Below are 55888 nucleotides of genomic sequence, written 5' to 3'. Positions count from 1 at the left end.
CATAACCGCCGTGTTCGAGATGCCCAACACCAACCCCAACACCGACACCGAGGAGCGCGTGCGCGACAAGCTGAGCCGCGCGCATCACCGCATGTTCTGCGATCATGCGTTCTACGTCGGCGCCACCGCGGACAATGCCGTCGCCCTGGCCGATCTGGAGCGGATCCCCGGAACGGCGGGCGTGAAGATCTTCATGGGCGCCTCCACCGGCAGCCTGCTGGTGGCCGAGGACGAACAGCTTGCCCGTGTGCTGGCGCATGGCCGCCGCCGCGTGGCTATCCATGCCGAGGACGAGGCGCGGATGAACGCGCGCAAGGATCTTCGCGTCGAGGGCGATCCGTCCAGCCACCCGGTGTGGCGTGACGATGAAAGCGCGATGCTGGCAACGAAGCGCATCCTGCGGCTGGCCCACGAAGCGCGGCGCCCGATCCACATCCTGCACATCACCACCCCGGCGGAACTGGAACTGATCGCCCAGCACCGCGACGTGGCGACCTGCGAAGTCACGCCGCAGCACCTGACGCTGGCCGCCGAGGAAGCCTATCCCAAGATCGGCACCTTCGCGCAGATGAACCCGCCGATCCGCTCAGCCGCGCACCGCGATGGTCTGTGGCACTGGCTGCGTGCCGGTGTCCCCGACGTCATCGGTTCGGACCACGCGCCCCATACGCGGGAGGAAAAGGCCAAGACTTATCCGAACAGCCCCTCGGGCATGCCCGGCGTGCAGACGCTGCTGCCGCTGATGCTGGACCATGTCGCCAAGGGCCGCCTGACGCTGGAGCGGCTGATCGACATGACGTCCAGCGGCGTGCAGCGCGTGTTCGGCCTTGTCGGCAAGGGCCGCATAGCGGTGGGTTACGACGCCGATTTCACCGTGGTCGACCGCAAGGGCACTTTCACGGTGACCGAGGAATGGGGCGAAAGCCGCTGCGGCTGGACGCCGTTCGCAGGCATGGAACTGGAAGGCCGCGTCGTCGGCACCATCGTGCGCGGCCATGCGGCGATGTGGGAAGGCGAGCTTGCCAACCAGGCGCAGGGCGAAGCCCTGCGGTTCGCGGGCGCGCTCTAAGCGTTGTCATCGCCGCGGGTGAGGCTTTGCTTCGCCTGCGGCGATGGTTGCCCTACCGCGCTTCCCGACGCGACAGGATGTCCCAGCAGAACACCGCAATCGCGCTCCAGATGAACGCGAAGCACACCAACTGGATGGGCTTCAGCGGTTCGTCGAACAGGAACACGCTCATCAGGAACAGCCCGGTCGGCGTCACGAACTGGATGAAGCCCAGCACCGCGAAAGGCAGCCGGCGGGCTGCGGTGGCGAACAGCATCAGCGGCACGGCGGTCAGCGGCCCGGCGCAGAACAGCAGCGCGCTGATGGTCGGGGAGGTGCCCATTGCCAGTCCCGCCGGTTGCTGCATCTGCCACGCCATGATCCCCAGCGCGGGGATCGCCAGCACCATCGTCTCCACCGTCAGTCCGGTCAGCGCCTCCACGGGCGCCACCTTGCGGATCAGGCCATAGCCCGCGAACGTCAGCGCGATCGCCAGCGAAATCCACAAGGTGTCTAGCGCGCCGCGCGCCAGCAGCGCCACGCCGATCGCCGCCAGCGCCACCGCGATCCACTGGCGGGCGGACAGCTTTTCCTTGAGGAAGATCGTGGCTGTCAGCACATTGACCAGCGGGTTGATGTAATATCCCAGGCTGGCGGCCAGCACGTGCCCGTCCATCACCGCCAGCACGTAGCTTAGCCAGTTGCCGCCGATCAGCAGCCCGCTCAGGGTCAGTGCACCGAACAGACGCGGCGTGGTCAGCGCCGTGCGCAGCGCCGGGCCCTTGCCCAGCAGCAAGACCGCTACAAGGCAGATCGGCAACGTGCACAGCAGCCGCCAGCCGACGACCTCGAACGGCGAAACGGCATGCAGTAGCGCGAAATACAGCGGGAAGAGGCACCAGATCCCGTAAGCGCCGAGCGCGGGCAGCAGGCCGGACAACGTGACGGACTGGGGCGGCGCGATCTTGGGCATTGCTGAATGGACCTCCCGGCAACCCGGGGGCGGTTGCCTGAGGCCGGCCCATAAAGCCGCGATGAAAAGAGGGCAATCGCTCGTCCGGTCGCAGCAAGGATCTCACTTCATCGCATATCCGAATTCTGACGAGCACGTTGCGCATTGTTCATACTAACCGTCGTAAAGATGAATGCGTAACGCGGATCGACTCGGATGGCCGGTTCGCTGAAGAAGAGGAGATTTTGAGATGAACGCATTCTTCAAGGCCTCGGCCATCGCCGCCGCAGCTGCCAGCCTGATGACCGCGCTGCCTGCGTCGGCTGCGATCGCTTCTTATGGCGCCGCCTTCACCGCGCCGGGCGAACAGACTTACGATCATGGCCGCGACCGCTATCGCTACTCGCGCGAGGATTATCGCCGCGGCTACGGCTATCGCGACCGTTATGACGACCGCCGCGATTATCGCCGCAGTTCCTGGCGTGGTAACGACGGCCGTTACTACTGCCGCCGCAGCAACGGTACGACCGGACTCCTCCTCGGCGGCGCTGCCGGTGCCCTGCTTGGCCGCGAAGTCGATGGTGGCCGCGACCGTACCGCCGGAACCGTGATCGGTGCCGCGGCTGGTGCCCTGCTGGGCCGCGAGGTCGATCGTGGCGGTTCGCGCTGCCGCTAACCGATACTGAACACAGTTTTCCCGCATGTACGGCGACTTGCGGGGGAACCGTCCGGAAACGGGCGGGGAGGGCGCCTGCTTCATGCAGGCGCCCTCGATCGTGTGCGTAACGGGCGCGGGTTCGATCATCCCGAAATGGGACGTGGCGATTCTCGGCTCTGGCACCTTTCGCATTTTTGGCGTTTTCCTAACGCATTGGCCCTAGTCGAACGGGCGAACCTGCGCTGAAGGAACCCGCGACGATGAAGATTGCCATCCGACTTGCCACTGCCTCCATCGTCGGCACGCTGATGCTGGCGGGCTGCGGCTCGGGAAACAAGGCCCAGCCTGATCCTGCCGACACCGATCCGGCGATCAACGGCGCGCTCGGCGAACAGATCATGGTCGATCCCGAAATGGCGGGCGAACAGGGCGCGGCGGTATCGGCAGAAGGCCGTCAGATCACCATCCCGCCGCAGGACCGCACGCCCGAAGCCATCGCTGCCGCCAAGAAGCAGGCGACGGAGCTTGCGGGCGGTGCGATCAAGCCCGCGCCCAGCCCGGCACAGGGCGGCGTCAACGCGCTTGCCCAAGGTGCCGCCACTGCAGCGCAGGTCGCTTCGCAGGCCAAAGTCGCCAAGGCGGACTGCTCGGCCAAGGTGCAGTATTCCAACACCTGGGCGGCAAAGCTGCCCGCCGAACTGCCGGTCTATCCGCGCGGCGCGGTGCAGGAAGCGGCGGGGATCGACGGCCAGGGTTGTGCGCTGCGCGTGGTGAACTTCGCCACGCCGGTCAGCGTCAGCGACGTGATCGGCTTTTACTATACCAAAGCCGTCGCAGCGGGCTACGGCGCGGAATACAAGGTCGAAGGCGGCGACAACGTGCTTGGCGGCCAGAAGGGTGGCAAGGCTTACGTGGTCTACGCCCGAAAGTTGAAGAATGGCCTGACCGAAGTCGATCTGGTCGCCAGCGGCAAGTAACTCGGCATGCTATCCTATCGCAGCCCCACGCCGATCACCGCGCGGGGCTGTTCCATTTCGCCCGAAGCCACAGGATAGGCGCAGTAATCCGCCGCGTAGAACCCGGTGGGGCGGTGGTTGCCCGAAAGCCCCACGCCCCCCATCGGCGCGGAATGGCTAGGGCCGATCGTGGGGCGGTTCCAGTTGACGATCCCGGCGCGCACGTTGGCCCAGAACCGGTTGTACTCCTGCGGCGTCCCCCCCACCAGCGAGGCGGCAAGGCCGTAGCGCGATGCATTGGCCTCGGCGATGGCCTGATCGAAGTCCGAGACGCGGATCACCTGCAGGATCGGGCCGAACAGTTCGACGTCGGGCCGATCCTTGACCCCGGTAACGTCGATGATCGCAGGGCAAAGGAACGGCAGGGAATCGTGCGCGCGGACAAGGTGCTTGATCGCCCGACCGCCGTGGCTGAGCAGGTACAGGAAGCTCTCGGTCAGTCCGTCCGCCGCCGCACCATCGATCACGGGGCCCATGAACGGGGCCGGTTCGTCGAACGGGGCGCCCACGATCACGCGGTCGGCCAGGGCTTTCACCTCTGCCATCAGCGCGTCGTACATCGTGTCCTTCACGATCAGGCGGCGCGCGGCGGTGCAGCGCTGGCCGCTGGTGGCGAATGCAGACTGGATGACGAGGGCAGCGGCGTCGGTCAGCTTGGGCGTATCCCATACGACCATCGCGTTGTTGCCGCCCATCTCCAGCGCCACCATGCGGTCGGGCCGGCCCGCCAGACGGCGGTTGATGGCGATGCCGTTGGCGGCAGAGCCGGTGAACAGCACACCGTCGATCCCCTCGTGCGCGACCAGCGCGGCGCCTTCCGCAGGGCCGCCGGGCGCGAACTGCAGCGCGGCGGCGGGCACGCCCGCACGGTGGAACAGCCGGGTCAGCATCTCTCCGGTGGCGGGCGCGCGTTCGCTCGGCTTGAAGATCACGGCATTGCCGGCGATCAGCGCGGGCACGATATGCGCGTTGGCAAGGTGCGCGGGGTAGTTGAACGGGCTGAGCACCACCAGCACGCCGTGCGGCTTGTGACGCACCGCCATCGCGCCCTGCAGCGCCGAATCGAGGCGGCGCTGGGCCGTGCGCTCGGCATAGGCGCGAATCGCGACTTCAACCTTAGCGATCACCGAATCGACTTCGGCCCGCGCTTCCCACAAGGGCTTGCCCACTTCGCGCGCGATGCAGGTGGCCAGCTTGTCCGCGTCCTTGCGCACTTCGTTGGCGACCCGGCGCATCAGTTCCATGCGCGTGGATAGTGGTTGCGCGGCCCAGGATGGCCACGCGCGGCGTGCGCGGGAAACCACGTCATCGACATCGGCCACATCGCCGCGCCACACTTCCGCCCCGGTGGAAGGGTCGTGGGAGACGATCTGCGCCTTGCTGTCGGGCGGGCTGTCCGCCCGCTTGAGTTGTCCGCTCACGAAATCACTGGTCCCAGGGCAATACGGCTAACCGCCTGTTAGCTGATAGGGTTCGACATTTCACCTCAATCGCACAGGTAATCCTACCGAGGGGTGAATCGATGGCCCGTTCCGGTCATGCCTGCGCCGGGTCGGGCGCATCGCCCAGCCTGCTTCCCAGCTCACGGATCGCCGAAACCTTGGCGTGCAATTCGCTCCAGTCGTCGTGCTGGTCGATGGCGGCCCAGATGCGCTCAACCTCCTCGATGAGAACACCGGGCGGGGCATCCTGCTGCCAGAACGGATCGTCGGTCCCGGCAGTGGGCGCCCGGGCCGACAGCAGCACCCCGAAAGCGTCGTCCCCGGCATTGCGGCCGCCGCGATGGAGGAAGAAGAACTGCTCGGGCGAAAGGCCGGTTTCCACCATCGCCTTTTCGGCTGCCTGGATCAGCGCAGTGTCGCTCTCCACCCCGCGCGATGCAACGCCAAGGCGCCAGGTGAAGCGGCTGCCCATGGCCTGCTGGTACAGCGGCCCGAACCGCTCCAGCGCGGCCACCAGCGGCGCCGTTTCCGCCAGCGGACGCAGGGCGATCGCCAGTTGCTGGCAGTTCCACAGCAGCGCCTCGGGCTGGCGTCCGAATGCGTAGAGGCCGGTATGGTCGAAGTAGGCGGCAGTGAACCGTGCGTCCCATCGCGGTGCCCAGCGCCACGGTCCGTAATCAAAACTCTCGCCCGAGATGTTCATGTTGTCGGTGTTGAGCACGCCATGGACGAACCCCGCCACCATCCATGCGGCGGCCAGATCGGCCAGCCTTTCGACCACCTGATGCAGCAGGATCACTGCCGGTTCGTCGCGCCCCGGCGCATCGCCGGGCGGCAGGTTGCCGGGATAGTTTTCGAGGCAGTAGGCGACCAGCGCTTCGAGGTGGTCCTTTTCCTCCAGCGCGAAAAGCCGCTGGAAGGTGCCGATGCGGATATGCCCGTGAGACAGGCGGACCAGCACGGCGGAGCGAGTGGGAGACGGCTCGTCCCCGCGCCACAGATCCTCGCCGGTCTCGACCACGGAGAAGGTCTTGCTGGTATCGACGCCCAGCGCCTCCAGCATCTCGGTGGCAAGGATCTCGCGCACCGCGCCCTTCAGCGTCAGCCTGCCATCGCCATCGCGGCTCCACGGGGTTTGGCCCGATCCCTTGGTGCCAAGGTCGAGCAGGCGCCCTTTGCCATCCCGCATCTGCGCGAACAGGAAGCCGCGCCCGTCGCCAAGGTTCGGGTTGTAGGTGCGGAACTGGTGGCCGTGATACCGCAGCGCCAGCGGCTGTGGCAGGTTGCCGGGCAGCGGCGCGAAACCTGCGAAGTGATCGGTCCAGCGCGTTTCGTCGAACCCGTCCAGCCCAACGGCGGCGGCCCAGCGATCGTTCCGCCAGCGCAGCTGCCGCCGGGGGAAGTCCGCTGCCGGCACGGGGTCGCCGATCCATCCGGCTAGGGATTCGATTCGCGGATCGGGAAGGTAGGGCGCGGGTTGCGGATCGCTGGGCATCCGGCGATAGTGGGGGGCGCCCGGCTTGCGATCAAGTCGCGCATTGCTTTGAATTAAAGAGAGGTCGCGCCGCGGCATGAAGGTTTTCGACGATCGCTTCTGGTCCAGCCGCGACGGTCTCAAGCTCCATTTCCGCGATTATCCCGCACCTGAGGGAGTGCAAGCGCGGCTGCCGGTGCTGTGCCTGCACGGGTTGACCCGCAATGCGCGCGACTTCGACGTGTTGGCGCCGCGCCTTGCCAGCGCCGGGCACCGGGTGATCTGCCCTGACCTGCGTGGCCGCGGCGACAGCGAATATGCCAAGGATTCGGCCACTTACACGCCGCTGCAATATGGGGAGGACGTGCTGGCCCTGATCGAGCAGGAGGGGTTGGAGCGCTTCGTCGTTGTCGGCACGTCGCTGGGCGGGCTGCTGGCGATGGGGCTAGCGGCGCTGCTGCCGGGCCGGATCGCCGCCGCCGTGCTCAACGATGTCGGGCCGCAGCTGGAAGTCGCCGGACTGGCGCGGATCAAGGAATACGTGGGGCAGGGGCGCACCTGGCCGACATGGGTCCATGCCGCGCGCGGGCTGGAGGAAGTGCAGGGCGCGGCGCACCCAGCACGACCGCTGGATTTCTGGATCGGCATGGCCAAGCGGCTGATGACGGTGGGCGGCAACGGCCGCATCGTCTTCGACTACGATATGAAGATCGCTGAGCCTTTCCTCGAATTCGACGTCAATGCGCAGGACGCAGCCGGCCCCGATCTTTGGGGCGCGTGGGACGCGCTGGCGCAGGCTCCGGTGCTGGTGGTGCGCGGCGAATTGTCGGACCTGCTGTCGGCGCAGACGCTGGACCGGATGCTCGCGCGGTCCACGTCGGCGGAAGGACTGACGCTGCCGGGCATCGGCCACGCGCCCACCCTGGACGAGCCCGAATCGGTGACCGCGATAGAGCGGCTGATCGCCCGTGTCGACCAGCCCGTGGCGGCCTGAGCGCTTGCGGCTGCTCCACCTTCATTCCAGCTTTGCAGCGGGCGGCAAGGAACTGCGCGCAGCACGGCTGATGAACGTCTTCGGGACCGGGGTGGAGCATGCCGTCGTCTCCGCCCAGCCGGGTGCGTTCGGCGCGCGGGTGGCGCTGGATCAGGGGCTGTCGGTGGACTTTCCGGACGACTTTCCCAGCCTTCAGGGTCGTCCCACGCCCGCCCGGCTGCTGCGTATCGCGCGGGCGATGAGGCCCCATGACCTCGTGCTCACCTACAACTGGGGGGCGATGGACGCGGTGCTGGCGCATCGCCTGTTCGGCGCCGCGCTGCGCCTGCCGCCGCTGGTCCATCATGAAGACGGCTTCAACGAGGACGAGGCGAACGGCCTGAAACCTGCGCGCAACTGGTTCCGTCGGCTGGCGCTGGCGCGGGCATCGGCGCTGGTGGTGCCTTCGCAGCGGCTGGAAGGAATCGCCCTGTCGCAATGGGCGCAGCCGCGTAGCCGGGTGCGGCTGATCGGCAACGGCATCCGCACCGAAGCCTACCTTGCCCCGCCGCCCGCCGATGCGATTCCCGGCCTGCACAAGCCTGCGGGGGCGAAGTGGCTTGGCACGCTGGCGGGCCTGCGCGCGGTCAAGAACCTGCCCCGGCTGGTCCGCGCATTCACCGCCATGCCGCAGGACTGGCATCTGGTGATCCTGGGCGAAGGCCCCGAGCGCCCGGCGATCGAGGCACAGGCCCGCGACAGCCGCGTTGCCGACCGGGTGCACCTGCCAGGCTTCGTGCCGGACCCGTCGCGCGCGGTGGGCCTGTTCGACCTGTTCGCGCTGTCATCCGATTCCGAGCAGTTTCCGATCTCGCTGGTCGAAGCCATGGCGGCAGGGCTGGCGGCAGCGTCACCGGCGGTGGGAGACGTCGCCAAGATGGTATCGGTGGAAAACCGCAGCTACGTCACACCCCCCGGAGACGACGCCGCGCTGGCCCGCGCGCTGGCCGAACTGGCGGGCGACGAAGCCCTGCGCGCCCGCATCGGCCGTGCCAACCGCGCCGCCGCACAGGCGCAATACGATGAAAAGGCGATGGTGCGCGCTTATGCCGCCACATACGGCCAAGCCATGGGGCTGGCGCGATTTCCCTGACGCGCACGTCATTCAGCCGTGCTTCACGGCGGGACGTTCAAGCACATCCCCGTTGAAAACCCCCACCCATTCGCTACACAGCCGGGCAACATTCCCGTTTTTCGCCAGAAAGCGCTCGATCTTGGCTCTGCCCCCTAATCCCAACTCTCCTGCAGCCGCGCGCAATGCCGCTCAACAGGACGTGTTCCTGCGTGAAGTCGACGATGCCGTGCGGCAGGACCAGCTCGAAGGCTTCATGAGCCGCTACGGCAAGCCGTTGCTGGCCGTCATCGTCATCGCTCTGCTGGCCTTCGCAGGCTGGATCTACTGGCAGCATCGCCAGACGCAGGAGCGCGAAGCCCGCTCGGAAGCCTACGTGCAGGCGCTCGATGCGCTGCAGTCGGAAAACCTCGACGGCGCCAAGACGAAGCTGGCTCCGATCGCGGCTGCCAAGGGGTCCGATGCCACTTCGGTATCGGCGCGCCTGATGCTGGCCGGCATCGCCCTGCGCCAGGAAAAGAAGGCGGACGCCATCCGCATCTACGGCGAAGTTGCCGCCGACGCCAAGGCGCCGCAGGCGCTGCGCGACTTGGCCACCGTGCGCCAGATCGGCGCCAATTTCGACGCGATGAAGCCCGAAGACGTGATCGCCAGGCTCAAGCCGATGGCCGCGCCGGGCAATCCGTGGTTTGGCCCTGCCGCCGAACTGGTGGGTATGGCCTACCTCAAGCAGAACAAGCAGGATCAGGCCGGTCCGCTCTTTGCCGCCATCGCCAAGGACAAGGGCGTGGAAGACGGCCTGCGCAGCCGCGCGCGTCAGCTGGCCGCCGTTCTGGGCGTCGATGCCGTTGACGATATCGTCAACGATCAGGGCGAACCGCTGAACCAGCCCACCGCCAAGCTCATCGAGCCTGCGGCGTCGGGGAACTGAACAAGACATGGTACGTGAGGACATTCGCATGAACGCAGCCCGCAACACGACTTCGGCGCGCGCGAAGAAGGTCGTGCCGTTGATCGCCCTCGCGCTGGTGATGGGCCTTTCCGGCTGCAAGGTCTTCGGCGGCGGCAAGGGCCCGGCCAAGACCCCGACGGTAGGCAACCGCGTGCCGATCCTGTCGCGCATCGAAAGCGGCGCCAAGGTAGACGCCACACTGGGCGCAGTGTCGGTCATCCTGCCTCCGGCTGCAGTGAACGATAGCTGGGCGCAGGGCGGCAACACCGCCAACAAGGCGTATGGCCACCTCGCGCTGGCGGACAACCCGACCAAGGTGTGGACTGCGCAGATCGCCGGTTCCAGCAACCGCGCCCGCCTGGCCGCAGCGCCGGTGATCGGCGGCGGCAAGCTGTTCGTCATGGACACCGAAGGCGTCGTCCATGCCTTCAACGCGCAGAGCGGTGCTTCGCTGTGGACCAAGAGCTTCACGGTCAATGGCAGCGCGGCGAACTCCGTCTTCGGCGGCGGCGTCAGCATTGACGGCGACAAGCTCTATATCACCACCGGCCTTGGCGAAGTTGCCCAGCTGAACGCGGCGGACGGCAGTCAGGTGTGGACCAAGAAGCCGGCAGGCCCGCTGCGCGGCGCGCCGACGGTCGGGTTCAATCAGGTCTTCGTGATGACGCAGGACAACCAGATCGTCGCGCTGAACGCGGCGGACGGGACTGTCGTGTGGCAGGAATCGGCATCGCTGACGCAGTCGGGCGTGTTCGGTGTAGCGTCCCCGGCGCTGGGACAGGGCACCGTGATCGCCGGGTTCTCCTCCGGCGAACTGGTGGCCTACCGTTACGAGAACGGTCGTCAGGTCTGGTCGGATGCGCTGTCGCGCACCTCGATCTCGACCGAAGTGGGCAGCCTGACCGACGTCGACGCCGACCCAATCATCGACAATGGCCGTGTCTATGCGCTGGGTCAGGGTGGCCGCATGGCGGCTTACGAACTGGTTACCGGCCAGCGCATCTGGGAACTCAACCTCGCCGGGATCTCGACCCCGGCAGTGGTGGGCGACTGGGTCTTCACGCTGGACGACCATGCAGAAATCCTCGCCATCCAGCGCGCCACCGGCAAGGTCCGCTGGCTGACCGAGCTGGGCCGTTACCGCAACGAGAAGAAGCGCAAGAACCCCATCTTCTGGGTCGGCCCGGTGCTGGCCGGCAGCAAGCTGTGGGTCGGCAACTCGCGCGGACAGTTGAGCACGATCGACCCTTCTACCGGCACGCTGACGCCGTTCACGGAGTTGAGCGATGCAATCTCGCTGGCGCCGGTGGTGGCGAATCAGACGCTTTACGTACTGGACGATTCGGGCCGCATCACCGCGTTCCGTTGATGGAACCGACGCAGCCCTCCCCGCCGGGGAGGGGAACCGCCCAAAGGGTGGTGAAGGGGCACGCGAGCGATCGCGTGCCCTCACTGCATTCTCGGTCCGAAGAGATCGGGCTATTCCCGATGGTGTTGCGTTACCAAACCTTGCGTCGGCTCGTCCCCGGTCCCGGCAAGATTCGCGCGCCGTTAACCAATTGCCACTAACCCCGCAGCCATGAACACCACTCCCACCCGCCGGCCCGACAGCGACGTTTCTGCTGGCGTAGGCCTTTCCGGCCTCGTCGCGCTCATCGCGTGGCTGTTGATCTGTCGGAATTGGGCGGGCGTAGCCGAGGCGCTGTCCTTGCCGGGGCCGCGTGAGCCGATGAGCGGGGCCTATGCCTCCGTCGCGACGCTGCTGTTCACCGGCGCGGCGATGACCGCATGGTCGGTGCTGGTCGACAAGGTTCACCGCCGCCCATCCACCGGCATCGACTGGTCCAGTCGGCGCCCGCTGGCGGACACGCTGGACATCTCGATCACCAAGCTGACCGGGTTGTGGATGACCTGGGCGGGGATCGCCTGCTTCTATTTCATCTGCCGCTGGTACTGGGACGGACAGTACCTGTTCGCCATGGAAGTGCTGAGCGCCGCTGCCGGACCTCTGTTCGTCCTTTCGATCCCTTATGTCCTGTGGCTGGACCGCGTGTTGATAGAGCCGCGCGATGCATCGTGGCACTTCGGCGCGATGCTGATCGGGCGTGAGCCATGGAACGCCGCCGAAGTGAAGAAGCACTGGCGCGCCTGGGCGATCAAGGGTTTCTTCGGGGCCTTCATGATCTCGATCCTGCCGGGTGGCTTCGCCGGCTTCGTCACCGCGGACTTCGACGCCATCGCCCGCAAGCCGGTCGAACTCGGCTCCGTGCTGATCGAAGGACTGTTCCTGATCGACGTGCAGATCGGCACAGTGGGCTACCTGTTCACCTTCCGCCCGCTCGACGCGCATATCCGCAGTGGTAACCCGCTGCTGGCAGGCTGGGTGGCGGCGCTGATCTGTTATCCGCCGTTCGTGTGGGGCACGATGGGCAATGCCAACGTCCTCGGCTACGAAGTGAACACGGGCGGCTGGGCACACTGGATGGCGGCTTACGATGTGCTGCTGTGGGGCTGGGCGGCGATGATGGTGGTCTTGACCGCAATCTATGCCTGGGCGACTTTCGCGTTCGGCCTGCGCTTTTCCAACCTGACCTATCGCGGGGTGCTGACGAACGGGCCCTACCGCTTCACCCGCCACCCGGCGTACCTGTCAAAGAACCTGTTCTGGTGGACCTCCACGCTGCCGTTTCTGGTAACCAACGGATCATGGACCGACGCCGTGCGCAACACCGTGCTGCTGGGCGTGGTGAGCGGCATTTACTACTGGCGCGCCCGCACCGAGGAGGCGCACTTGCTGGCGGAAGATCCCCGGTATCGGGAATACTACGACTGGATGGGCGAGAACGCCTTCATCACCCGCACTTTGGCGAAAGTCGGGCAGAAGTTGAAGTTCAAGTAAAGTCCTGGGGCTATTGCCCCAGACCCCCGAACTGTCGTCGCTGCGGGCGCAGACCTGTCAGCCCCTTGTGGCGCCGTAGGCTATTTGTCTGCCGGCTCACCATCCTGCGTGACGATGCCGCGCGCGTGAGTTCGACATTATACGGGGTGCAGGGGTGGTAAACCCCTGCGTTCCCACCCTTAAAACGTCTTGAGCGCGTAAATCTTTGAAAGATCGCCACCCCATTCGCCGTTGTAGAGGTCGAGCAGGCGCTGTGCCGGAACCTTGCCGGTCTTCACGATTTCGGCCAGCGGTTCGAGGTAGCCGGTCTCGTTGTCGCCCGCCGCGTTCAGGCGGCCGCGCGCAGCAAGGCCGGAGCGGGCGATCTCGACCACTTCACCGGCGATGTCGCGCAGCGTGCCGCCACCCGGGACGGGCGCGTCGAGGCCCAGCTTGGGTGCGGCGGAGCGCAGGGCCTCGCGCCCTTCCATGTCCCAGTTCTTGACCAGATCCCACGCCGCATCGAGCGCGCCCTGATCATAGAGCAGACCCACCCACAGCGCGGGGAGGGCACAGATGCGGCCCCACGGTCCGCCGTCGGCGCCGCGCATTTCCAGGAAGGATTTCAGGCGCACTTCGGGGAAGGCGGTGGACAGATGGTCCTGCCAGTCTGACATGCGCGGGCGTTCGCCCGGCAGCACGGACAGTTCGCCCTTCAGGAAATCCCGGAAGGACAGGCCTGCCGCGTCGATGTAGCGGCCTTCGCGGAACACGAAGTACATCGGCACGTCCAGCATGTATTCGACGTAGCGTTCGTAGCCGAACCCGTCCTCGAACACGAAGGGCAGCATGCCGGTGCGGTGCGGATCGGTGTCCGACCAGATGTGGCTGCGATAGGAGAGGTAGCCGTTGGGCTTGCCCTCGGTGAAGGGCGAGTTCGCGAACAAGGCAGTGGCCAGCGGTTGCAGCGCCAGCGAGGTGCGGAACTTCTGCACCATGTCGGCCTCGCTCGAATAGTCGAGGTTGACCTGGATGGTGCAGGTGCGCAGCATCATGTCCAGGCCCATGCTGCCTACGCGCGGCATGTGGTTCAGCATGATCGCATAGCGACCCTTGGGCATGATGGGCAGCTCTTCGCGGGTCTTGTCCGGCCACATGCCAAGGCCGAGGTAGGCCTTGCCCAGCGTTTCGCCGACCTGCTTCACCTCGTTCAGGTGGCGACCGGTTTCGGCGCAGGTCTGGTGCAGGTTTTCCAGCGGCGCACCGGAAAGTTCCAGCTGGCCTGCCGGTTCAAGGCTGACATTGCCGTCCGCGCCCTTGAGCGCGATGACGTTGGTCACGCCGTCCGGCCCGGTTTCCTCGATGGGCTTCCATCCGAACTGGGTCAGGCCATCCAGCAGGTCGCGGATGCCGCCTTTTTCGGCATAGGCCGGGGCGTGATGATCGGTAGTGTCGTAGACGAATTTCTCGTGCTCGGTGCCGATCCGCCACGCATCGCGCGGCTTTTCGCCCGCGGCCATCGGCTCGGCGAGTTGGGACAGGCTTTCGATGACCGGATCTTCGCGATCCGAAACCTCACGAGTGCTCATGGGCGCGGAATTAGTGCGCCGTGCGAAACCGCGCCACAACTTTTTATACCGATCAGTTTATTGTTCGCCCAAAGACCAGTCGCCCGCCACCGCCATCCACAGCGCGGTGGCCGCGATGCAGGCGGTTTCGGCCCTGAGGATGCGCGGGCCGAGGGTGATCGGGCGGGCCTGAGGATGGGCACGGACCAGCGCGCGCTCGTCCTCGTCGAAGCCGCCTTCGGGACCGATCAGCAGCGCGGCGGGACCATCATGCCCGGCGAAGGCGGCAGCGGCGGGGGCGCCGCCCTGTTCGTCGGCGAAGAACAGCGCGCGGTCCTCGGGCCAGTCACGCAGCAAGGCGTCCAGCTTGGCAGGTGTCTCCACTTGGGGCAGGGCGGTGCGGGCGCACTGTTCCGCCGCTTCGGTCACGATGGTGAGGGCGCGTTCCGGGTTCAGCTTGTCCGCCACGCAGCGCCGGGTCACCACCGGCCGCACCGCCGCCACGCCCAGTTCGGTGGCTTTTTCCAGTACCAGATCGAAGTTGGGCTTCTTGAGCAGTGCGGCACACAGCACGAAGTCGGGCACGTCCTCGCGCGGGCGAAGGCGCATGCGGACGGAAAGGACGACGTCGCGTTTTCCGGCAGAGACCACTTCGCAGGCCCATTCGCCGGTCGCGTCGTCGCAGGCGATCACCGCATCGCCCGGCGCGATTCGCATCACTTTGCTCAGGTAATGCGCCTGTTGCCCGTCCAGCGTGATCTGCCCGCCTTCGGCAAGCGGACCGGGTACGAACAGGCGCGGCGCGGAACGGGGCGGCCAGGCGGGAGTGGCGGGCATCGGCGGCAGGGTCCTCAATGTTCGAGCCGCCTTGTCGCCGCTTGGCCCGCCAGACGCAATGTTGCCCCAACATATGTTCACAAGACACCATGAAGACATGACAGAACGCACGCGATGCACTATTCACCGCGCGATGATCGAACCCTCGCTCGTCCCTGACAGCCAGCACCGTGGCCTGGTGTCGATGCTGCCGCAGCCGTTTCGCGACTTCGCGATGCTGGCGCGGTTTGATCGGCCGATCGGCTGGTGGCTGCTGTTCTGGCCCTGCACCTGGGGCGTACTGCTGGCAGGCGGCGAGGATCAGTGGCGGCTTATCATATGGCTGCTGATCGGCTCCATCGCCATGCGCGGCGCGGGCTGCGTGCTCAACGATATCGTCGACGCCGACCTTGACCGCCGGGTCGCGCGCACCGCGCAGCGCCCCGTCGCAAGCGGTCGCGTCAGCAAGAGCGCCGCGTGGACGTGGCTGTTCATGCTTTGCGCGATCGGCTTGGTGGTGCTGTTCCAGCTGCGCCCGCAGGCCCAGCTGGTGGCGCTCGGCAGCGTGGGGCTCGTCGCGGCCTACCCCTTCATGAAGCGGATCACCTGGTGGCCACAGGCGTGGCTGGGCATGGTGTTCACCTGGGGCGCGCTGGTCGGCTGGATCGAGATTCGTAGCGACCATCTCGAAGCGCTGGCATTGCTTTACCTCGGTTCCATCGTGTGGTGCATCGGTTACGACACGATCTATGCGATTCAGGACATAGAAGACGACGCGATCGTCGGCATCCGCTCCTCCGCCCGGCGGCTGGGCGCGCGGGTGAAGGGCGGTGTGGGCGCGTTCTATGCGCTGGCGCTGGCTCTGTGGGCCATGGCGTTCTGGACGATGCGACCGGACTGGGTGGCGTTGGTGGCGCTGGTGCCGATGGCGCTGCATTTGGGTTTCCAGGTGACCACGCTGGACCCTGCCGACGGTGAGAACGCGCTGGCCCGCTTCCGCTCCAACCGCGACGCCGGGCTGGTCATGGCGCTGGCGTGCTGGGTTGTCGGCAACGCGGGCGTGATCTGACCGTCAGTCGTAGCTGACCAGCTCGAACTCGATCCCGTCCCAGTCGAAGAAGTAGAAGCGCCGCCCCGGATCGTAGTCGTCGTGGTTGAACGGCTGCAACCCGGCGTCGACGACCACGCGTTCCGCCGCGTCCAGATCGTCCACAACCAGTCCGACGTGGTTGAGCGGTGCGCCCTTGCCGAAGCGGGGGCGCTCCCTGCGGTCGGTGTAGACCGCGATATAGCTGAAATCTCCGCCCACATGGATCGTCTCGCCGCCGTTGATGGCCGGGCCGCGCCAGCGTTCGTGCCAGCCGAGCAGATCCTGCAGCAGGGCGGACGAGCGCTCGATGTCGCTGACGGTGATGTTGGCATGTTCGAGGCGGCCCTGGGCCATTCTTTGTCTCCTGCGTCACCGGCGAATCAGCCGGCTTGGCATAAGTGCAACCTCAACCTAACTTGAGATCAAGCGCTTTCAGCAAGGGGTCGAACTTGGTCGCGGACCGTTTCATCACCATCGGCGAACTGGCGCGGCGCACCGGCGTCGCGGTGTCGGCGTTGCGCTTTTACGAGGAAAAGGGCCTGTTGCAGGCGTTGCGCACGGCCGGCAACCAGCGGCGGTTCCTGCGCTCGGACATCCGCCGCGTCAGCTTCATCCTGATCGCCCAGAAGCTTGGGCTGGTCTTGGCCGAGATCGAGCGCGAACTGGCCGACCTGCCGCAGGGCCGCACCCCGACACTGGCCGACTGGGAGCGCATCAGCCGGTCCATGCGTCAGTCCATTGACGAGAAGATCGCGCTGCTGGAACTCACCCGCCGCAAGCTGGACGAATGCATCGGCTGCGGCTGCCTCAGCCTGACGAAATGCCGTCTCTACAACGCCGACGATGCCGCAGGCGCGCAGGGGCCGGGGCCGCGTTTCGTGCTGGGGTGATCGGCTAGACCGCCGCCGCCAGCAGTTCCTCCGCGCCGCCAAGGTCCACGCTGACGAGGCGGGATATGCCCTTTTCCACCATCGTCACGCCGAACAGGCGGTGCATGCGGCTCATCGTCACGGCGTTGTGCGTGACCACCAGATAGCGCGTGTCGGTTTCTCGGGTCATCGCCTCCAGCAGATCGCAGAAACGCTCGATGTTGGCGTCGTCCAGCGGGGCATCGACTTCGTCCAGCACGCAGATGGGGGCCGGGTTGGTCAGGAACAGGCCGAAGATCAGCGCCACGGCTGTCAGCGCCTGTTCACCGCCTGACAGCAGGGTGAGCGACTGCAGGCGCTTGCCGGGGGGCTGGGCATAGATTTCCAGCCCGGCCTCCAGCGGATCGTCCGAATCGACGAGGGCGAGGTGGGCCTGTCCCCCCTGGAACAGCTGCTGGAATAGGCGGCGGAAATGCCCGTCGACCGCTTCGAACGCGGCGCGCAGGCGTTCGCGGCCCTCGCGGTTGAGGTTGCCGATGGAGCCGCGCAGGCGGTTTACCGCTTCGGTCAGCTCGGCCTTTTCCGTCACCGACAGACCCAACTGTGCCTCCGCTTCGGCCAGTTCGTCGGCGGCGACAAGGTTGACCGGGCCGATGCGTTCGCGGTCGGCGGTCAGGCGGTCCATGCCGGAGCCTTCCGCCTCGGCGCTGCCAACGTCTGCGGGCACGAAGGCGAAGCGTTCGGGCAGGACCGGGGGCGGACACTGGAAGCGCTCGCCCGAGAGGCGATTGGTCTCTATCCGGCGCTGGTCCTCGTGCTCGGCACGGGCAGCGGCGCCAGCGCGGGCCTCGCGGGCGGCGGCAAGAGTTTCCTGCGCCGCGGCAAGCGTGGTGTCGGCCTGTCGGGCGCCCTCTGCAGCGGCGCCGACGGCAGCTTCTGCCCGCTTCAGTTCCTCGCCAAGGCGCAGGCGGATCGCCTCTCCCTGCTCGATCTGCGTCATCAGCGAGGCCGGCTTCGCAGCGACGATCGCACGTTCAGTCTCGATCTCCTCCAGCCGTCCCGCCATCTGCGCAAGGCGGCTGGCGGCATCGCCCGAGCGGGCCTGCCAGCCCCGAATATCCGCGCGCTGGGCGGTCGTACGTTCCCGCGCGACAGCCAGCGCCTGATCGTGCCCTGCCAGCGCCGCCATCGCATGCTGCAGCGCCGAGCGGGCATCGACGTTGCGAGCCTGCGCCGCCTGCAGTTCGGCGCGGCCGGCCGCCGGATCGGGCAGGGTGGCGCGCTTGGCCTCTGCGGTGGCGACTTCGGCATCCAGCCCCGCGCGCCGGTCGGCGGTTTCGGCCAGCGTGGCGTCGAGTTCGGTGCGCCGCGCCTGCTGCCGTGCCCGTGCATCCTCGGCCTGATCGACGACGCGCAGGGCGGTGCGTTCGCCCTCGGCGGCAGCGGCGATAGCGCGTTCGGCGGCGATTACGCGCGATGACAGGTCGGCCAGTTCCTGCTGCACCGTGCCTTGCCGGGCCTCGGCGGAGCGGACCGCATCGCGCAGCGGCGGCAGTTCTGCGTCCAACTGGGCAAAGCGGTTCTCCGCTTCCAGCCGCGCCGCTTCCGCTGCGCCTTCGCCCCGCGCCACGAAGCCGTCCCAGCGGCGCAGCACGCCCGCGCGGGTCACCAGCCATTCGCCGGGCCGCAACGCGCGCCCGTCGTCCTCATCCACGACATGTACCAGCGCAAGCCGCGCGGAGAGTTCCGGCGGGCACTGCAGCACATGGGCGGCAAGGCTGTCCGGCACCGGGTCCGGCGCGGTGGCACCGGTCCAGAAACGCCCGTCGGCGCCCGGCACCGCGCCCAGCGGCGCCTTGGCATCGCGGCCCAGCACGGCGGCGACCGCGCGTTCATAGCCGGGTGCGGCGCGCACGGCATCGATGGCCACGGGCAGGCCATGCGCGGCCCTGGCGCCCTTGGCCCGCGCTTCCCGGTCGCGCAGGAGGGCGGCGTGTTCGCGTTCGATGCCGGTAAGATCGGCCCGCGCGCCTGCCAGCGCCGAGGCGGCTGCATCGCGGTCAGCCTGAAGTGCAGCCTTGCGCGCCTGCATGTCCTCCAGCCCATCACGCGAACGGGCAAGGGCGACGGCGGCATCGGCGGCATTGCCACGCGCGGCGGCGATGGCGCTTTCCAGATCGGCAAGGTCGGGCAGGGCGGCGATCTGGCCCTCGATCCGCGCGACCTCCTGCGCCAGCCGAGCCTGACGGCTTTTGGCCTGGGCCAGTTCGGCGTCGGCGATGCGCCATTCCGCCTCGACGCCCGCCTGTTTTGCGGTGGCCTGTGCCAGATCGAGTTCGGCGGCGCGGCTGGCCTGCTCCGCGCCGTCCACTGCATTGGCGAAGCGGGGGCGCAGCGCCTCATCGGCAGCCAGCTGCTTTTCCCCCTCGGCCAGTTCGCGCTCAAGCCGGGCCAGCGCTTCGGCGGCGTCACGGGTCAGGCGGTCGGCGTCGCGGCGGTCTTCCTCAAGCCGGGTGCGCTGGCGGTCGAGGTCGGCGAGCCGCTGCTCTGCTGCTTCGAGCTGGCTGGTGAGGGTGGCCAGACGATGCCCCTGCGCATTGGCGTCATCGCGCCGGTCGGCCAGTTCGTCCCGTGCCTCGGCCAGCGCCTGCGCGGCGGCGGCCTGCTGGGCCTGTGCTTCAGCGGTCAGCGCCTGCGCCGTGGCGACGCGGGTTTCGGCGGCCTGCGCGTCCTTTCGCGCGGCATCGGCAGCGGCGGCAGCCTCGCGCCAGCGGGCGAAGACCACGCGGGCTTCGGCAAGGCGGATCTGCTCGGTGAGCGCGCGATAGCGTTCCGCCGCTTTTGCCTGCCGTCGCAGCGTGCCGACCTGCTTGTCGAGGCTGGCCATGATGTCGTCGAGCCGGGCCAGGTTCGTTTCGGTCGCGCGCAGGCGCTGCTCGGCGTCCTTGCGGCGGACGTGGAGGCCAGCGATGCCCGCTGCCTCTTCCAGCATGGCGCGGCGTTCTGCGGGCTTGGCGGCGATGACGGCGGCGATCCGGCCCTGCGACACCAGCGCCGGGCTGTGCGCGCCGGTGGCGGCATCGGCAAAGATCAGCGCCACGTCCTTGGCGCGCACGTCCCGCCCGTTGATGCGGTAGGCGCTGCCCGCGCCGCGCTCTATCCGGCGCACGACTTCGAGTTCGTCGCGCAGGCCGTCGGCGTTGGGCGCAGTGTCGGCCTTTAGCACGACTTCGGCGAAGGAGCGGGGCGGGCGCTTGTCGGTCCCCGCGAAGATGACGTCCTCCATCCCGCCGCCGCGCATCGACTTGGGAGAGCTTTCGCCCATGACCCAGCGGATCGCTTCGAGCAGGTTGGACTTGCCGCAGCCGTTGGGGCCGACGACGCCCGTCAGCCCCGGATCGATGCGCAGTTCCGCCGGCTCTACAAAGCTTTTGAAGCCGCTGAGCTTGAGCCGGTGGATGCGCATCGAGTTTCGGTCAGTTCACGTCGATCAAACGACCGGTATCAGCGCGCGCCGGCGTCCTTGAGCTTTTCTTCCAGCTTGTCCCACTCCATCGAACCGACGTTGTTGCCGTTGATGATGAAGGTGGGCGTACCGGTGACGTTGTACGCCTCGGTCGCCTTCTGCGTCTGGTCGGCCAGAGCGCGGGCCTTGGCGGTGTCCGCAAGGCAGGCGGCGGCCTGATCGCGGGCGATCCCGCGCGAGGCGAAGAATTCGGTCATGCCGGCAACGTCGGAGATGGCGGCCAGCTGCTTGTCCTTGGGCAGCGCGTCGATCGCGGCGAGGCGATCCTTGCTGGCGGCCTGCATGTTCTCGAACATCTTGGGCTGCCAGGCCCAGAACTGCTCGGACAGCGGAATGACGGCTTCGGTGGTGCTGCAGGTGGCGAGCAGCGAGGCCGGAATATCCAGCGCGTTCAGCATGAAATAGCGCATTTCATAGCTGACGCGGCCGCTGGCGACGTACTTGTCGCGGATCGTTTCGAAGCCCTGCTGCGCGAACACGGCGCAGTGCGAGCACGACAGCGCGCCGTATTCCACCAGCTTGATCGGTGCGTTGGGGTTGCCCAGTCGATAGCCGCCTTCTGCCGTCTTGTTGACGGTGTCGACCCACGACTTGCCTGCAGGCGCGGCGACATTGGCCACCGGAGCGCCGGTCGTGGGGGCTGCGGTCGCGTCTTCGTCCTTCTTGCCGCATGCGGCGAGGCCAAGCGCGAGCGGAGCGACCACGAGGCCGAGTGCGAGCGAACGAAAGCGGGTACGGGTCATCGGCAGGCGAATCCTTCGTATGGATCGGGGTGCACGGGCGTATGGCCCATGCATGCGGGCAAAGTGCTAGCCCAAGGCGGGGGGAAAACGAAGTATCAAAGCCCGGATTTGTAGCCGGTCTTCCACAATCTCTCGTGCAATCAGATGTTGCCGGCGCGCTGCTGGGCCTGCTTTTCGGTGATCGCCCTGGATACCGTCGCCCAGTCGTGCCCGTCCAGAAGCTGGCCGTTCAGGGTAAAGCTCGGGGTGCCCTGCAGACCGAGCGACTGCACGTCACTCTGCTGCACCTTCAACTGGTCCATCGTCGCCTTGCTGGCAAAGCACTGGTCGGTCTGCGCCCGGCTGAGACCCCAGGCGGCGGTCTGGTCGTAGAAGCCCAGGTCGCTGGAAATGGCGCGCATGCGGGTGGGATAATCGCCCTCGTACCACCGCTTCTGCTGTTCGCGGTTGGTCGCTTCGGCCTTGGCGAGCCACTTTTCCTGCGAGGCGAAGAAGGCGTTGTGGCGTGCGAAGAAGCGCTTGGGATCGCCGCAGTTGGTCAGCATCGCCACGGTCAGGTCGATCGGGTTGCGCAGGAAGTTGGTCACCGTGACCGAGATCTGCCCCTTGGGCACCATCGTCAGCCGCAGGACCGGGTCGGATTCCTTCTGGAAATGCGCGCAGTGCGGGCAGGTGTAGCTGACGTACTCCACCAGCTTGAGCGGCGCTTCCGGATTGCCCAGCCGATGGCTGCCGTTGGTGGTGACCGCTGCGGCCGCGTTCCAGTTGGTGCGCGCTGAGGCTGCGGGCTTCTTCGGGGGCGCGGCGGCAATGCTCAGCGCGGCGCAGGCGGCCAGGGTTCCGGCCACGGCAACGGAGCGCAGGACAGTCTTGGTCATCACTTGGGTTCCTGGTTGTCTTTCGCGCCCATGCTGCGGGCCAGCGATTCAAGCACCGCGCGAAGTTCCGGGTCGCCGATGTCGCGCAGCGATTCCCCCAGTTCGAACGGCACCGGTTTCAGCGAAGGCGGTGCGGAAGGGCGCTGCTGCGTGGAAGGGGGCGCCTTAACCTCGCCTTGCCGAAGTTTCACCCTGGCTACCGCGTTGTAGCCGAAGAAGCGGTTCACCCTGTCCATGATCTCGGGCACGACGTGCTGGATCATCGGTGCGTGAGCGGGGACGACCACCAGTTGCAGGATGCCGTCGCTCTTTTCACCGGGGGGGAAGCGGATCGATTCGGGCGAGCATATCCGGGCGTGGCGCGGGCCCACGATCTCGGGCCAGCGGGACACCACGCTGGACTGCACGAAGCCGAACCGGCGAAACGCGGTGCGCCCCACTTCGGGCATGAGGTCGGAGATCTGCCGTGCCTGTCCGCCGCGTGGCCGCTCGTACTGGCGCAGGGCCGGGGCCTTGCCGGTCCTGCGCGTCTTCGTTTCGTCGGGGGTTTTGCCGCTATTCCGTTCCATTGCCCGCGATCCAATGCCATAGCGAAGGCATGGACGCCAGTTCGGATACTGCAATCGCATCGCTGCTGCTCGACTGGTACGACGCCCATGCCCGCGTCCTGCCGTGGCGGGCGCTGCCCGGTACTGCGGCGCCCGATCCGTACCGCGTGTGGCTGTCCGAAGTGATGCTGCAGCAGACCACGGTGGCGGCGGTGAAGGACTACTTCGCTGCGTTCACCGCGCGCTGGCCCACGGTTCAGGCGCTGGCGTCGGCGGACGATGCGCAGGTCATGGCCGCGTGGGCGGGCCTTGGCTATTACGCCCGCGCCCGCAACTTGCTGGCCTGCGCCCGCGAAGTGGCGGCGCTGGGCGCTTTCCCCGATACCGAGGAGGGGCTGCGCGCGCTGCCGGGGCTGGGCGCTTACACCGCCGCTGCAGTCGCTGCGATTGCGTTCGGGCGCCGCGCGGTCGTAGTGGACGCCAACGTGGAGCGCGTCGTCTCGCGCCTGTTCGCGATTGAGGAACCGCTGCCCGGATCGCGCCCGACGATCCGCGCGCGGGCCGATGCAATCACTCCGGACGCCCGCGCCGGCGATTTCGCGCAGGCGATGATGGACCTTGGCGCTACCGTGTGCACCGCGCGCAATCCGCGGTGCCTGCTGTGCCCGCTCGCTTCGGCCTGCATCGCGCGGTTGGGCGGCGATCCTGCTCGCCTGCCGGTGAAGGCCGCGAAGAAGGCCAAGGCGGTGCGACAGGGCCGGGCCTATTGGATAGAGCGCAACGATAGCGAAGTCTGGCTGGTGCGCCGCCCCGGCAGCGGCATGCTGGGCGGGATGCGCGCGTTGCCGGACGACGGCTGGGCCGCCCGCGCCGACGGCAGCGGTCTTCCTCCGCTTGCCGGGCCGTGGGAAAGCGCGGGCAGGGTATCCCATGTCTTTACCCACTTCGCGCTGGAGCTGAACCTTTCAGTCTACTGCGGCGTACGCTTCGACGGGCTGGAGGGAGGCGAATGGTGGCCGCTCGACCGGCTTGACGAAGCCGGCCTGCCCACACTGTTTGCAAAGGCCGCGCGCCTGGCGCTCGCGGAAAAGGAGGACGCATGATCGACTCGATGAATGCTGCAATCGACCGGCGCATGATCCTGCGCATGAGCGCCCTTGCCGGCCTTGGCGCGCTGATGCCGAAGCTGGCCTTTGCGCTCGACCGGCCCGAACTGATTCCCCATGTCCGCGCCGTGGTGGAGAAGTGGGTGGGGCCGGGCAAGTTCCCCGGCATGGTCGCCTCCATCGGCCTGCCGGGACAGGAGCCGGAGTTCGTCGTGCGCGGCTCCGAAGGCTTCACCGATGCCGATCCGGTGACGGCAGACAGCCTGTTCCGCATCTATTCCATGACCAAGCCGGTCACCGCGATGGCCGCGATGCAGCTGATCGCGCAGGGCAGGCTGGGCCTGGATCAGCCGGTCGCGGACGTTTTGCCCCGCTATGCCCATATGATAGTGCAGGACAACTACGACGGTTCGATCACGCAACTGCACAAGGCACCGCGCCCGATCACCATGCGCCATCTGGTGACGCACACGTCCGGGCTGGGCTATACCATCGTCCAGAAGGGGCCGATCGCCAAGCTGATGCGCGACAAGGGGCTGGTGCCCGGCCAGATCACGCGCATCAATGCGCCGGGGCTGGACTGGGGCAAGCCGGTGCAGGGGCTTGAGCAGTTCGCCGACCGTCTGGCCGAAGTGCCGCTGGTCGCCGATCCCGGCACGGCGTGGCACTATTCGATGGGGCTGGACCTGATGGGGCGCGTGATCGAAGTGGTCACCGGCAAGCCGTTCGACGAATACCTTCACGAAACGATCTTTGCGCCCGCCGGGATGACCAGCACCTGGTTCCGCGTGCCCGCGTCCCAGGCGCACCGGCTGACCACCAACTATGCCGCAGTCGGCGGGGTGCTGGCCCCCATCGACGAAGGCGCGACCTCCATCTACCTCGACAAGCCCGCCTTCCCGTTCGGCGGCGCGGGGCTGGCCAGCACGCCGCGCGATTACGACCGCTTCCTGCGCATGCTGGCCCAGAAGGGGGAGATCGGCGGCGTGCGCGTGCTGGCCGAGAGCGCGGTGACAATGGGCACATCCAACCTGCTGCCCGCGGGCGTGACGGTGGCTGCGGACATCGGCGGCTTCGGCGCGGGCGGCCGGGTCGGGCAGGGTGCGGAGGCGGGCATTTACGGCTGGGGCGGCGCTGCCGGGACGGTGGCGATGGTGGACATGATCCACGGCTTGCGATCCCAGCTGTTCGTCCAGTTCATGCCGCCCGAATCGCTGCCCCTGCTTCCCGAATTCCAGACCGCTCTGAAGGCCGACGTCGTGGCCCTGCTGGCGAAACATTGAGGTGCTCGATACCGTGACATCGCCCGCCATCGCGTTCGGCGGCTCCTCCATCGACCGGGCCGACCATGTTCGCGGCAACCCGGACGCCATCGCTGCCCTGATGGGGCCGGGTGCCCGCCTGCTGAAGCTGGACGGGCTGGACCCGGTGATGGGGCCGGAAGGCGGCCTTGTCTGGGGCTCGCTGGCAGAAGCGGACCCGGCGGCGGAACTGCTGTTCCTGGGATTGCAGGACGGAGAAGGACGTTTCGCGCAAGTCCTGCCCGGCATCCCTGCCGCCGGCGCGCCCGGCTGGAACGCCATGAACGCGCTGGAGCCGGGCGAACTGGCGGCTTACGGCGGCGCCCGGTCGCTGGTCAGCTGGCATGCGCGGCACCGTTTCTGCGCGGTCTGCGGTGCGCCCACGACCGTCGCCAAGGGCGGCTGGCAGCGGACCTGCACCGGCTGCGAAACGGACCATTTCCCGCGCGTCGATCCGGTGACGATCATGACGGTGGAACATGACGGCAGGCTGCTGCTGGGCCGCCAGCCGCGCTTTCCCGCAGGTCGCTATTCCGCACTGGCGGGCTTCGTCGAACCGGGCGAGACGGTCGAGGAAGCCGTGGCGCGCGAAGTGTTCGAGGAAGCGGGCGTGCGGGTGCGCGACGTCGAATACGTTGCCAGCCAGCCCTGGCCGTTCCCCTCGTCGCTGATGATCGGCTGCCACGCCTATGCCGACAGTCCGGAAATCGTCATCGATGAGACCGAACTTGAGGACGTGCGCTGGTTCACCCGCGCCCAGTGCATCGATGCGCTGGACGCCGTCGCCGTGGGCGAACAGGGCCGTGCTTTCGGTGCCCCGCCGAAGCACGCCGTGGCCCATGTGCTGCTGCGCTGGTGGGTGGATCGAGAAACAAGTTGATGAAAGGCATGCGGCAGAGGCCTTTTACCAAGGCCGCCGGGGCGAAGATTTCTGTACGTTGCAAAGAGCCGGTGCGAGTATAGCGGCCCGCGCGCATGTAGGAAAACGATCATGACCGAACCCCGTCTGCTGTCGGGCGGCAACCCGCAGATCCCTAAGGGCGATGGCGACGCGCCGGTGCAGGCCTATATCGCCGCGATGCCGGAGTGGAAGCGCCGCGTCGGCGAGCGGATCGACGTCCTTGTGGCCGAAGCCGTTCCGGACGTCCGCAAGGCGGTGAAATGGAACACGCCGTTCTACGGCACCGCGCCGGGCGAGTGGTTCCTCGCCTTCCATTGCGTCACGCGATACGTGAAGGTCACGTTCTTCAAGGGGGCGTTGCTGGACCCGCCGCCGCCGGAAAAGTCCAGTCAGGCCGATGTGCGCTATTTTCACATCCACGAAGACGACGCGTTCGATGAAGCCGCCTTCGTGCGATGGATCGCGCAGGCAAGCGCCTTGCCCGGCACCCGGCTCTAGCGCGCTATACCAGCCCCAGCTTCGCCAGTTCGCGTGCCAGCTTGGGCGGCATCGCGTCGCCCGCCGTCTCGCCTTCGGCCAGATCGCGCGGGGCGTCTTCGTCGGTGAGGTAGCGCCAGCCCTGATGCGCGCGTTTGGGCTTGGTCTGCACGGGGATCAGGCGCGGCTCCAGCCGGATGTGCCAGCGCCCGTCCTCGCGCTGCGAGAAGCCGAGGATGGGCGAACGCCCGATCAGCGCATGCTCGAAGATCCAGTAGAGCGACCCGCCGATCATCTCCGCATGCCGCGTGGGCAGGTAGCGGGTGGTCATCAGCGCCTCTTCCGGGTGGCTTTCCAGCCATGCCCGCAGCGATCCGGGGCTTTCGGCGGAAAAGGCGATCTTGGTCATGTTGAGCGGCATGATATGCAGATAGGGCTTCCGACGGGAGCGTGAAAGGTGCTGCCTGTCGGCAGGCCGCCCGCGTCAAGCCAGCCCGGTCACCACCGCCAGCCCCAGGAACGAGAAGAAGCCCATCGTGTCCGTCGCCGTCGTCACGAACACGGCGGAGGACACCGCCGGGTCGACGTTGAACTTGTCCAGCGTCACCGGCACCAGAATGCCCATCAGACCCGCGACGAGGTTGTTGATCACCATCGCCGATGCGATCACCGCGCCCAGCAGCGGGTTGGAGAAGATCAGCCACGTCCCAAGGCCGATCAGCAGGCCCAGCGCCGCCCCGTTCGCAAGAGCGATGCGGAATTCGCGCAGGATCATGCGCATGGTGTTGGAATCGGTCAGCTGGTTGGTGGCGATGGCGCGCACGGCCACGGCCAGCGTCTGCGTACCGGCATTGCCGCCCATGCCAGATACGATCGGCATCAGCACCGCCAGCAGCGCGAAACGGGTGATCGCGCCCTGGAACAGGCCGACGACCGACGCCGCCAGCATCGCCGTCGCCAGATTGACCACCAGCCACGTCAGGCGCGCGCGCACGGTCAGCAGGATCGGTTCGTTGATGTCGCCGTCGCCTGCACCGGACAGCAGCAGGGCGTCCTCGCCCGCTTCTTCCTGAATGATGTGGACGATGTCGTCGACGGTGATCTGGCCGATCAGACGCCCCGATCCATCCACCACCGCGGCAGAGATCAGCGCGTATTTCTGGAAGCGCAGCGCGACTTCCTCCTGATCCATTTCCGCCGGGATCAGAGTCTGGTCGCGCGCCATGACGTCGTAGAGCGGGATGTTGCGCGGGGTGCGCAGGATCCACGAAAGCGCGCAGGTGCCGATCGGGCGGTGCATCGGATCGACGATGAACACTTCCCAGAACTCGGTCGGCAGTTCGCGATGTTCGCGCAGGAAATCGATGAGATCACCCACCGTCATCGATTCGTGCACCGCGACCAGATCGCGGCTCATCAGACGACCGGCGGATTCCTCGGGGTACGACAGCGCCGACTCGATGGCGGCGCGGTCTTCCGGCTCCATCTCGGCAAGGACGGCCTGCTGGTCCTCCTCGTCGAGATCCTCCAGCATGGCGACGGCGTCGTCGGTGTCGAGCTGTTCGGCAATCTCGGCGACGACGTCGGCGGGCAGCGCCTCGACCAGCGCCTCGCGCACCCAGTCGTTCAGCTCGGCGATGACCTCGGACCCCATGAGGTCGCGGATCGCGTGGGCCAGCGTCAGGCGTTCGCGCTCGTCGAACAGCTCGAAAAGGTCGGCGATGTCGGCGGGGTGCAGCCCTTCGACCAGATCGTAGACCCGGTCGGTGTCTTCCTCGTCCAGCGCGTCTTTGACGCTGCGCACGAATTCGGGCTTGAGGCGGTTGTCCTGGTCCAGCGATTCGGATTCGGGCGCGGAATCGGGACGCGGCGCCTCGTCCGTGTCCTCCATCGGGTCGTGCCTGAATTGCGCTTCGCTCATGCGGGCCGGTCTACGCAGCTATCTTGCAATTGCAACAGGGGGCGCAGCCGGATCGGGCGATTTTAAGCGCTCGATCCGGTCGTTGCCGCCGCACGCCGGGGCAATGGTGCAGATGATCGCAGAAATGCTCCCCCGTGACATTGCCGTGCCATCCCTTATATCGGGCACCAAGCCGACCGGCGCCCGGCAGGGCACCGGCCACAATGGAGACAGGCAATGGCTGACGAATTTCTCACCCTCTCGCTCGACACCGGCAACGGTGAAGGCGGCGACGTCAAGATCAAGCTGCGCCCCGATCTGGCCCCCGGCCACGTCGAGCGGATCAAGGAACTGGCCGGCGAAGGCTTCTACGACGGCGTCAAGTTCCACCGCGTGATCCCCGGCTTCATGGCGCAGGGCGGCTGCCCCAACGGCACCGGCATGGGCGGTTCGGACAAGCCGGACCTCAAGGCCGAATTCAACGCAGAGCCGCACGTTCGCGGCGTGTGCTCGATGGCTCGCACCAGCGCGCCGCACTCGGCCAACAGCCAGTTCTTCATCGTGTTCGACGATGCCACCTTCCTCGACAAGCAGTACACCGTCTGGGGCCAGGTGGTCGAAGGCATGGAACATGTCGACGCGCTGCCCAAGGGCGAACCGCCGCGTGAACCCGGCAAGATCGTCAAGGCGACCGTCAGCGAAGGCTGATCGTTGGTCTGAAATGCGCTGAGGCGCATTTCAGCGGCACCGGCCCACTCCCCCACCCGGCCTCCCACCAGTGTACCCTCGATGGGAGGCCGGGTGGGGGAGTGGGCCGGTGCCGCAAGTTCGGTTTTCAGCCGGACTTCAAACGAAAAGGGCGGTCCTGCGGGGCCGCCCTTTTCGTTTGCGGAGCTTTCGCCGGGCTGGGGCGTTTTCAAGGGCAACAGAACCATAAACGGGGTGCCGCTTGAAACGTCTCGTCCCCTTGAGCCTGTCCTGTTTCGTGCTGCTGGCCTCATGCGGGCCGCAGGGTGAACAGGCGAAGGCTCCCGCAGGCAAAACCGATACCCTGGCGTTCGCCGATGCCCCCGGTGGCGGCGCGACGGAGGCCGCCGACAGCCTGCTGATGCGCGCGCAGGTGGCGCTCGACCGGGCCGGCTTCTCGCCCGGCGTGATCGACGGCAGGGACGGGCAATCGTACAAGCTGGCGCTCGGCGGGTTTCAGCAGGCGCGCGGCCTGCCCCGCACCGGGGAACTCGATCCGGCTACGCAGCAGGCGCTGTTTCATGGCGACAAGGGTACGGCGGCGACGCGGCTGGTGGTGATCCCCGCCGCTTTCGCACGCGGGCCGTTCGTGCCCGGCCTGCCGACCGAGACCGCTGAGCAGGCCGGGCACGATCATCTCGGCTACCGCTCGCTGACCGAGGCGCTGGCCGAGCGGTTCCACACCACGCCCGACACGCTGGTTGCGTTGAACGGGCACGGCACCCGGATCGGTGCGGGCAGCACGGTGCGCGTGCCGGCGATCCCCAACGTGCCGGTGGCAAGGATCGAGGGCGACGAGCGCGGCTGGTCCGACACGCTCCAGCGGCTGGGCGTGGCAGGCGAACAGCCGCGCGCGGAACGGCTTGTCGTCGACAAGTCCGAAGGCACGCTGCAGGCCTTCGACAAGGCGGGCCGCCTGATCGCGCAGTTCCCGGTGACCACCGGCAGCAGCCACGATCCCCTGCCGCTGGGCCACTGGGAGATCAAGGGCACGTCGCGCAACCCGGATTACCGGTATGATCCGGACCTGTTCTGGGACGCCGATCGGGGGGATGAGGCAAAGCGTCTTGCCCCCGGCCCGAATGGCCCTGTCGGTGTGGTGTGGATGGACTTGTCCAAGGAGCATTACGGCATCCACGGCACGCCCGAACCGCAGACGATCGGCCGCAGCGAAAGTCACGGCTGCGTGCGCCTGACCAACTGGGACGCGGCGCGGCTGGCGCAGATGATCCATTCCGGCACCGAAGTGATGTTCCAGGCCTGACGCTGCCGGACGCGGCAAGCCGAGTCCTTAACGGGGCAGGGCGAATGCTCCGCCCTTGTCCCCGAAAGCCCGGGAATCTAGCCGACCTGCATCGTTTTTCGAAGAATGCAGGGAGCCCCCCATGAAGATCCGTCTGCTCGCCCTTGCGTGCATCTGCGCCGGTGCCGCCGCCATCCCGGCCAATGCCGCCACCGTCACCGCCGAGGCCAATGTGGCCCGGTCGGAAGGCAACTGGGGCGGCGAACTGGCCGTCGGTGTGCCGGTGATCCAGGACGGCGGTTTCGCGATCACTCCCGCGGTCGGCGCGTTCTTCCACAAGCGCGACCATGACGGGTACTACGAAGACAACTCGCAGTGCTTCCGCCGTTCGGACGACGAGCAGGTCGGCGACGGACGCTGCGACAGTTCCGGCACGAAAATCTTCGGCAAGGTGGAGGCTACCTACACGCTGCCGATGTCGTTCACGTTCGGCCTGGGCGCGCGCCTGATCGGCAACGACCTGCGCGCCTACGGCACGGCAGCGATGCCGCTGGCACCATTTCTGGACGGCAAGGTGAACGTCGGCGACCACTACGTGGCGGCGGGCGTGCAGGCGAAGTTCTGACGGCGGTGGTCTGACGGTAAGGTCAGCCTTCCAGCAGATCCACGTAAGCCACCACGTCGTTGTCGGTGGCGATGAACAGGCCGTCCTGCACGTCCTCGCTCTGAAGGGAGGCGATGCGCATGGCTTCGGACAGCGGCCCGTAGAACAGCGTGTTCGCGGCGCCGCCTTCGGCACCACCGTCCAGATGGTAGAGGCGCACGCTGGCGTCTTCGTAAGTCGTGCGCATCAGTCTTCCCGTCTGGAACCGTCAAGGTTGCGGTCGATCCGGTCCCGCTCGGCATCGGCAAGGGCCTTTTCCGCCCTGGTGCGGCCATGGCGAAGCCGGTTGCCTTGTGCCTGTGCCTGATCTTCGGCACGGGCCCTGGCCTTGCGGGCCATGCGCAGGTTGATGATGTCGGCCATGCGCGGGCCGTAGCGCGACTTTCGCTGTCGATAAAGGGGAAACGATTTCGCATCAGCTTGTGGCCGGCATCGGCGTGCGGGCGCGTAACCCTTTCCCGTTGACCAGGAATGCCAGGATCGGCTGCGACGCCACCAGCTTGTGGGTCAGGAAGGACAGCAGCAGGGCCGCACTGACGACCGCGGCGAACAGCAGATAATGGTCCTGCCCCGGCCGTGAGAGCAGGACAAAAGCCGCCGCGACGTAGAACAGATGCACGAGATATATGGTGTAGGACGCTTTCGATACCGCCATGACGGACGTAGGCACGCGCAGCACGGAACGGGCATGGATGAAGATGGCGATGGAAAAGCAGGCACCGGCCACTGCCATCGCCAGATGCATGGTCAGCGCGACAAGCGCGTGCGGTATCCCAGCGACATCGATCGCCACGTATGTCGCATCGTCGTAGAGCGCGATGTAGGCAGCCATCGCACAGACCGCGACGATGAACAGCGGTGTCGCCCTGCAGCGCAGCAGGACGCCGTCCTGCGCCAGCAGGTGCCCCAGAAGATAGAAGGGGGTCATAGCGAATATCCGGGACAGCACGTAGAAGTTGGAAAACGCGCCATCCTTGTGTGCGATGGCCGGGAACGCGAAGTAGATGCACTGCATGGCCAGGATCCCGGCAAAGGCCAGGGTAATGGTGCCGCCGATGATGCAGCCGGTGATGGCGGGGGCAGGCAAGTGCTGCGCTTTTTGCACCATATCCGTGATCCACTGCCGCAGGCGCGGTGTCTGGAGCAGTACGGTCAGCAGGCTGAACGCCGTCAGCACCAACAGGAACCACAGATGATCGACTTTGCCCAGCGTGGCGAGCGGATCGCCGTAGTTCACCCAGTCGGTCATGCGCTGGAACGTGGCCATGATGAAGATCAGCGGCACCAGCAGTTGCACCACCCGGCTTCGCAGCCACTGGAAGCGCCCATGCTTGTCGATCGACCGGGCGGCAAGGAAGCCCGCAATCAGAAAGAACGCCTGCATGCGCGCGGTTCGTGAGGTTGACTGAATGACTTCGAAGATCATCGGATCATCGGGAAGCATGCGGATGCGGTTCGCCGCGTGCACCAGTACGCCATAGCAGAGCAGAAACGCTCTCCACGCATCAAGTCCGACGAATCTCATGCCAACTTTGCCCCTGCATCAACGGCAGCACGCTAGCGCAGTATGTTTAGTCCGGCGCATCGGGAATGATCCGTTCTGCAGGGTTCGGCGCGACTGGTGCACAAACTGCATCGATAATGGTGCATTGCAGCAGGCCGGCAGGACCAGCCTTGGCATGTCCCGCCTTTCAGGCTTCGACCGGAGCGGTCGTCACGCCAAGATCGGGCAGGCCGACCGAGCGCTTCCCGGAAAAGTCGGTGCGCACCACGATCAACCCGTCCTTTTCCAGATAGTCCAGCAGGCGCTGCACGCGGCGCGGAGAGTTGGTGCCGTAGATCCGCGCCAGGTCCATGTCGTCAGGGCAGGGCTTGCCGTCGATGGCGGCGCGGGCGATCACGTAGAACGTTGCCAGCGCGTCGTCGGGAACGTGCTTGGACAGGTTTATCAGGTCTTCCCAGCGGGCATCGTCGGGGTCTTCGATCCCGGCCAGCGCGGCGGCGAAGCCCCGGCGGAACATCGTGGCGTCCAGCCCGCGCACGGAAATGCCCTTCATCCGGCAGCGGATGGTGAAGTCCTGGAACAGCGTGGTGGAGGACTGGAACGTGCAGTCCGGCTCCTCGGCCATGGCGTTCATGATCTCGATCATGGCCGCGCGGCTTTCCTCGGCGCCGGGCTCATTGCGTTCGCGTTCACGTTCCCGCTCGCGCGCCTGCGCGGTGGTGGGTTCGAGCAGTTCGGTAGCGGCGATGCGGCGCGCCAGCGTTTCGGCATCGTCCGTGCGGGGCGGGGGGCGGTGGAACTCCGGCCGCTCCGGTTCGACGTGGAGATTTTCGTGCAGCAGTTCGCGCAGCTCATCGGTGCTGGCCGTGGGCAGAGGGGCCAGGCCGGGCGTCACCGATTTGGCGCCGGTCTTCACCGCGCCCACGTTCACCGGAACCGGTCGCCGCGCGATGGCCGGGCCGAGGCCTAGGAACTGACCGCGCGCAAGATCGCGAATCGATTCAGCCTGCCGCCGCTCCATGCCGAGCAGGTCGGCGGCGCGGATCATGTCGATGTCGAGGAAGGTGCGGCCCATCAGGAAATTGCTGGCTTCCGCCGCGACGTTCTTGGCCAGCTTGGCCAGCCGCTGGGTGGCGATGACGCCCGCCAGCCCGCGCTTGCGGCCCCGGCACATCAGGTTTGTCATCGCCGCGAGGCTGACACGGCGGGCCTCCTCGGACACTTCACCGGCGGCAGCGGGGGCGAACATCTGCGCTTCGTCCACCACCACCAGCGCGGGATACCACTGTTCGCGCGGAGCGTCGAACAGTGCGCCCAGGAACTGCGCGGCGCATTTCATCTGCTGGTCGATTTCCAGCTCATCCAGCGCCAGCACGACCGAGGCGCGATGCTGGCGGATACGCGCACCAAGCCGGGCGATCTCAGCCTCTCCATAGGCCGATCCGTCGATCACCACATGGCCGAATTCCTCGGCCAGGCTGACGAAGTCGCCTTCGGGGTCGATGACGATCTGCTGGACGATGGAGGCGCTTTCTTCCAGCAGCCGGCGCAGCAGGTGCGACTTTCCGGACCCGGAATTGCCCTGCACCAGCAGGCGGGTCGCCAGAAGTTCCTTGATGTCGATCTCTACCGACTGGCCGCCGGTGGCGGTGCCGATGACGATGTTCGCGCTCACGCCGTGGCTCCTGCCAAACAGGGGCGGCAACGCGCAAGCCGGGCGGGGGCGTTATCCAGAGGTTGGCGCCGATGATCCGGCGCCGGCGTTCGAATCAATGCCGCGTGTCGGAATTGCCCACAGGCTCGCCCGGAAAGATCCCCGCGACGGCCAGCGCCGCGCCGATCTTCGACAGCGTGTCCAGCATGTCGCCCACGCTTTCCTCCGCCACGACAAGGTCCAGCGTTTCGCGAGTCGCCACCGCGCCGCGATCGCGAAGGGAGGTGATGAGTTCGAGAATCACCGCTTCGTGTTCGGAGACATGACTGCAGCCCATCGGGCAGAACGCCAGCGTATCCAGCGCGTCGCGGTTCAGCAGAACCATGGCGCGGTGGAACGGCTGAAGCCCGCCGATCATCCGCCAGCGCGCGAATGCAGGGGCAAGAAGCTGCGCCGGGCAGCGCTTTTGCGCAATCGCGGTGACCCACGCCCGCATCGACCAGACGAGGAACCGACACCCCTCATCGAGGGTGCTCAGCGGGCGGTCGACGTACTTGTACATGGCGGGTCTCCTTTTTAGGGCTTGCACATGCGAATGATTATCATTAGCCAGTCTTACGCGGCTTGCTCCTCTCGTCAAGCCTGCACCAAGCCCGAAGGAACGCTTGTCATGGGGCGTTCCTTCCATCCTGTGACCTTGGCCGGGGCGGCTCCTTGCCTTGCCCGCCCCGGCCGTCTTTTCTTCACAGCAAATCCCCAGCTTATCCACAGGTCCCCAACAGGCTACCCACCGGTTCGTCAGCCTCTGGCGGCGCGCACGGCTGCTCCGCCTGCGAAAGGCGCTATGGCGATAAGGACCAGGCTGGCGGCCGCCGTCAGCGCAAGGCCGCTGTCGCCGCCGGTGCCAAGGCTTCCCGCACCGAAGATGAGCACGGGTATGGCCATGGGAATAACCAGCAGCCCTGCCAGCGCGGCCCCGCCCCGCAGGCCGGAGGTTAGCGCGGCGACGGTGACGCCCAATGCAGCAAGGCCGGGAGTGCCTGCCAGCAGGCCGATCTCGACAGTCCGCACCGTCCTTCCATCCAGTCCGAGCAGCGCGGCGGCGGGCAGGGCGGCGAGCATCAACGGCGGTCCGAAGCTGAGCCAGTGGGCCGCGACTCGTACCGCGATTACCAGCTCCTCGCTAATGCCGCGCAGGGCCCACTGGTCGAACAGGCCCTGTTCGATGTCCGGTTCCACCAGCCGGTCGAGCGGCAGGATCGCGGCCAGCAGCGCGGCGACCCATATCACTCCGCCGCCGGTCCGGGCCAGCAGCGGCGCGTCCGGTCCCACCGCGAAGGGATAGAGCATCGCCACCGACAGGAAGAACAGCACCGGCAGCAGCGCACCGCCGCCGCGCCCGCCAAGGAGCAGGCGCGCAAGATCGCGGCGTAGCAGGGCTGCAACGCGGCTCATGCGGCGTGCTCCGCCCGATGCTCGGCAAGCGCCAAAGTGCGCAACGCGGGCAGGCGGAACGGCTGGTGCGATGCGATCACGGCAATGCCGCCGCGCGCGCAATGCTGCGCCGTCAGCGCTTCAGCCAGTTCGACGGCGCGGGTGTCGAGGCCGTTGAGCGGCTCGTCCAGCAGCCACACCGGCGCGCCCTGTCCCAGCAGCCGGGCGAAGGCGGCGCGCTTCTTCTGTCCGGTGGAAAGATAGCGCACCGGCACGTCCATGAGGGTTTTCAGCCCCAGAAGCTCGAAATTCTGCCGTTGCAACTGCATGTCGGCGGCCCCGTCCAGCGCGCGCCAGAACGCCAGCGCCTTGCCCAGCGGCAGGGCAGGGTCCAGCGCAGGCCGTTCGTCGAGCAGGCCGATCGCGCCTTCCACTGCGACCGCGCCATGGAACGCGGGCGCAAGCCCGGCCAGGATGCGCAGCAGGCTCGACTTGCCGATGCCGTTGTGCCCCGTCACCTGCAGTGCCTCGCCCGCAGCAAGGTTGAGCGAAAGCCCGGCGAACAGCACCCTGTCGCCGCGCCGGCACGCGAGGTCGGTCACGGCAATGCCGCAACGTGATGGGTCGTGAAGCGTCTGGGATGCCCCTTGCATGGCGTGGAGCGATAGGGGAAACGGCAGTACCTGCCAAGGAGACCGAAATGGCCATATCCCGCCTGACCGAAGCCGAGCGTGACGCCGCGCTGGCCGATCTTCCGCGCTGGACCCTGCGGCCTGACGGTCTGGCGATAGAGACCGAACTGAAGTTCGCCGATTTCAACGAAGCGTTCGGATTCATGACCCGCGTGGCACTTTACGCTGACAAGGCGGATCACCATCCCGAGTGGTTCAACGTCTACAACACCGTGCGAATGACGCTGACCACGCACGACGCCGGGGGCCTCACCGCGCGCGACGTGGCAATGGCGCGCTTCGTGGAAGGGATACTCTAGCGTGCGGTTGGAACCCGCCCCACCGTTGCAGGCGGGGCGGAAAGAGCGCGGCGACCGTCAGCGGCAGACGCGGATGCGGCGATGATGGCGCCATTCCATGCGGCAGCGACGTTCATTGCGCCAGGCATTGCGGCGGCGGGCTTCATGGCGGCCGGGGCGGTGATAGCGGCGGTCGTCGCGGCGCACGCGGTCACGGCGATAGTCGCCCCGGTGCTCGCTGCGTTCCACCCGGTGGCGGCCATCGTAACGCTGTGCGTCCGCCGCGGAAGTCAGGCCGAAACTGCCGGCCATCAGCGCGATCGCGGCGGAAATCTTGAGAAGTCGCATTGGGTTCTCCTTGAATGCTCCGGGGAAACGCGGATGCAGCTTCTTTGCTCCAATATTTCCGAGGCGGCTCACCTCACTCCCGCCGCATTACAGCGCCGGGTTGTTGTAGCAGTGCCAGGTGAAGATCGCCGCTGCCCCCCGGTGCGGGCGCCAGGGTTCGGCAAGGTCGCGGGTCTGCTTTTCGCTGGGACGTTCGGGCAGGCCCAACAGCTTGCCAAGGCCCACCTGCACGGCAAGGTCGCCCGCCGGCCAGATGTCGGGGCGACCTTCGGCGAACAGCAGGTAGATCTCGGCGGACCAGCGACCGATACCCTTGATCCGCACCAGCTGGGCGATGGCTTCCTCGTCGTCTGCGGGCAGGGCGTCGAGATCTAGCGTGCCGGCCACCACCAGTTCGCACAGCGATCGGGCATAGCCCTGCTTCTGGCGCGACAGCCCGCAGGCGCGCAGGGCGTCGAACTCGGCGGCAAGCAGGGCTTCGGGAGCGATCGTCTCGCCCAGCAGAGCCTCCAGCTTGTTCCACACCGATGCGGCGGCGGCGACGCTCACCTGCTGGCCGACGATGGTGCGCAGCAGCGTGGCATAACCGGTGGCGCGTATGCGCGGCTCGGGGTAGCCGGTGCGTTCCAGCGCGCGGGCGATACCGGGCTCCTTCACGGCGATGGCATCCAGGCCAATGCGCAGTTCGTCTGCAGTCAAACCCATGATTTTCGCTACCTTGCCAAAGGGGGACGCAGCCTTTAGCAGCCTGCGTCAAGAGCGCATAGAACCGCGCGCGTGACACAGGGTTTTACAGGGATTCCATCACCATGCCGCAGATCACCGTCATCAACCATTCGGGCGAGGAAAAGAACGTGGACGCGCCTGAGGGCCGCACCCTGATGGAAGTGATCCGCGACGAAGGTTTCGATGAGCTGCTGGCACTGTGCGGGGGTTGCTGCTCCTGCGCCACCTGCCATGTCTTCGTCGACCCCGCCTTTGCCGACAAGCTGCCGCCGATGAGCGAGGACGAGAACGATCTGCTCGACAGCTCCGACCACCGCAGCGAAAATTCGCGTCTTTCCTGCCAGGTTCCGGTGACTGCCGACCTCGATGGCCTTCGCGTCACCATCGCCCCGGACGACTGAATTGTTGAGCGCGCGGTGCAATTTATTTGCACCGCGCGGCTTGGCTTCCTAACTGTCGCGCCATGACCGCGACATTGGCCTCTGCCCCGCAATCCCGTGCTTCCACGCTCGACCTGATCGGCAATACCCCGCTGGTGCTCCTTGAAGGGCCGAGCGAGGCAGCCGGATGCGAGATCTGGGGCAAGTGTGAATTCGCCAATCCCGGCGCCTCGGTGAAGGACCGCGCGGCGCTGTGGATCGTGCGCGACGCAGAGGAAAAGGGGCTGCTGCAGCCCGGCGGCACCATCGTCGAAGGGACGGCAGGCAACACCGGCATCGGGCTGGCGCTGGTCGCCAATGCGCTGGGCTACAAAACGGTGATCGTCATGCCCGAGACGCAATCGCGCGAAAAGATGGACACGCTGCGCGCGCTGGGGGCCGAACTGGTGCTGGTGCCTGCCGCACCGTTCTCCAACCCCGGCCACTTCGTCCACACCTCGCGCCGGCTGGCCGAGGAGACGGAGGGCGCGATCTGGGCCAACCAGTTCGACAACATCGCCAACCGCAAGGCACACATCGAATCGACCGCGCCGGAAATCTGGGAACAGATGGGCGGCCGGATCGATGGGTTCACCTGCGCGGCGGGCACCGGCGGCACCATTGCCGGGACCGGCATGGGGCTGAAGGCCTTCGACGAGAACATCGTCGTTGCGCTGACCGACCCGCACGGCGCGGCGCTTTACAACTATTATGCCAACGGCGAACTGAAGGCCGAGGGCAATTCAGTGGCCGAGGGCATCGGGCAGGGCCGCATCACCGCCAACCTCGAAGGCGCGCCGATCGACACCCAGTACCGCATCTCGGACGAGGAGGGCCTGGAATGGGTCCGCCGTCTGCTGAGCGAGGAAGGGCTGTGCCTGGGGCTGTCGTCTGGCATCAACGTGGCGGGCGCGGTGGCACTGGGCCGCAAGCTGGTGGAGGAAGGCCGCGAAGACCCGCGCGTCGCCACGATCCTGTGCGACACGGGTTTCCGCTATCTCTCCTCGCTTTACAATTCCGAGTGGCTGGAAGCCAGAAATCTGCCGGTCTTCCCTTGGCTGGCGGTGTAATGTAAACCCGCCTTCGAACGGCAGGTGTCCTCACGCCTATATGATAGAGTCGCATTCCATTCTCGAACCTTTGAAGACGGCGCAGCATTTCGCGCCGCCATCCGCGCGCGAACTGCGTTCCCAGGCGGTCTATCGCCTGCAGATCGGCCTGTTCGGCCTTTGCGCGATGCTGCTGATCGTCGGCCTCGCCAACGTGATTCGCGACCGCATCCGGTTGACCGATTCGGTCGATCCGATTCAGGAAGTGGTCGCTGTCGACGCTAAGCCGACCAAGACCGCCAGCGATCCGCTTGCCGACATCGGCGTCGTCCCCGCCGCAGATCCCAGCCCGGCGCCGACGCCTGCGGCCACGCCTACCGCTTCGGCCCTGCCGGTGCCGGGCATGGAGACGACTGGCGATCCCGCAGCGCAGACCGCGCCCTGATCCTCGCATTTGCGCCGCAGCCGGTAAGGGTCTGATGGCCATGCGCCGTGCACCGTTGCTCATGCTTTGCCTCCTGCTCGCCGCGTGCGGGCAGGGAAGCGCGGTTTCGCCTGAGCCGAAGCGGCAGGGCGGCGGAACCATCGGGCTCTATTCCAGCCTGCCCATTGCCTGGCACGAAAGCGATGACATCAAGGGCTTTCTGGCGGACGATCAACCGCCGCACTGGGCGCTGGAAACGCTGGGTGCCCGGGGGCGCGTGGTTCTGCTCGATACGCTTGCCGATCCCCAAGGCGCATTGCCCCTAACTGCCGCCGGCACCCTTGTGCTGGCACAGCCGCGCCCGCTGACGGCGCAGGAGAACGTCGCGCTGGACGCATGGGTGCGGGGCGGGGGTCGGGTGCTGCTGTTCGTCGATGCCATGCTGACCGGCCATTCCCTGTTCGCCCCCGGCGATCCCCGGCGCCCGCAGGATGTCGCCATGCTCTCGCCCATCCTCTCGCGATGGGGGCTGGAACTGACGTTCGACGATGGCCAGGAGGCCGGGGAGCGGATGGCTGGCCCCATTCCGGTGAACTTGCCGGGCATTCTGCGCCCGCTGGGGAAATCCGGGGGCGCTTCGGGGAAAGCCGGGGATGTAGTCGCCCAATGCCGAATCGAGGTGCAGGGGCTGGTGGCCGACTGCCTATCCGGCAAAGGGCGTATCGTTGCGGTAGCCGATGCCGCGCTGCTTGAAAATCCGCCGGAATCCTCGGCTCTGGAGGCAAGGCAGGCCGCGCTGGCCAGACTTCTCGACCGACTGGCGCGATAACGCTGCGTTGAAATTTTCGGGGACGCTCGCCAGATTTTGGGGAAGGCGCGGGAAAGCCGTGACTTCCGACAAATTCCTTGATTCACAAAGGGAATCTGCGATCTCGGTGTCAGATATAGTTAGGGTATCCAGCCACAACTTACCGCAAATCCCGCATTTCGGCGTAAAAGTGCCCATTCATCCCCACATTTCCCTTTAATCCCCGCTCTTCCCGTTATAGAACCTTGTTCAATCGGAAAGGGCGAATCCTGCCGTGCTCCTTCAGGGTGCGGATCCCGGCGCATGTGCGTCGCCGGGCGTAGGGTTCTTCGTGTTCCGAGACGGCAACATTGGGGCGATTTCGGACAGTCATGGCGGGGCAGCCATACATCTACAGCGGACCGGGCTTCTCGCTTCTGCGCGACAAGAACCGCTTCGTGCTGCCCAAGGAGCTTCGCTCGCCGGTCCGTGATTCCAGCGGCAAGGACGTGCTGTGCCTTGCCAAGCACGCCGAATGGAAATGCCTCGTCGGTTTCGGCCTTTCGCGCATGGACGATTTCGAGGAACAGCTCGATGCCGAACAGGCCCGCGCCGACACCGCCGGCAAGCCGTTCAACCGCGACAGCCGCGCGATGCAGCTCTACAACTTCCAGCAGGTGCCGTTCGACGGCAGCGGCCGCTTCACCATGCCCGAAGCGCTGGCTGGCCTTGCCGCCGTTGGCGACCAGCTGTTCTTCCAGGGCATCGGTCGTGGCGGCATCCTGATCTGGAACCCCGAAGAACTCTACAAGCACGCCGACGACCCCGCGTTCGAGGCCGTAATCGCCACCTGCCGTTCGCTGCAGGAAGCGGAAACCGCGAAGGCGAAGAAGTCGTGAGCAGTCCTGACCAGCCCCACATTCCCGTGCTCCTTGAGGAGGTGGTCGCCGCCCTGAACCCCCGGGGCGGCGACCTCATCGTCGATGCGACGCTGGGTGCCGGCGGTTACACCCGCCGCCTGCTCGATGCGGGCGCGACGGTGCATGCGTTCGACCGCGATCCCGATGCGATTGCGGCGGTGCAAAACAATCCGGGGAAATGGCCTGAACTGGCCATGAATCCGCCCCGTCTCGTGTTGCACCCGCGCCGCTTCTCCGAAATGGTCGAAGGTCTTGGAGATGCGGGGATCGACAAGGTTGACGGCGTGGTGATGGACATCGGCGTCTCATCGATGCAGTTGGATCAGGCTGAGCGAGGCTTCGCTTTCGGCGCCGATGGCCCGTTGGACATGCGCATGAGCCAGGATGGCCTTTCCGCCGCCGACTTCGTGAACGAAGCGGACGAGGCGGAAATCGCCGACGTGCTCTACCTCTATGGCGAGGAGCGCCAGTCGCGCCGGCTGGCCCGCGCCATCGTGGGTGCCCGTCCGCTGCAGACCACCGGCGACCTTGCCCGCGTGGTGCGCAAGGCGCTGGGCTACAACCCGGCCTACAAGGGCAACAATGCGCCCAAGGATCCGGCGATCCGCACGTTTCAGGCCATCCGCATCCACGTCAACGGTGAACTGGACGAACTGGACGCGGCGCTTCAGGCGTCGGAAACGCTGCTGCGCGAAGGCGGGCGGCTGGCGGTGGTGACGTTCCACAGCCTTGAAGACCGCAAGGTGAAGCGGTTTCTGCGCGATGCCAGCAGCGCAGGCCAGACCACGTCGCGCCACCTGCCGCAGACGGCCTCTGCGCCCGCGCCCTTCGCGCAGGTGTCCAAGGGCGTGCGTCCCGGCGAAGCGGAGCTGGAAGTGAACCCGCGATCGCGCTCGGCAACGCTGCGCAGTGCCGTCCGCACCGACAGCCCCTCAAGATCCCCCGAGCCTTATGGCGCCCCCGGCCGAAGGAAAGTCGCATGAACCTCACCAGTGATCGCATCCGGTCGATCGGCTGGGTCTCCGTCCTCGTGGTCTGTTTCGCGGGCACCGTGGGGCTTACGCTGCGCGTGAACGCGGTGAAGAGCCAGGTGCACGATACCGAGAAGAAAATCGTCTGGGTAAAGCGCGACATCGATTTCCTGCAGACCGAATTCCAGACCCGCTCCAACCAGCAGGCGCTGCGCGACCTCAATGACCTGGAGTTCGGTTACAAGGCACCGACAGCGGGGCAATACATCGAAGGCGAGCGTCAGCTGGCCGCGCTGGGCGTTCCGGCGGGACCAGGCGCGCCTGCGCCGATCCGCTACGCCAATGCCGAAGTGCCGGGCGAAGGTTCTGATCAGGGTGGGTCGCTGTTAGCCATGGTATCGCCGGTCGCGGGGGCGACGGCGGCTGCCATTGCCGAAGCGCCCAAGGCACGCTCCGAATCCCGCGATCCCGAGCGTGAGGCCATCGCCCGCGATGCGGCCGCGCTGGGCAAGCGGCTGGCCCGCATCGAAGTTGCGGAGGCTGCCCAGCAGTGAACGCCCCGGCGTTTCCCCTGGGGACGATCCCCACCACCGTCTCGGTCGGTCGCCGCCGGCTGGTGAACGTGCGCCAGCGCTCGCTGCTGGTGGCGAAGGCGCGCATGTTGTGGATTCTGGGCGTCTTCATGCTGGTGACGGTGCTGGCGCTGTTCCGCATCATCTATCTGGGCTTTACCGGCGCCACCCCGCACCAGGGCGATCTGGCCGATATGCTGATCCCGGCGCGCGGCGACATCGTCGATCGCAACGGCGTGCCGCTGGCGCGCGATTTTCGCGTCTATTCACTCTGGTTCAACCCCAAGGCGATGACCGAGGGGTCGGCTCTGATCCACACCCCCGAGGAAGTGGCGAACGGCCTGCTGCGCATCTTCCCAGACCTTGACCGGGACGAAATCGTGGCCAAGCTGCGCGCGGGCAAGCCTGCCTATCTGCGCAAGTCGCTGCTGCCCGAAGACGCCAACAAGGTCCACGCACTCGGCGAACCGGCGCTGGAATTTCCTCTGGAGGCGACGCGCTTCTACCCGCAGGGGTCGATGGCGGCGCACGTCCTTGGCTATGTCGACAGCTACGGCAAGGGCAAGGTCGGCATGGAGGAGGCCTTCAACGACCAGCTGATCAGCGCTGAAGGCCGCACCGGCCACGCCACGCTGTCCATCGATTTTCGCGTGCAGAGCGCGCTTGAGGACGAACTGGCGCGCGCCATGCAGCTCAGCGCGGCGAAGGGCGCGGCGGGCGTCGTGCTCGACGTCGACAGCGGCGAGATCCTCGCGCTGGCATCGCTGCCCTCGTTCGACCCCAACCACGTCAAGCCGACCGACATGGTCATTTCCGCCGAAGAGGCGAAGAATGGCGACGTGCCGCACGGCTTCAACCGCGTGACGAACCAGGTCTACGAACTGGGCTCGACGTTCAAGCCGATCACCGTGGCCGCCGCGCTGGACGCAGGCGTGGTGACCGATCTTGGCAAGCAGTGGCCCGCGACGCCGCTTCACGTCGGTCGCTTCACCATCCACGATCTGCACAACTACGGCGCGTCGCTGAACGTGCCGGAAACGCTGATCCATTCGTCAAATACCGTGACCGCGCGCATCGCCGATGAACTGGGCGGCGTGCGGATGAAGAAGACGATGGAAGCGCTGGGCATGAACCAGCGGCCTTATGTGGAACTGCCGGCGCGCGGCTTCCCGATCTGGCCGCGCGGGGAATGGCCGCGTCTGCGCACGATGACCGTCGCCTATGGCCACGGCATTGCCGTTACGCCGCTGCATCTGGCCTCTGCCTATGCCGCGCTGGTCAACGGCGGCGTATGGCGCCCGGCGACGCTGAAGAAGCTGGCGCCTGCCGATGTGCCCGAAGGACGCCGCGTGTTCACCGCCGCCACCAGCGCACGGATGCGCCAGCTGCTGCGCATGATCGTGCAGTACGGCACCGGCCGCAAGGCGGATGCGCCCGGCTTCCGCGTTGGCGGCAAGACCGGTTCGGCGGAAAAGCCGGGCGCCGGCGGCTATCGCCACCACTCGCTGATCGCCACGTTCGCCTCGGCGTTTCCGATGGACAAGCCGCGCTACGTCGTCATCGCCATGATGGACGAGCCGCAGGGCACCGCTGCCACTTCGTACCAGCGCACCGCCGCGTGGAATGCCGCTCCGGTGATCCAGCGCGTGGTGCCGCGCATCGGGCCACTGCTGGGCGTCATGCCCGACGAAACCCGCGATATCGACACGACCGATCTGCGCCCGCTGGTGCCGCAGGGGAGCATGGAAGAATGAAGCTGTCCGCCCTCGTCGCCGCTGCCGGCCTTTCTGCTGTAGAGAGCGACGCGAACGTCACCGGCTTTGCCATCGACAACCGCAAAGTCGCGCCGGGCACCGTCTTCGGCGCGTTTCGCGGCACGAAGTTCAATGGTGAGGACTTCATCGCCGCCGCCATCGAGGCAGGCGCGGTGGCCGTTGTCGCCCATCCCGATGCGCGGGTGGAGGGGGCGATCCACTTCGCCGATGCAGAGCCGCGCCGCCTGTTCGCGCGGCTGGCTGCGCCGTTCTTTGCGCCCGTGCCCGACACGCTGGTCGCGGTGACCGGCACCAACGGCAAGACCTCCACCGTGGAACTCACCCGGCAGCTGTGGCGCATGGCGGGCGAGCGTGCGGCCTCGATCGGCACGCTGGGCGTGACGACGGGCGACGAAACCGTCTCCACCGGCCTGACCACGCCCGACATCGCGACTTTCCTTGCCAACCTTTCGGGACTGGCGCGCGAGGGCGTCACCCATGTCGCCTATGAGGCATCCAGCCACGGCCTTTCGCAATTCCGCATCGAAGGGCCGCGGGTCGCCGCAGGGGCGTTCACCAACCTCAGCCGCGATCACCTCGATTACCATGCGACGATGGAAGACTACTTCGCCGCTAAGATGCGTCTTTTCGACGAAGTCGTGGTTGACGGCGGCACAGCGGTCGTCTGGGCGGACGACGTGTGGTCCGACAAGGCAATAGACCATGCCCATGCGCGGGGCCTGAACCCCTTTACCGTCGGCCAGAAGGGTGATGCGATCCGTCTTCTCAGCCGCACGCCCACCGGCCTTGGCCAGACGCTGGAGATCGAGCATAAGGGCAAGACCCGCAAGATCGACCTGCCGCTGATCGGTGCCTATCAGGCCGCGAACGCGCTGGTGGCTGCAGGGCTGGTCATAGCGACCGGGGGCGATGCGAACGCCACGTTCGATGCGATGAAGCGCCTCGTCACCGTGCGTGGCCGGATCGAACGGGCCGGGCTGAACCCGCGCGGTGCGCCGGTCTACGTCGATTATGCGCATACACCCGATGCGCTGGAAGCGGCCATCGCAGCGCTCCGCTCGCATGTGACGGGCAGGCTCATCGTGGTGTTCGGCGCAGGCGGCGATCGCGATCAGGGCAAGCGTCCGGAAATGGGCAAAGTGGCGAGCGCGGGGGCAGACCTCGCCATCGTCACCGACGACAATCCGCGCGGGGAAGCCCCGGCGGCAATCCGGCAGATGATACTCGCCGGAATGCAGCCGGGTGCGCGGGAAGTGGGCGACAGGCGCGAGGCTATCGGCCTTGCCATCGCCGAAGCCGGGGCCGGGGACGTCGTCCTCATCGCCGGCAAGGGGCACGAACAGGGGCAGATCATCGGCAGCGGGGACAATGTCCGCGTCCTGCCATTCGACGATGTCACCGTGGCCAGGGAAATGGCCGGTTCACTGGGAAGGTAGGATATGAACGCCATCACCCGGATCCTCGACTGGCCCGCCGCGCCGCTGGAGGACAACCCGCTGGTCCTGTGGGATGCCGACGCGATTGCGCGCGCGGTGAAGGGAGTGGCCAACAGCGACTTCGCGGTGTCCGGGGTCGAGATCGACAGTCGCGACGTGCAGCCCGGCGACCTGTTCTTCGCCCTCAAGGGAGAGGCAATGGACGGCCACCGCTTCGTGGAAGCCGCCTTTGCCAAAGGTGCCGCAGCGGTGGTGGTGGACCGCCCGGTCGATGGCCCGCACATCCTTGTCGACGATACCATGGCCGCGCTCGAACGGCTGGGCGCCGCCGCCCGCCTTCGCGCGCGCGGACCGATCATCGGCGTCACCGGGTCCGTCGGCAAGACTGGCGTGAAGGAAATGATCTTCGCCGCGCTGGACCGCTCCAGCCGGGGTGACGCGCACCGGTCGGTGAAGAGCTACAACAACCACGTCGGCGTGCCGCTCAGCCTGGCGCGGATGCCGGGCCGGGCGCGCTACGGCATTTTCGAGATGGGCATGAACCACGCGGGAGAGATCGCCGCGCTGACCCGGCAGGTGCGCCCCAACGTCGCGCTCATCACCACGATCGCGCCCGCGCATATCGAGATGCTCGGCTCCGAAGAAGCCATTGCCGACGCCAAGGCCGAAATCTTCGAGGGGCTGGAGGCCGGCGGCACTGCCGTCATCCCCGCCGACAGCCCGCACTTCCTGCGCCTGCGCGATGCCGCGCTGGCGCTTGGCGCCAAAGTCGTGTCCTTCGGCAAGGCGGCGGACGCCGACGTGCGCCTTTTGGATGCGGTGCCCGCGATCGGCGGCGGCTCGCTCGTCACCATCGACATGGGCGACCGGCGCGTGTGCTACACCGTGGCCGCGCCCGGAGAGCATCAGGCGATCAACTCGCTGGCGGTCATGGCCGCCGTGCGCGCGGTGAAGGGCGACCTTGGCGCCGCGGGCGTAGCGCTGGCCGAAATGGGCGGCCTTGCCGGTCGCGGCGCGCGCATGGAGATCGAAGTGGCGGGCGGAGATCGCGCGCTGCTGATCGACGAAAGCTACAACGCCAATCCCGCATCCATGCGCGCCACTCTGGCGCAACTGGGGCGCACTCCCGCCAACCGCCGCATCGCCGTTCTCGGCTCGATGAAGGAACTGGGCAGCCATGGCCCGGACTATCACTCCGGTCTAGCCGTCCCCATCCGCGAGGCGGGTGTCGACTACGCGATTCTGGTGGGTGAAGAGATGGGTGCTTTGGCGGCAGAACTGGGGAAATCCGGGGCTCCCGGCCTTGGCAAACCGGTGGCATTCGCTCATTGCGCAAGTGTGCAGGAAGCTGTCGAAACCTTGCGCGCGTTCGGGCTGGAACGGGATGACGCCATCCTGGTCAAGGGGTCCAATTCGGTGGGTCTGGCAGCACTCGTAACGGCGCTCGGCAAGACGGAAGGGTAGGGGCGAAAGCCCGCAAGATGCTGTATCTTATCGCAGAATGGTTCCATTACGAGGGACTGTCCAACCTTTTCCGCTATCAGACGTTCCGGTCGGGCGCGGCTTTCATGACGGCGCTCGTCATCGGCCTCATTATCGGCCCCAAGTTCATCAACATGCTGCGCGTCCGCCAGGGCAAGGGGCAGCCGATCCGCGAAGACGGCCCGCAGAGCCACCTCGCCAAGCGCGGCACACCGACCATGGGCGGCCTGATGATCCTGACCGCGCTGGTCGGCTCGATGGTGCTGTTCATGGACGTCTATAACCCCTTCGTCTGGGCCTGTGTGGCGGTGACGGTGGGTTTCGGCGCCATCGGCTTCCTCGACGACTACGACAAGGTGACCAAACGCCACCACGCCGGCCTGTCCAGCAAGCTGCGGCTGTTGCTGGAATTCGTGGTCGCGGGCATCGCGTCTTACATCATCGTCAGCCAGCTCAACACCAACCTCTACGTGCCGTTCCTGTCGGGCCGCTACATCCCGCTCGGGCCGTTCTACTACGTCTTCGCGGCAGTGGTGATCGTGGGCGCGGGTAATGCGGTGAACCTGACCGACGGGCTTGACGGTCTGGCGACGATGCCGGTCATCATCGCGGCGGGCACTTTCGCCATCATCTGCTACCTTGCGGGCCGCGTGGACTATGCGAACTATCTGGGCATCCCGCATGTTCCGGGCGCGGGCGAACTGGCGATCTTCTGCGCCGGGATCATGGGCGCAGGGCTGGCCTTCCTGTGGTTCAACGCGCCGCCTGCCGCCGTGTTCATGGGCGATACCGGCAGTCTTGCCCTTGGCGGCGCGCTGGGCTGCATCGCCGTCGCCGCACACCACGAGATCGTGCTGGCGGTGGTCGGCGGGCTGTTCGTGCTGGAAGCGGCCTCGGTCATCATCCAGGTCTTCTGGTTCAAGCGCACCGGGCGCCGCGTCTTCCGAATGGCGCCAATCCATCATCATTTCGAGCAGAAGGGCTGGCGCGAATCGACGGTGGTGATCCGCTTCTGGATCATCTCGATCGTCCTTGCGGTGCTGGGCCTCGCCACTCTGAAACTGCGTTGAGGATGGCCAGAGCGATGAGGATTCGACCGTGATCGTTTCCCCCAACTTCGCCGGCAAGCGCTTTGCGGTTCTCGGGCTGGCCCGGTCCGGCCTGACTGCCGCCGCCACGCTGGTGGAGAGCGGCGCCCACGTCATGGCCTGGGACGCGCGCGACGAAGCGCGCCAGCAGCTGGCCGAGTGGACCGAGACGGGTCAGGTGGAACTGGCGGACCCGGTCAGTGGCGACATTTCCGGGTACGACGGCCTTGTCGTATCGCCCGGCATCCCCCTCAACCGCCATCCGGTGACAGAAGCGGCGGAGCGGGCGGGCGTGCCGGTGATCGGCGACATCGAGCTCTTCGCCATGGCCCGCGCCGATCTGCCCGCGCACCGCGTCGTCGGCATCACCGGCACCAATGGAAAGTCGACCACGACCTCTCTGGTCTGCCACCTGCTTGAAGTTGCGGGCGTGCCTGCGCGGGCAGGGGGCAACATCGGCGTGCCCGTGCTCGGCACCGATCCGATGCCGGCAGGCGGGGTCTATGTGCTGGAACTGTCCAGCTACCAGATCGACATTACCTGCAGCCTCGATTGCGATGTCGCGGCGCTGCTCAACATCACGCCCGACCACCTCGACCGCTACGACGGGTTCGAGGCTTATGCCGCATCGAAGGCGCGGCTGTTCGCCATGCAGGGGCGCGGGTCGAACGCCGTGTTCGGCATGGGCGACAAGGAAACGCGCGCCATCGCTCACATCGAAGCCGCGCGCCGCGCGCCGGGGCTGGTGCGACTGGTGGACGGGGCCGACTTGCTCGACATGCAGAAGGAATGGCCTTCGCTGCAGGGGCCGCACAACCTCCAGAACGCCGCCGTGGCCATCGCCATCGTCGAGGCGCTGGGCGTGAAGAAGGCGCAGTGGCGCAAGGGCCTGCGCACCTTCAGCGGGCTGCCGCACCGCATGGAGCGCGTCGCGGTGGCGAACGGCGTCACCTACATCAATGATTCCAAGGCGACCAACCCGGCCTCCACCGCGCCTGCCATCGCCGCCTTTCCGCCAGACCCTGAACCGCGCATCCACTGGATTCTGGGCGGCTTGCCCAAGGGCGACAATCTGGACGAATGCGCGCCGTTCTTCGGCAACATCGCCGCAGCCTATACCATCGGTGACGCCGGGCCGCTGTTCGCAGAAATCCTCTCGCCGCACACCGAAGTTCACCGCTCGGAGATGATGGCAGAGGCGATCCGTCAGGCGATGGCGGCGGCAAAGCCGGGTGACGTCGTGATGCTGTCCCCAGCCTGCGCCAGCTTTGACCAGTTCCGCGATTACGAAGCGCGGGGGCAGGCGTTCCGCCAGATCGTCGAAGCACTGCTTTCCGATGCCGGCGGGGAGCAGGGGTGATGGCCACGCTTGCACCCGGCCAGAACGCGCAGCGCTACAACCGCAATCGCCGCAACCAGATCGCGATCTGGTGGCAGGAGATCGACCGCCCCACGCTGGTGCTCGTGCTGATCCTGATGGCCATCGGCGCGGTCGCCGTGGCGGCAGGTTCGCCAGCCAGTGCCAAGCGCCTGTCCACTTCGGCGGAAACGCTGCGTTCGCTGCACTTCTTCTACCTGCACATGCGCTGGCAGATGGTGGGCCTTGTGGCCATGTTCTGGGCCTCCAGCCTGAGCCGGGAGAACGCGCGGCGCTTCGGCATCCTCCTGGGCGGAGCGATGCTGTTCGCACTAGTGCTGGTGCCGATCGTCGGGTCCGAGGTGAACGGCGCCAAGCGCTGGCTGCGCTTCGGGATTTCGCTGCAGCCATCGGAATTCCTCAAGTGCGGCTGGCCGATCCTGCTGGCCTGGATCATTTCGTGGCGCGCGCGCGACCCGCAGATGCCGGTCGTTGGCATCTGCGCGGGCGTGATGGTGCTGCTGGGCGGGCTGCTGATGCTGCAGCCAGACTTTGGTTCGACGATGCTGTTTTCAGGCGCCTTCCTGGTGATGATCCTGCTGACCGGGATCGACGTGAAGCGCATCGCCATCGCGGGCGCGGCGGGCGTTGCCGGCCTCGTCCTGATGTATTTCACGTATGACAACGGCCGTAACCGCATCGACAACTTCCTGTTCGGTGGTTCGGCCTTCGATCAGGTGGACCTGGCGCAACGCACGATCCTCAACGGCGGGTGGACCGGGCTTGGCTTCTGGATGGGAACGCGCAAGATGGCGCTGCCCGAAGCGCATACCGACTACATCTTCTCCGTCATCGGAGAGGAGTTCGGCCTGCTGGCCTGCATGGTCATCGTGGTGCTGTATCTCGCCATCCTGACGCGCGTGATCCTGCGCCTTGTGGATGAGGAAGACCTGTTCACGGTGCTGGCCGCGTCCGGCTTTGCCGCGCAGTTCGGCGGGCAGGCGTTCATCAACATCCTCGTCAACCTGCAGCTATTCCCGTCCAAGGGCATGACCCTGCCGCTCATCAGCTATGGCGGTTCCTCCACCGTGGCGATGTGCCTGTCGATGGGGCTGCTGCTGGCCGTAACCCGGCGCAACCCTTTCATCCAGCGCGAGAAATTCAGCCTGCGCGCCATGGGAGACCTGTCATGAGCCCGGTTTCCCGCCACTATGTCCTTGCCGCTGGCGGGACTGGCGGACACCTCATCCCCGCCTTCGCGCTGGCGGCGGAACTGCACGCGCGGGGCCATCACGTGGCGCTGGTGACGGACGAGCGTGGGGCGGCCATCCCCGGCAAGCCCGATTACCTGACCACGCACGTCCTGCCGCCGGGCCGGATCGCGGGCAGGAACCCGATCGGCTGGCTGAAGGGCGCGAAAGGCGTGCTGGCGGGCCGTCGCATGGCGCTGCGGCTGTTCGAAAGCTTTCAGCCCACTGCCGTGATCGGCTTCGGCGGCTACCCGGCGATGCCCACGATGCTGGCCGCCCGCGCCGCGAAGCTGCCGATCGTGCTGCACGAACAGAACTCGGTTCTGGGCCGCGTGAACCGCTGGTTCGCGAAGAAGGTGGACGCCATCGCCACTTCGGCGAAGAACACCGAAAAGCTGGACCCGGCGCTGGCGGGCAAGGTCACGCTGGTGGGCAACCCGGTGCGCGATGAAGTGCTGGCCCTGCGCGAACAGCCGTTCCCCGAATTCACCGAGGACAGCCTGTTCCGCATCCTCGTCACCGGTGGCAGCCAGGGCGCGCGGGTGCTTTCCGATGTCGTTCCAGAAGGGTTGGCGATGCTGCCCCCGGCGCTGCGGTCGCGCCTGCAGGTGATCCAGCAGGCCCGCGCAGAAGACATAGAGCGCGTGCGCGAACGCTATGCCCAGCACGGCATTCCCGCCGAACTGGCCACCTATTTCGAGGACATGGCGCAGCGGCTTGCCGGAGCGCATCTGTTCATCGGCCGCTCCGGCGCATCGACCATCGCGGAACTGACCGCGGTCGGCCGCCCGGCGATCCTGATCCCGCTGCCTTACGCCATGGACGACCACCAGAGCGTCAACGCGCGCGAGATGGTGGCAGGCGGCGGTGCGCGGGTGATCCGCCAGCCCGCCGTCACAACGGAAAACCCCGACGCCTATCGGGGTGACAAGCGCAACGCCCTGCTCAGCGAGCAGGCGGAGATTCACCAGAAGATGGCGAAGGACCTGTGCCTGCAGATCCAGGCCATCGCCCAGCACCCCGAAACGCTGGCGAACGCCGCGCATGCTTCGTGGAACTGCGGCTATCCCAACGCGGCGAAGGATCTGGCCGATCTGGTCGAAAGCTTCGGCGCGGCGCCGATCATGGACGTTATTCGAATGGAAAAGGCCAGCCTGCCTAAGGGCGGCGAAGCGCTGGCAATGGAGAATATGAAGTGAAAGGCGTCGGCACCGACATCGGTACCATCCATTTCGTTGGCATCGGCGGCATCGGCATGTCCGGCATTGCCGAAGTGATGCACAACCTGGGCTATTCGGTGCAGGGCAGCGACATCGCCGAAGGCTATGTGGTCGAAGGCCTGCGCGCGCGCGGGATCAAGGTTTCGATCGGTCATGCCGCGCAGAACGTCGAAGGTGCGGCAGTGGTCGTCACCTCCACGGCGGTGAAGCGCGAAAACCCCGAAGTGGTCTACGCTCTGGAGCACCGTATTCCCGTAGTGCGCCGGGCAGAGATGCTGGCCGAACTGATGCGGCTGAAGAACACCGTCGCCGTGGCTGGGACGCATGGCAAGACGACGACGACCTCGATGGTCGCGGCTCTGCTGGACGCGGGCGGCGTCGATCCCACCGTCATCAACGGCGGCATCATCAATTCCTACGGCTCGAACGCGCGGCTTGGCGCGTCGGACTGGATGGTGGTGGAAGCGGACGAGAGCGACGGGTCATTCCTGCGTCTCGACGGCACGATCGCGATCGTCACCAACATCGATCCGGAACACCTCGATCATTACGGCTCGTTCGACCGGATCAAGGAATCTTTCGTCGAGTTCATCGAGAACGTGCCCTTCTACGGCGCGGCGATGCTGTGCATCGACCATCCCGAAGTGCAGGCGATCATCCCCAGGGTGCGGGACCGCCGCGTGGTGACCTACGGCTTCTCCGCGCAGGCCGACATTCGCGGTGAGAACGTGACGCCGATTCCCGGCGGCAACCGCTTCGACGTGGCGCTGCGCCAGCGGGACGGCACGTTCCGCCGGATCGAAGGTATCGAACTGCCGATGCCGGGCCGCCACAACGTCCAGAATGCGCTCGCCGCAGTGGGCGTGGCGGTGGAGATGGGCTGCTCTGACACCTGCATCCAGACCGGCTTCTCCAAGTTCGGTGGCGTCAAGCGGCGCTTCACCAAAGTCGGCGAAGTGGAACTGGAGGGCGGCAGCGTCACCGTGATCGACGATTACGGTCATCATCCGGTGGAAATCCGCGCCGTGCTGGCAGCGGCGCGCGAAGGTGTGAAGGGTCGCGTCATCGCGGTGGTGCAGCCGCACCGCTTCACCCGTCTGCGCGACCACATGGAGGACTTCGAAAGCGCCTTCAACGACGCGGATATCGTCTATGCTGCGCCCGTCTACGCGGCGGGCGAACAGCCGATCGAGGGCGTGGACAGCGCCGCGATGGTATCGGGCATGAAGGCGCGCGGACACCGTTCTGCACAAGTGATCGACGGCGCCGATGCGCTGGCCGATGCGCTGGCGAGCACGATCCAGCCGGGCGACATGGTCGTCTGCCTGGGCGCGGGCGACATCACCAAGTGGGCCGCCGGGCTGGCTGACGCCGTGCGGGCGCGGAGGGCGCGGTGACACGCACGCCCGACCAGATTGAGGTACGCGGCAAGCTGACGGTGAACGCGCCGCTGGCCCCGCTCGTCTGGTTCAAGGCGGGCGGGCATGCGGAATGGCTGTTCGAGCCGAAAGACCTTGCCGATCTGCAGGACTTCCTGCGCGCGCTGGACCCGGCAGTGCCGGTCATGGCGCTGGGCCTTGGCTCCAACATGATCGTGCGCGACGGCGGCGTTCCCGGCGTTGTAATCCGGCTGGGCAAGGCCTTTGCCAGGGTTGCCCCTCTGGACGACGTCACGCTGGACTGCGGCGGCGGGGCCAGCGGCATCCTCGTTTCCTCCACGGCGCGTGACGCGGGAATTGCGGGCGTGGAGTTCCTGCGCTCCATCCCCGGCACCGTCGGCGGCTTCGTGCGGATGAATGGCGGCGCTTACGGGGGCGAGGTCAAGGACGTCCTGATAGATTGCACCGTGGTGCTGCGTTCGAGCGAACTGGTGACGCTTGGCAATGCCGATCTCGGCTATACCTACCGTCATTCGCTGCTGCCGGAAGGCGCCGTCGTCGTCTCCGCTCGCTTCAGGGGCAGTGCTGGCGAACCCGCCGCCATACAAGCTGAAATGGATCGCATTTCCGCCGCGCGCGAAGCCAGCCAGCCGCTGCGTTCCAAGACCGGCGGCTCTACCTTCAAGAACCCCGCCGGCCATTCCGCGTGGAAGCTGGTGGACGAAGCGGGCTGTCGCGGCCTGACGATGGGCGGCGCGCAGGTCAGCGAAAAGCACACTAACTTCCTGCTCAACACCGGCGATGCCACCAGCGAGGAGATCGAGGGCCTTGGCGACGAAGTGCGGCGCCGCGTGAAGGCCGCATCGGGCATCGACCTCGAATGGGAAATCCAGCGGGTGGGGCGCAGGATCGATGGGGGGCGCGCGTGAGAGACGACCGCCTGTCCCGCCACGAACAGCAGATCCTCGATAACATCGAGGAATTCGGCTGCCACATCACCGTCGTCACCCCGCCCGACGAGCCGGAGGACGGTGGCTACGACGATGATGAGGACGATGGCGAGGAACGCTTCGCCTATTCGGTAGGCTTTCGCACCACCGTCAGCCAGCCTGAGGTGATCGTCTTCGGCTTCTCGACCGAACTGTCCGCCGCCGTCATCAACGGCCTGCTCGACATGTGCCGCGAAGGCTTCGCGATGGAGGACTGGAAGGAGATCGACGGTCTCCTGAAAGGCCACCGCTGCATGCTGCGCGAAGTAGAGCCGGAATGCCTGATCCCGCACTACTTCAACTCGGCGATGTGGTATGCCGAGCATGAGGGCGAGGAAATGTCCCGCGCGTTCCAGATCGTCTGGCCGGGCGTGGACGACGGCCTCTTCCCCTGGGACAAGGGCTGCTCCGATGCGGTCCGCGAACTGCAAACCCCGCTTTATCGAACGAGTTTGAATTCATGAGCCTTCCTGCACTCCATGTCGCGGTCCTGATGGGCGGTTGGTCGAGCGAACGCCCGGTCTCGCTGATGAGCGGCGAGGGCGTGGCCAAGGCTTTGGAGTCCAAGGGCCACAAGGTCACCCGCATCGACATGGATCGCGACGTGGCGCTTCGCCTTGCCGAGGCGAAGCCGGACGTGGTGTTCAACGCACTGCACGGTGCGCCGGGCGAGGATGGCACGGTGCAGGGCATGATGGACCTGATGGGCCTGACTTACACGCACTCGGGCCTCGCGACGTCGGTGATTGCCATCGACAAGGAATTGACCAAGCAGGCGCTCGTCCCACATGGCGTCCCGATGCCCGGTGGACGCGTGGTGAAGTCCGCCGAGATCCACGAGCGCGACCCGCTGCCGCGCCCTTATGTGTTGAAGCCCGTGAACGAGGGGTCGTCCGTCGGCGTCGCCATCGTTACCGCAGAGGGCAACTACGGCAATCCCATCGCGCGCGACGTAAAGGGTCCATGGCAGGAGTTCGACGAACTGCTGGCCGAGCCTTACATCCGCGGGCGCGAACTGACGACGGCGGTGATCGGTGAGCGCTCGTTGCTGGTCACCGAGCTAAAGCCCAAGTCGGGCTTCTACGATTTCGATTCCAAGTATACCGACGGCATGACCGAGCACGTCTGCCCGGCAGAAATCCCGGACGAGATCACTCAGGCCTGCAAGGACATCGCCCTGCGCGCGCACCAGCTGCTGGGCTGCAGGGGCACCAGCCGCTCCGACTTCCGCT

57 protein-coding genes (2 of these 57 running past the window's edge) are annotated in these 55888 nt (G+C 66.7%); 36 read left to right on the top strand and 21 right to left on the bottom strand.

Annotated elements, in window-relative coordinates; genetic code table 11:
- Positions 1-1069 carry the 3' portion of a dihydroorotase gene (locus GGR40_RS17860; protein WP_429277604.1) on the top strand. It extends 257 nt beyond the left edge of the window, so 1069 of the gene's 1326 nt are visible here — the last part of the coding sequence; its start codon lies beyond the left edge, outside the window; its stop codon occupies positions 1067-1069.
- Between the two features lie 52 nt (positions 1070-1121).
- On the opposite strand, the gene rarD is transcribed toward GGR40_RS17860, so the two are convergent.
- The gene (gene rarD, locus GGR40_RS17855; RefSeq protein WP_429277603.1) at positions 1122-2021 is read right to left on the bottom strand and encodes an EamA family transporter RarD; all 900 of its coding nucleotides are present in this window, start codon (positions 2019-2021) and stop codon (positions 1122-1124) included.
- A 229-nt stretch (positions 2022-2250) separates the two neighbouring features.
- On the opposite strand from rarD, the gene GGR40_RS17850 reads away from it, so the two are divergent.
- A complete protein-coding gene (locus GGR40_RS17850) occupies positions 2251-2676 on the top strand; it encodes a glycine zipper 2TM domain-containing protein (RefSeq protein ID WP_429277602.1) in 426 nt (141 codons plus the stop codon).
- 242 nt (positions 2677-2918) lie between these two features.
- Positions 2919-3635, top strand: coding sequence for a hypothetical protein (locus GGR40_RS17845; RefSeq protein ID WP_429277601.1), 717 nt, complete (start codon positions 2919-2921; stop codon positions 3633-3635).
- A 14-nt stretch (positions 3636-3649) separates the two neighbouring features.
- Here the strand turns inward: GGR40_RS17845 and GGR40_RS17840 are convergent, their stop codons facing one another.
- Positions 3650-5095, bottom strand: a complete 1446-nt coding sequence (locus tag GGR40_RS17840; protein ID WP_429277600.1) for a succinylglutamate-semialdehyde dehydrogenase — start codon at positions 5093-5095, stop codon at positions 3650-3652.
- 115 nt (positions 5096-5210) lie between these two features.
- The gene (locus GGR40_RS17835) at positions 5211-6611 is read right to left on the bottom strand and encodes a protein adenylyltransferase SelO family protein (RefSeq protein WP_429277599.1); all 1401 of its coding nucleotides are present in this window, start codon (positions 6609-6611) and stop codon (positions 5211-5213) included.
- Positions 6612-6687: 76 nt separating this feature from the next.
- Here GGR40_RS17835 and GGR40_RS17830 point away from each other — a divergent pair, with 76 nt between their 5' ends.
- The 5 genes from GGR40_RS17830 to GGR40_RS17810 all read left to right on the top strand — a co-directional run bounded on the left by GGR40_RS17830 (position 6688) and on the right by GGR40_RS17810 (position 12546).
- The gene (locus GGR40_RS17830; protein WP_429277598.1) at positions 6688-7584 is read left to right on the top strand and encodes an alpha/beta fold hydrolase; all 897 of its coding nucleotides are present in this window, start codon (positions 6688-6690) and stop codon (positions 7582-7584) included.
- Positions 7585-7588: 4 nt separating this feature from the next.
- Complete coding sequence (locus GGR40_RS17825) at positions 7589-8716, top strand: glycosyltransferase (protein ID WP_429277638.1); 1128 nt, start codon at positions 7589-7591, stop codon at positions 8714-8716.
- 121 nt (positions 8717-8837) lie between these two features.
- Complete coding sequence (locus GGR40_RS17820) at positions 8838-9626, top strand: tetratricopeptide repeat protein (protein ID WP_429277597.1); 789 nt, start codon at positions 8838-8840, stop codon at positions 9624-9626.
- A gap of 28 nt (positions 9627-9654) precedes the next feature.
- Entirely contained in the window at positions 9655-11016 is a 1362-nt protein-coding gene (locus GGR40_RS17815; RefSeq protein WP_429277596.1) for an outer membrane protein assembly factor BamB family protein, read from the top strand.
- Between the two features lie 210 nt (positions 11017-11226).
- Positions 11227-12546, top strand: coding sequence for a methyltransferase family protein (locus GGR40_RS17810; RefSeq protein ID WP_429277595.1), 1320 nt, complete (start codon positions 11227-11229; stop codon positions 12544-12546).
- A 179-nt stretch (positions 12547-12725) separates the two neighbouring features.
- Here GGR40_RS17810 and GGR40_RS17805 read toward each other — a convergent pair whose 3' ends face one another.
- Both GGR40_RS17805 and GGR40_RS17800 read right to left on the bottom strand, forming a co-directional pair.
- Entirely contained in the window at positions 12726-14114 is a 1389-nt protein-coding gene (locus tag GGR40_RS17805; RefSeq protein ID WP_429277594.1) for a glutamate--cysteine ligase, read from the bottom strand.
- A 57-nt stretch (positions 14115-14171) separates the two neighbouring features.
- Positions 14172-14930, bottom strand: a complete 759-nt coding sequence (locus GGR40_RS17800; protein WP_429277593.1) for a 16S rRNA (uracil(1498)-N(3))-methyltransferase — start codon at positions 14928-14930, stop codon at positions 14172-14174.
- Between the two features lie 133 nt (positions 14931-15063).
- On the opposite strand from GGR40_RS17800, the gene ubiA reads away from it, so the two are divergent.
- A complete protein-coding gene (gene ubiA / locus GGR40_RS17795; RefSeq protein WP_429277637.1) occupies positions 15064-15978 on the top strand; it encodes a 4-hydroxybenzoate octaprenyltransferase in 915 nt (304 codons plus the stop codon).
- Positions 15979-15981: 3 nt separating this feature from the next.
- Here the strand turns inward: ubiA and GGR40_RS17790 are convergent, their stop codons facing one another.
- Complete coding sequence (locus GGR40_RS17790) at positions 15982-16353, bottom strand: VOC family protein (RefSeq protein WP_429277592.1); 372 nt, start codon at positions 16351-16353, stop codon at positions 15982-15984.
- Positions 16354-16448: 95 nt separating this feature from the next.
- Between GGR40_RS17790 and soxR the strand changes: the two genes are divergently transcribed.
- A complete protein-coding gene (soxR, locus tag GGR40_RS17785) occupies positions 16449-16889 on the top strand; it encodes a redox-sensitive transcriptional activator SoxR (RefSeq protein ID WP_429277591.1) in 441 nt (146 codons plus the stop codon).
- 4 nt (positions 16890-16893) lie between these two features.
- Here soxR and GGR40_RS17780 read toward each other — a convergent pair whose 3' ends face one another.
- From GGR40_RS17780 to GGR40_RS17765, 4 genes are all read right to left on the bottom strand, one after another.
- Positions 16894-20334 carry an AAA family ATPase gene (locus GGR40_RS17780; RefSeq protein ID WP_429277590.1) on the bottom strand — a complete coding sequence of 1147 codons (3441 nt, stop codon included), beginning with the start codon at positions 20332-20334 and terminating at the stop codon, positions 16894-16896.
- Positions 20335-20372: 38 nt separating this feature from the next.
- Positions 20373-21137 carry a DsbA family protein gene (locus GGR40_RS17775; RefSeq protein WP_429277589.1) on the bottom strand — a complete coding sequence of 255 codons (765 nt, stop codon included), beginning with the start codon at positions 21135-21137 and terminating at the stop codon, positions 20373-20375.
- A 140-nt stretch (positions 21138-21277) separates the two neighbouring features.
- Positions 21278-22015 carry a DsbA family protein gene (locus GGR40_RS17770; protein ID WP_429277588.1) on the bottom strand — a complete coding sequence of 246 codons (738 nt, stop codon included), beginning with the start codon at positions 22013-22015 and terminating at the stop codon, positions 21278-21280.
- Positions 22015-22584: a DUF721 domain-containing protein gene (locus tag GGR40_RS17765; protein WP_429277587.1), complete on the bottom strand. Its 570-nt coding sequence runs from the start codon at positions 22582-22584 to the stop codon at positions 22015-22017. The genes GGR40_RS17770 and GGR40_RS17765 overlap by 1 nt, the downstream gene beginning before the upstream one ends.
- Positions 22585-22613: 29 nt before the next feature.
- On the opposite strand from GGR40_RS17765, the gene GGR40_RS17760 reads away from it, so the two are divergent.
- The 4 genes from GGR40_RS17760 to GGR40_RS17745 all read left to right on the top strand — a co-directional run bounded on the left by GGR40_RS17760 (position 22614) and on the right by GGR40_RS17745 (position 26369).
- Positions 22614-23666 (top strand): A/G-specific adenine glycosylase, encoded by a 1053-nt coding sequence (locus GGR40_RS17760; protein ID WP_429277586.1) that lies wholly within the window; start codon positions 22614-22616, stop codon positions 23664-23666.
- A complete protein-coding gene (locus GGR40_RS17755) occupies positions 23663-24952 on the top strand; it encodes a serine hydrolase domain-containing protein (protein WP_429277585.1) in 1290 nt (429 codons plus the stop codon). Before GGR40_RS17760 ends, GGR40_RS17755 begins: the two co-directional genes overlap by 4 nt.
- 13 nt (positions 24953-24965) lie before the next feature.
- Positions 24966-25850, top strand: coding sequence for an NAD(+) diphosphatase (gene nudC, locus GGR40_RS17750; RefSeq protein ID WP_429277584.1), 885 nt, complete (start codon positions 24966-24968; stop codon positions 25848-25850).
- Positions 25851-25961: 111 nt separating this feature from the next.
- Entirely contained in the window at positions 25962-26369 is a 408-nt protein-coding gene (locus GGR40_RS17745) for a DUF1801 domain-containing protein (RefSeq protein WP_429277583.1), read from the top strand.
- 4 nt (positions 26370-26373) lie between these two features.
- Here GGR40_RS17745 and GGR40_RS17740 read toward each other — a convergent pair whose 3' ends face one another.
- Together GGR40_RS17740 and mgtE are read right to left on the bottom strand one after the other, a co-directional pair.
- Positions 26374-26769, bottom strand: a complete 396-nt coding sequence (locus GGR40_RS17740) for a DUF1489 family protein (RefSeq protein WP_429277582.1) — start codon at positions 26767-26769, stop codon at positions 26374-26376.
- Between the two features lie 63 nt (positions 26770-26832).
- On the bottom strand, positions 26833-28239 hold the full coding sequence (gene mgtE / locus GGR40_RS17735; protein ID WP_429277636.1) for a magnesium transporter: 1407 nt from the start codon (positions 28237-28239) through the stop codon (positions 26833-26835).
- Positions 28240-28485: 246 nt separating this feature from the next.
- Here mgtE and GGR40_RS17730 point away from each other — a divergent pair, with 246 nt between their 5' ends.
- The 3 genes from GGR40_RS17730 to GGR40_RS17720 all read left to right on the top strand — a co-directional run bounded on the left by GGR40_RS17730 (position 28486) and on the right by GGR40_RS17720 (position 30863).
- Positions 28486-28956 carry a peptidylprolyl isomerase gene (locus GGR40_RS17730; RefSeq protein WP_429277581.1) on the top strand — a complete coding sequence of 157 codons (471 nt, stop codon included), beginning with the start codon at positions 28486-28488 and terminating at the stop codon, positions 28954-28956.
- A 259-nt stretch (positions 28957-29215) separates the two neighbouring features.
- Entirely contained in the window at positions 29216-30259 is a 1044-nt protein-coding gene (locus tag GGR40_RS17725; protein WP_429277580.1) for a L,D-transpeptidase family protein, read from the top strand.
- A 121-nt stretch (positions 30260-30380) separates the two neighbouring features.
- On the top strand, positions 30381-30863 hold the full coding sequence (locus GGR40_RS17720) for a hypothetical protein (RefSeq protein WP_429277579.1): 483 nt from the start codon (positions 30381-30383) through the stop codon (positions 30861-30863).
- A 22-nt stretch (positions 30864-30885) separates the two neighbouring features.
- Here GGR40_RS17720 and GGR40_RS17715 read toward each other — a convergent pair whose 3' ends face one another.
- The 7 genes from GGR40_RS17715 to ccmA all read right to left on the bottom strand — a co-directional run bounded on the left by GGR40_RS17715 (position 30886) and on the right by ccmA (position 36147).
- Positions 30886-31089 (bottom strand): hypothetical protein, encoded by a 204-nt coding sequence (locus tag GGR40_RS17715; protein ID WP_232491583.1) that lies wholly within the window; start codon positions 31087-31089, stop codon positions 30886-30888.
- Positions 31089-31265, bottom strand: coding sequence for a DUF4169 family protein (locus GGR40_RS17710; RefSeq protein WP_429277578.1), 177 nt, complete (start codon positions 31263-31265; stop codon positions 31089-31091). Before GGR40_RS17710 ends, GGR40_RS17715 begins: the two co-directional genes overlap by 1 nt.
- A gap of 52 nt (positions 31266-31317) precedes the next feature.
- On the bottom strand, positions 31318-32427 hold the full coding sequence (locus GGR40_RS17705) for an acyltransferase family protein (protein WP_429277577.1): 1110 nt from the start codon (positions 32425-32427) through the stop codon (positions 31318-31320).
- A gap of 166 nt (positions 32428-32593) precedes the next feature.
- Positions 32594-34081 carry a helicase HerA domain-containing protein gene (locus GGR40_RS17700; RefSeq protein ID WP_429277576.1) on the bottom strand — a complete coding sequence of 496 codons (1488 nt, stop codon included), beginning with the start codon at positions 34079-34081 and terminating at the stop codon, positions 32594-32596.
- A 94-nt stretch (positions 34082-34175) separates the two neighbouring features.
- Positions 34176-34622: a hypothetical protein gene (locus tag GGR40_RS17695; RefSeq protein WP_429277575.1), complete on the bottom strand. Its 447-nt coding sequence runs from the start codon at positions 34620-34622 to the stop codon at positions 34176-34178.
- 236 nt (positions 34623-34858) lie between these two features.
- On the bottom strand, positions 34859-35515 hold the full coding sequence (locus GGR40_RS17690; RefSeq protein ID WP_429277574.1) for a heme exporter protein CcmB: 657 nt from the start codon (positions 35513-35515) through the stop codon (positions 34859-34861).
- Positions 35512-36147: a heme ABC exporter ATP-binding protein CcmA gene (gene ccmA / locus GGR40_RS17685; RefSeq protein ID WP_429277573.1), complete on the bottom strand. Its 636-nt coding sequence runs from the start codon at positions 36145-36147 to the stop codon at positions 35512-35514. The genes GGR40_RS17690 and ccmA overlap by 4 nt, the downstream gene beginning before the upstream one ends.
- Positions 36148-36194: 47 nt before the next feature.
- On the opposite strand from ccmA, the gene GGR40_RS17680 reads away from it, so the two are divergent.
- On the top strand, positions 36195-36485 hold the full coding sequence (locus tag GGR40_RS17680; RefSeq protein ID WP_429277572.1) for a 4a-hydroxytetrahydrobiopterin dehydratase: 291 nt from the start codon (positions 36195-36197) through the stop codon (positions 36483-36485).
- Positions 36486-36542: 57 nt separating this feature from the next.
- On the opposite strand, the gene GGR40_RS17675 is transcribed toward GGR40_RS17680, so the two are convergent.
- Together GGR40_RS17675 and GGR40_RS17670 are read right to left on the bottom strand one after the other, a co-directional pair.
- The gene (locus GGR40_RS17675; protein ID WP_429277571.1) at positions 36543-36812 is read right to left on the bottom strand and encodes a hypothetical protein; all 270 of its coding nucleotides are present in this window, start codon (positions 36810-36812) and stop codon (positions 36543-36545) included.
- A gap of 87 nt (positions 36813-36899) precedes the next feature.
- Positions 36900-37517 carry a DNA-3-methyladenine glycosylase family protein gene (locus GGR40_RS17670; protein ID WP_429277570.1) on the bottom strand — a complete coding sequence of 206 codons (618 nt, stop codon included), beginning with the start codon at positions 37515-37517 and terminating at the stop codon, positions 36900-36902.
- A gap of 104 nt (positions 37518-37621) precedes the next feature.
- Between GGR40_RS17670 and GGR40_RS17665 the strand changes: the two genes are divergently transcribed.
- The 18 genes from GGR40_RS17665 to GGR40_RS17580 all read left to right on the top strand — a co-directional run.
- Positions 37622-37939, top strand: a complete 318-nt coding sequence (locus GGR40_RS17665) for a 2Fe-2S iron-sulfur cluster-binding protein (protein ID WP_429277569.1) — start codon at positions 37622-37624, stop codon at positions 37937-37939.
- Positions 37940-38001: 62 nt separating this feature from the next.
- The gene (locus GGR40_RS17660; RefSeq protein ID WP_429277568.1) at positions 38002-39027 is read left to right on the top strand and encodes a cysteine synthase A; all 1026 of its coding nucleotides are present in this window, start codon (positions 38002-38004) and stop codon (positions 39025-39027) included.
- A 40-nt stretch (positions 39028-39067) separates the two neighbouring features.
- The gene (locus GGR40_RS17655; protein ID WP_429277567.1) at positions 39068-39451 is read left to right on the top strand and encodes a hypothetical protein; all 384 of its coding nucleotides are present in this window, start codon (positions 39068-39070) and stop codon (positions 39449-39451) included.
- 34 nt (positions 39452-39485) lie between these two features.
- Positions 39486-40259 carry a motility-associated ABC transporter substrate-binding family protein gene (locus tag GGR40_RS17650; protein ID WP_429277566.1) on the top strand — a complete coding sequence of 258 codons (774 nt, stop codon included), beginning with the start codon at positions 39486-39488 and terminating at the stop codon, positions 40257-40259.
- Positions 40260-40609: 350 nt separating this feature from the next.
- Positions 40610-41116 carry a division/cell wall cluster transcriptional repressor MraZ gene (locus GGR40_RS17645; protein ID WP_429277565.1) on the top strand — a complete coding sequence of 169 codons (507 nt, stop codon included), beginning with the start codon at positions 40610-40612 and terminating at the stop codon, positions 41114-41116.
- Positions 41113-42120: a 16S rRNA (cytosine(1402)-N(4))-methyltransferase RsmH gene (rsmH, locus tag GGR40_RS17640; protein ID WP_429277564.1), complete on the top strand. Its 1008-nt coding sequence runs from the start codon at positions 41113-41115 to the stop codon at positions 42118-42120. Before GGR40_RS17645 ends, rsmH begins: the two co-directional genes overlap by 4 nt.
- Positions 42117-42662, top strand: coding sequence for a hypothetical protein (locus GGR40_RS17635; RefSeq protein ID WP_429277563.1), 546 nt, complete (start codon positions 42117-42119; stop codon positions 42660-42662). Before rsmH ends, GGR40_RS17635 begins: the two co-directional genes overlap by 4 nt.
- The gene (locus GGR40_RS17630) at positions 42659-44434 is read left to right on the top strand and encodes a peptidoglycan D,D-transpeptidase FtsI family protein (RefSeq protein WP_429277562.1); all 1776 of its coding nucleotides are present in this window, start codon (positions 42659-42661) and stop codon (positions 44432-44434) included. The genes GGR40_RS17635 and GGR40_RS17630 overlap by 4 nt, the downstream gene beginning before the upstream one ends.
- On the top strand, positions 44431-45891 hold the full coding sequence (locus GGR40_RS17625; RefSeq protein ID WP_429277561.1) for a UDP-N-acetylmuramoyl-L-alanyl-D-glutamate--2,6-diaminopimelate ligase: 1461 nt from the start codon (positions 44431-44433) through the stop codon (positions 45889-45891). The genes GGR40_RS17630 and GGR40_RS17625 overlap by 4 nt, the downstream gene beginning before the upstream one ends.
- A gap of 3 nt (positions 45892-45894) precedes the next feature.
- Positions 45895-47355: a UDP-N-acetylmuramoyl-tripeptide--D-alanyl-D-alanine ligase gene (locus GGR40_RS17620; protein WP_429277560.1), complete on the top strand. Its 1461-nt coding sequence runs from the start codon at positions 45895-45897 to the stop codon at positions 47353-47355.
- A 17-nt stretch (positions 47356-47372) separates the two neighbouring features.
- Complete coding sequence (gene mraY / locus GGR40_RS17615) at positions 47373-48443, top strand: phospho-N-acetylmuramoyl-pentapeptide-transferase (RefSeq protein WP_429277559.1); 1071 nt, start codon at positions 47373-47375, stop codon at positions 48441-48443.
- A 28-nt stretch (positions 48444-48471) separates the two neighbouring features.
- On the top strand, positions 48472-49821 hold the full coding sequence (gene murD, locus GGR40_RS17610) for a UDP-N-acetylmuramoyl-L-alanine--D-glutamate ligase (RefSeq protein WP_429277558.1): 1350 nt from the start codon (positions 48472-48474) through the stop codon (positions 49819-49821).
- Positions 49821-51011 (top strand): FtsW/RodA/SpoVE family cell cycle protein, encoded by a 1191-nt coding sequence (locus GGR40_RS17605; RefSeq protein ID WP_429277557.1) that lies wholly within the window; start codon positions 49821-49823, stop codon positions 51009-51011. Before murD ends, GGR40_RS17605 begins: the two co-directional genes overlap by 1 nt.
- Positions 51008-52267 carry an undecaprenyldiphospho-muramoylpentapeptide beta-N-acetylglucosaminyltransferase gene (gene murG, locus GGR40_RS17600; protein WP_429277556.1) on the top strand — a complete coding sequence of 420 codons (1260 nt, stop codon included), beginning with the start codon at positions 51008-51010 and terminating at the stop codon, positions 52265-52267. The genes GGR40_RS17605 and murG overlap by 4 nt, the downstream gene beginning before the upstream one ends.
- Positions 52264-53685, top strand: a complete 1422-nt coding sequence (gene murC / locus GGR40_RS17595) for a UDP-N-acetylmuramate--L-alanine ligase (RefSeq protein ID WP_429277555.1) — start codon at positions 52264-52266, stop codon at positions 53683-53685. The genes murG and murC overlap by 4 nt, the downstream gene beginning before the upstream one ends.
- Entirely contained in the window at positions 53682-54596 is a 915-nt protein-coding gene (gene murB, locus GGR40_RS17590; RefSeq protein WP_429277554.1) for a UDP-N-acetylmuramate dehydrogenase, read from the top strand. Before murC ends, murB begins: the two co-directional genes overlap by 4 nt.
- Entirely contained in the window at positions 54593-55120 is a 528-nt protein-coding gene (locus GGR40_RS17585) for a DUF4262 domain-containing protein (protein WP_429277553.1), read from the top strand. Before murB ends, GGR40_RS17585 begins: the two co-directional genes overlap by 4 nt.
- Positions 55117-55888, top strand: the 5' portion of a protein-coding gene (locus GGR40_RS17580) for a D-alanine--D-alanine ligase (protein ID WP_429277552.1). It continues 188 nt past the right edge of the window; the window shows 772 of its 960 coding nt (coding positions 1-772); its start codon is at positions 55117-55119; the stop codon falls past the right edge of the window. Before GGR40_RS17585 ends, GGR40_RS17580 begins: the two co-directional genes overlap by 4 nt.

This window comes from Novosphingobium gossypii (assembly GCF_050433305.1).
Classification (GTDB): domain Bacteria; phylum Pseudomonadota; class Alphaproteobacteria; order Sphingomonadales; family Sphingomonadaceae; genus Novosphingobium; species Novosphingobium gossypii.
Note: the sequence above shows the minus strand (reverse complement) of the source record. Positions and strands in the feature narration are given on the sequence as shown.

What these genes read in the sequence shown, in the direction of transcription:
- GGR40_RS17680 (WP_429277572.1), top strand. Translation starts at nt 36,195, where the DNA reads ATGGCCATATCCCGCCTGACCGAAGCCGAGCGTGACGCCGCGCTGGCC.
- GGR40_RS17755 (WP_429277585.1), top strand. Translation starts at nt 23,663, where the DNA reads ATGATCGACTCGATGAATGCTGCAATCGACCGGCGCATGATCCTGCGC.
- GGR40_RS17805 (WP_429277594.1), bottom strand. Translation starts at nt 14,114, where the DNA reads ATGAGCACTCGTGAGGTTTCGGATCGCGAAGATCCGGTCATCGAAAGC.
- GGR40_RS17620 (WP_429277560.1), top strand. Translation starts at nt 45,895, where the DNA reads ATGAACGCCATCACCCGGATCCTCGACTGGCCCGCCGCGCCGCTGGAG.
- GGR40_RS17815 (WP_429277596.1), top strand. Translation starts at nt 9,655, where the DNA reads ATGAACGCAGCCCGCAACACGACTTCGGCGCGCGCGAAGAAGGTCGTG.
- GGR40_RS17810 (WP_429277595.1), top strand. Translation starts at nt 11,227, where the DNA reads ATGAACACCACTCCCACCCGCCGGCCCGACAGCGACGTTTCTGCTGGC.
- GGR40_RS17655 (WP_429277567.1), top strand. Translation starts at nt 39,068, where the DNA reads ATGATAGAGTCGCATTCCATTCTCGAACCTTTGAAGACGGCGCAGCAT.
- ubiA (WP_429277637.1), top strand. Translation starts at nt 15,064, where the DNA reads ATGATCGAACCCTCGCTCGTCCCTGACAGCCAGCACCGTGGCCTGGTG.
- GGR40_RS17625 (WP_429277561.1), top strand. Translation starts at nt 44,431, where the DNA reads ATGAAGCTGTCCGCCCTCGTCGCCGCTGCCGGCCTTTCTGCTGTAGAG.
- GGR40_RS17745 (WP_429277583.1), top strand. Translation starts at nt 25,962, where the DNA reads ATGACCGAACCCCGTCTGCTGTCGGGCGGCAACCCGCAGATCCCTAAG.
- GGR40_RS17715 (WP_232491583.1), bottom strand. Translation starts at nt 31,089, where the DNA reads ATGCGCACGACTTACGAAGACGCCAGCGTGCGCCTCTACCATCTGGAC.
- GGR40_RS17690 (WP_429277574.1), bottom strand. Translation starts at nt 35,515, where the DNA reads ATGAGCCGCGTTGCAGCCCTGCTACGCCGCGATCTTGCGCGCCTGCTC.
- GGR40_RS17800 (WP_429277593.1), bottom strand. Translation starts at nt 14,930, where the DNA reads ATGCCCGCCACTCCCGCCTGGCCGCCCCGTTCCGCGCCGCGCCTGTTC.
- GGR40_RS17675 (WP_429277571.1), bottom strand. Translation starts at nt 36,812, where the DNA reads ATGCGACTTCTCAAGATTTCCGCCGCGATCGCGCTGATGGCCGGCAGT.
- mraY (WP_429277559.1), top strand. Translation starts at nt 47,373, where the DNA reads ATGCTGTATCTTATCGCAGAATGGTTCCATTACGAGGGACTGTCCAAC.
- GGR40_RS17830 (WP_429277598.1), top strand. Translation starts at nt 6,688, where the DNA reads ATGAAGGTTTTCGACGATCGCTTCTGGTCCAGCCGCGACGGTCTCAAG.
- GGR40_RS17660 (WP_429277568.1), top strand. Translation starts at nt 38,002, where the DNA reads ATGACCGCGACATTGGCCTCTGCCCCGCAATCCCGTGCTTCCACGCTC.
- GGR40_RS17720 (WP_429277579.1), top strand. Translation starts at nt 30,381, where the DNA reads ATGAAGATCCGTCTGCTCGCCCTTGCGTGCATCTGCGCCGGTGCCGCC.
- GGR40_RS17635 (WP_429277563.1), top strand. Translation starts at nt 42,117, where the DNA reads ATGAACCTCACCAGTGATCGCATCCGGTCGATCGGCTGGGTCTCCGTC.
- GGR40_RS17775 (WP_429277589.1), bottom strand. Translation starts at nt 21,137, where the DNA reads ATGACCCGTACCCGCTTTCGTTCGCTCGCACTCGGCCTCGTGGTCGCT.
- rarD (WP_429277603.1), bottom strand. Translation starts at nt 2,021, where the DNA reads ATGCCCAAGATCGCGCCGCCCCAGTCCGTCACGTTGTCCGGCCTGCTG.
- GGR40_RS17845 (WP_429277601.1), top strand. Translation starts at nt 2,919, where the DNA reads ATGAAGATTGCCATCCGACTTGCCACTGCCTCCATCGTCGGCACGCTG.
- GGR40_RS17760 (WP_429277586.1), top strand. Translation starts at nt 22,614, where the DNA reads ATGGACGCCAGTTCGGATACTGCAATCGCATCGCTGCTGCTCGACTGG.
- mgtE (WP_429277636.1), bottom strand. Translation starts at nt 28,239, where the DNA reads ATGGAGGACACGGACGAGGCGCCGCGTCCCGATTCCGCGCCCGAATCC.
- GGR40_RS17740 (WP_429277582.1), bottom strand. Translation starts at nt 26,769, where the DNA reads ATGCCGCTCAACATGACCAAGATCGCCTTTTCCGCCGAAAGCCCCGGA.
- GGR40_RS17770 (WP_429277588.1), bottom strand. Translation starts at nt 22,015, where the DNA reads ATGACCAAGACTGTCCTGCGCTCCGTTGCCGTGGCCGGAACCCTGGCC.
- GGR40_RS17695 (WP_429277575.1), bottom strand. Translation starts at nt 34,622, where the DNA reads ATGTACAAGTACGTCGACCGCCCGCTGAGCACCCTCGATGAGGGGTGT.
- GGR40_RS17710 (WP_429277578.1), bottom strand. Translation starts at nt 31,265, where the DNA reads ATGGCCGACATCATCAACCTGCGCATGGCCCGCAAGGCCAGGGCCCGT.
- GGR40_RS17790 (WP_429277592.1), bottom strand. Translation starts at nt 16,353, where the DNA reads ATGGCCCAGGGCCGCCTCGAACATGCCAACATCACCGTCAGCGACATC.
- ccmA (WP_429277573.1), bottom strand. Translation starts at nt 36,147, where the DNA reads ATGCAAGGGGCATCCCAGACGCTTCACGACCCATCACGTTGCGGCATT.
- GGR40_RS17780 (WP_429277590.1), bottom strand. Translation starts at nt 20,334, where the DNA reads ATGCGCATCCACCGGCTCAAGCTCAGCGGCTTCAAAAGCTTTGTAGAG.
- GGR40_RS17645 (WP_429277565.1), top strand. Translation starts at nt 40,610, where the DNA reads ATGGCGGGGCAGCCATACATCTACAGCGGACCGGGCTTCTCGCTTCTG.
- GGR40_RS17605 (WP_429277557.1), top strand. Translation starts at nt 49,821, where the DNA reads ATGGCCACGCTTGCACCCGGCCAGAACGCGCAGCGCTACAACCGCAAT.
- GGR40_RS17850 (WP_429277602.1), top strand. Translation starts at nt 2,251, where the DNA reads ATGAACGCATTCTTCAAGGCCTCGGCCATCGCCGCCGCAGCTGCCAGC.
- GGR40_RS17665 (WP_429277569.1), top strand. Translation starts at nt 37,622, where the DNA reads ATGCCGCAGATCACCGTCATCAACCATTCGGGCGAGGAAAAGAACGTG.
- GGR40_RS17670 (WP_429277570.1), bottom strand. Translation starts at nt 37,517, where the DNA reads ATGGGTTTGACTGCAGACGAACTGCGCATTGGCCTGGATGCCATCGCC.
- murG (WP_429277556.1), top strand. Translation starts at nt 51,008, where the DNA reads ATGAGCCCGGTTTCCCGCCACTATGTCCTTGCCGCTGGCGGGACTGGC.
- GGR40_RS17730 (WP_429277581.1), top strand. Translation starts at nt 28,486, where the DNA reads ATGGCTGACGAATTTCTCACCCTCTCGCTCGACACCGGCAACGGTGAA.
- GGR40_RS17835 (WP_429277599.1), bottom strand. Translation starts at nt 6,611, where the DNA reads ATGCCCAGCGATCCGCAACCCGCGCCCTACCTTCCCGATCCGCGAATC.
- GGR40_RS17765 (WP_429277587.1), bottom strand. Translation starts at nt 22,584, where the DNA reads ATGGAACGGAATAGCGGCAAAACCCCCGACGAAACGAAGACGCGCAGG.
- GGR40_RS17650 (WP_429277566.1), top strand. Translation starts at nt 39,486, where the DNA reads ATGGCCATGCGCCGTGCACCGTTGCTCATGCTTTGCCTCCTGCTCGCC.
- GGR40_RS17705 (WP_429277577.1), bottom strand. Translation starts at nt 32,427, where the DNA reads ATGAGATTCGTCGGACTTGATGCGTGGAGAGCGTTTCTGCTCTGCTAT.